Genomic DNA, 56,793 nt, shown 5'->3' with positions numbered 1-56,793 from the left:
TACTTCTTGCTTTGGTTGATATTTCCAATCCCCTGATACCGGCCAACGACGCGGCCCGCCTGCAGGACCTGGCCAGCTACCAGCTGCTGGACGCCCGCAGCGAAAAGGTGCTCGATGACGTGGTGGCCGCCACCGCCCGCCTGTTTGGCGTGTCCAACGCCATGCTCTCCATTGTGGAGAAAGACACGGTGCTGGTGAAAGCCCCTTACAACCTGCCGGTGCCCATCGAGCGGGTGCCGCGCGAGCAGAGCATCTGCTCCTCCACCATTTTGCAAGACGATACGGCCGTGTTCGAGGACCTGGCCCGGGCCACCATCCCCGGCGTCGACACCTCGCTGCTGTTGCAGCTGGGCCTCAGCTTCTACGCCGGGCACAACCTGCGCACGCCCGAGGGCTACAATCTGGGCTCGCTGTGCGTGTACGACGGCCCGCCCCGGCAGTTTTCGCCCACTGAGCGTGCCCTGCTGGCCACCCTGGCCGGCCTGGTGATGCGCCTGCTGGAACTGCGCCGCACCCTGGGCGCCCACGCCGACAGCACCGCCGTGCTCTGGGAACCCGTGTACCGCGCCATTGGCGGGCAGCTTACCCGCCTCACCGAGCTGGCCAAGCGCACCACGCCCCCCGGCGAGCCGCCGGGCATCACTGAAGCGGTAGTGGCCGACGTGAAAGCCATTGCGGCAGTGGTCGAGCAGTTTGTGGCAGCTACGCTGAAACGGGTATAACTCGTTGTGGTTCCGAGGCGGGAGGAATCTGAGGCATGTGCTTCTGCGGCTCTTTCTCGGTTCCTCCTGTGTCGGAATCTCAACGGGCGTACTTTTGCCTTGTTTCTGTGTCTGTAGCTTTATGGTTGAAAAAAACGAGGTTAAAACACTGGCTTTACTGGGTGCCACGGGCTCTATTGGCACGCAGGCGCTGGAGGTGGTGCGGCAGCAGCCGGGCCGGTTCCGGGTGGCGGTGCTCAGTGCGCAGCGGCAGTGGGAACTGCTGGCGCAGCAGGCGCGGGAGTTCCGGCCCGCCGTGGTGGTTATTGGCGATGACAGCCTGTACCAACCCCTGAAAGCGGCCCTGGCCGACCAGCCCGAAACGGAGGTGCTGGCCGGCGCCGCAGCCCTGGCCGAAGTGGTAACCCGGCCCGAAATCGACATTGTGCTCACTGCTCTGGTGGGCTATGCGGGGCTGCTGCCCACGGTGGCCGCCATCCGGGCCGGCAAAGACATTGCCCTCGCCAACAAGGAAACTTTGGTGGTAGCCGGCGAGCTGATTACCGGCCTCGTGCGGCAACACGGCGTGCGCCTGCTGCCCGTCGATTCGGAGCACTCGGCCATCTTCCAATGCTTGGTGGGCGAAGAGCAAAACCCCATCGAGAAAATCATTCTCACGGCCTCGGGCGGCCCTTTCCGCGGCCGCTCGGCCCGCGAGATGGAAGCCGTAACCAAGGCCCAGGCCCTGAAGCACCCCAACTGGGACATGGGCGCCAAAATCACCATCGACTCGGCCTCGCTCATGAACAAGGGCCTGGAGGTGATTGAGGCCAAGTGGCTGTTCGGCCTGCGCGACGAGCAGATTGACGTGGTGGTGCACCCGCAAAGCATTGTGCACTCGCTGGTGCAGTTCGAAGACGGCTCCCTGAAAGCCCAGTTGGGCCTGCCCGACATGAAACTGCCCATTCAGTACGCCCTGGGCTACCCGCAGCGGTTGGCCAACAGCTTCCCGCGCTTTTCCTTCCTCGACTATCCCACTCTCACCTTCGAGGCGCCCGACCGGGTGGCGTTTCCCAACCTGGAGCTGGCCTTTGGGGCCATGCGGCGGGGCGGCAACGCGCCCTGCGTGCTCAACGCGGCCAACGAAGTGGCCGTGGCCGCATTTTTGCGGGAGCAGGTGGGCTTCCGGCAGATGTCGGACCTGGTGGCTGAGTGCCTGGCGCGGGTGTCGTACCTTGCCGAGCCAATTTTGGCCGACCTGGTGGCCACCGACGCCGAAACGCGCCGGCTGGCCGAAACCCTGGTTTAAGAATGGTTGTCATGCTGACGAAGGAAGCATCTTATCACGGCTGCCTTCGCCAGATTTACTCATAAAGAATGCTGCGCGAGCGTGATAAGGATTTTCGCTCCGTTCAGGATAACAGATAATTACCCCTTCCTTTGGCTATCCTCACCATGATTGGCCAGCTTGTGCTGGCGCTTTCCATCCTAGTTGGCTTGCACGAATTCGGCCATTTCGCCTTCGCCAAGCTCTTTAAAATCCGGGTCGATAAGTTCTACATCTTCTTCGACTTCCTGTTTCCGATGCCCAACGTGGCCAACTTCGCGTTGTTCAAGAAGAAGGTGGGCGAGACGGAATACGGCATCGGCTGGTTCCCGCTGGGCGGCTACGTGCAGATTCACGGCATGATTGACGAGACGCAGGACGCCTCGGCCCTGGCCGGCCCGCCGCAGCCCGATGAGTTTCGGGGCAAGCCAGCCTGGCAGCGCCTGCTGGTGATGCTGGGCGGCATCATCATGAACGTGGTGCTGGGCATCGTGATTTTCACGGCCATGACGACCTACTACGGCGAAACCTACCTGCCCGCCTCGGCCGTGAAATACGGCGTGCTGCCCAACGGCCTGGCCCGGCAGGTGGGCTTCCGTACCGGCGACAAAGTGGTGAAAATCAACGGCCGGCCGTTTGATGAGTTTGACGACATCTACAAGCCCGAAGTGCTGCTCGGCGACAACTCCTACTTCACCGTGGAGCGCAACGGGCAGCTCGAAGACGTGAAGCTGCCGGCCAACTTCCTCGACATGTCGAGCAAGCAAACCGAGGACAGCATCCTGCTGCGCCCCCGCGAAACCTTCGCCGTAGACCGCGTGACGCCCGGCGGCAACGCCTCCAAAGCCGGCCTGCAAGTCGGCGATGTCATCACGACGGTGGCCGGCCGTCCGGTGCAGTTTTTTGACGAGCTGCAGGCCGCCTTGCTGGCCAACAAAGGCAAAACCGTGGCCCTGAACGTGCAGCGCGCCGGCCAGCCCACCACCCTGCAAGTAGCGGTGGATAGCGACGGCCGCATTGGTTTCGAGCGCAAGTCGACGCTCACCTTTGGCACCCGGCACTACTCACTGGCCCAGGCTGTGCCGCTGGGCGTGAAAAAGGCCTTTGGCATTGTGTGGGTGCAGGCCCGCGCTTTCGGCAAGATTCTGACCGGTAAGGCTTCGGCCAAAAACCTGGGCGGTCCGGTCGAAATTGCTCAGCAGTTTGGCGGCGTGTGGGACTGGCAGCACTTCTGGGGCCTGGCCGGCATCCTGAGTATGGTGCTGGCCTTCATGAACCTGCTGCCCGTACCGGCACTCGACGGCGGCCACGTGGTGTTCCTTCTCTACGAGATGATTCTGCGCCGCAAGCCGTCGGATGCTTTCCTCGAAGGCGCCCAGCGCGTGGGCACGGTGCTCATTCTGGCACTAATGGCTTACGTACTGGTGTTCAAGCAACTGCTGAAGCTGTTCAACTAGCCAGTTCCGCTGGCACGAAAGTGGCAGAACGTCATGCAGCGCCGGGCGCTGCATGACGTTCTTTTTTTCTAACAACTCTAATCCTCCCTCATGCGGCTGTTGGTTCTTTTAGCTGCGTTGCTACTGTCGTCGTCCTTCACGGGCGCAACTTTTCACGCCTACCACAGCACCCTCACGGAGCTGCGCTACAACCCGGCCAAGAAGCAGCTGGAACTGTCGGTAAAAGTGTTTACCGATGATTTTGAGAAAACCCTTTCGCAGGGCCAGCCGGCCGCTGTGAACCTGACCGATGCCGGCCCGCGCCCCCTGGCCCTGGCCACGGCCTACGTGCAGCGCACCCTCCAAATCCGCACGCCGGCCGGTGCGCCGCTGCAGGTACAGGTGCTGGGCCTGCAAGCCGAAAACGACGGTTATTGGCTTTACTGTAAGGTGCCGCTGCCGGGCCCAATTGCCGGCATTCAGCTCCGCCAGGGCATGATGCTGGAGGTATTTGGCGATGAGATGAACATCGTCAACATCGACGCCAACGGCAAGAAGCAAAGCGCCCTCTTCCGCGCCGGCCACGAGCAGGAAACCATCAATTGGTAAGCCACTGGGTACTACGACACGCCTGTTCGTAGTACGGGTGCTAAGCGTTTAAGGCGCTGCGGAGCCACTGGCTAAAGGGCACCATGGCTCGGAATACTTCCAGCACATGAGCCCGGAAATCGGGATGCGCCAGCACGTCGGCATCACTCATTGTGTGCGAGGCGATGAAGCTCTTGTGCTTGAGCAACTCGATTTCGGGATGGCTAACATCATAAGCAGCCGGGGACTTTTTGAGCCGCTCGCCGCCCATGCCCCCGAAGTAGCGCTGAAAATCCGGGGCCGCCAGCAGGGTCTTCAATTCATCGGCATTGTAGTCGATTTCCTGGCGGATGGCGGCCAACTGTTCCTTATCGGGCTGGTAGAGGCCGCCGCCGATGAGCGTGCTGCCGTTCGGCCCAAGCTGCACGTAGTAGCCGGGCGTTTCGATATCCTTGCCGCTTGCAGTGAAATAGGCCGAGAAGTGCGTTTTGTAGGGGTCTTTATTGTTGCTGAAGCGCACGTCGCGGTAGATGCGGAAGATACTTTTGCGGCCCTGCGGCCCGGCCAGCACGGGGTCCAGCTTTTGTAATTCGCGGAACCAGTAGTCGGCGTCTTCCTCAAACTGCTTGCGCAGCTGGTCGTAGGTGGGCTTGCGCTCCTGAAACCAGGCGCGGTCGTTGTGCTTGCTGAGGCCGGAGAGGAAGGTAAAAAGGGGCTTGAGCTGCATGGGCATGGAGGAAGTTAGACGGTCGAAATCCCCTCCTCAACTGAGGAGGGGAATTGATGTTTAGTCGTCGCCTTCCTCGTCTTCTTCGCGCTCCGCCTTCGCTTCGCGTAAAAAAGCGGCGCGGCGCGGCGCAGGCATCTGGCTTTTCTCGCCCCGAATGGCTTGCCAGATGTTTTCGTTGAAGGCCAGGTCGGGGGCGGCGTCTTCGCGGCTCATGTCAAAGCGCAAGGCGCGGCGGGCGGGGGCGTTGAAGGCGGTGTTGCGCACGTCCTGCGGTGTGGTGGCGGGGCGCAGCGCGTAGGGCTTGAAGTTGGGCCTGGCGGTGAAGCAGGCCCAGAGTGGCAGGGCGGCGGCATCGTACTGGCTCATGGGCGGCAGGCCGAGGATGAGTTCCAGCGTGCGCAGCATGCCCGAGGTGGTGTAGGCCGTGTGCACCACGGCATTGCGCCGGATGTAGGGCCCCACGAGGTAGGCCGTGGAGCGGTGCGCGTCCACGTGGTCGGGGCCGTTCTGGGCGTCGTCTTCCACTATCATCACCACCGATTCTTTCCAGACCGGGCTGTGGGAAAGGTGCTCGATGAGCCGGCCCAGAGCCAGGTCGTTGTCGGCGGCGTAGCTCAGGGGGTGTAGCTCGCCCTTGCGGGCACCGTAGGTGTGGTCGTTGGGCAGACGGATGATGCTGAGGTTGGGCAGTTTGCCGGCGGCCACCAGCTGGTCAAAATCCTTCTCCCACACCTTCTCCCGGTCCACGTCCTTCACCTTCAGGTTGAAGCCTGCATACTCCTTGCAGTAGTTGGCCGCGATGGCCGGCTTGGTGGGCTTGCCCCCAAACACGAACTCGCCGTAGGAGCGGAAGGTGCGGCCCGCGCGCAGGCAGTAGTCCCACAGAAAGCCGTCTTTGGGCTCGGCCACTTCGCCTTTGTTGCCCTCAAAATCATACTCGCCGCCGCGGCTGCTGTAGTAGGTGGGCCAGGTTTTCTCCACAAAATCGGTGGCGTAGGCGGCCGTGCTCCAGTTGTGGCCGTCGGCACTCACCTCGGCGTCCACGTAAAAATTGTCGAGCAGCACAAACTCCCGCGTGAGGGCGTGGTGATTGGGCGTCACCTTCTCAGGGAAGAGGCACAGGCTGGCGTCGCCGTTGCCGGCGGGCAAGTCGCCGAGCACTTGGTCGTAGGTGCGGTTTTCCTTGATGATGTAGAACACGTGCTTGATGGGCGACTTCTCTCCCACCCGCTGCGGCACGGGGTTGCCGGCCGGCACCTCGGGCGAAGCCTCGCGGCTTTTGCTGAAGGGCGTATTGGCGTACACTTGCGCCGAGTACGCGGCCATGGCCTTTTCATCGGGCAGGGGAAGGCGCGAGAGCGAGCTTTTCAGCAGCCCGCCGATGTAGCCGGCGCCTTTCTCACCCACGTCGCGCACGGGGTTGGGGCCGTTGGGGTTGGGCAGCGAGGTGCTGCCCTTGCCGTTCACCACCAGCAGCTGCCCGCCGGCCACGCGCACCGCTGTGGGGTACCAGCCCGTGGGCACGAAGCCCAGCGGCCGGATGGCGCCGGGGCCCTGAATATCGAACACCGCCAGGCAGTTGTTGTCGGCATTGGCCACAAAAAGCCGGCTGTCGTCGTCACTGACGGCCACGCCGTTGGGCGTGCTGCCCGTGGGCGAATCCGGAAACAAGGCCGTACCCAAAGTGGCGACCACGCGGCCTTGTAGGGTGCTTATTACCGAAACCGAGTTGCTGTTGGCATTGGCCACAAACAGACGGCTGCCGTCGTGGCTGATAACCATGTCGCTGGGGTGGCTTTCGACGGGGATGGTTGGGAGCAGCACGTTCTGGTCGACGTTGTACATCACCACCGAGTGGCTGCCCCACAGGCTGATGTACAAGCCGTCGCCTTCGGCGTTCAGCACGGCGCCGTAGGCCTGGGTGTGCAGGTCGACGGTGCGCAACAAGCGACGGGTGCGCAGGTCAAAAATGTAGAGCGAATTGTCTTCGCGCGTGACGGCGTACAGGCGCTGGCGACGGCCGTCGACGGCAATGCCGGCCACCCCTATTTTCTGCTTCGGCCAGGGCGCGCCCAGCACAAAGGCGCTGTCGGGGCGCAATTTCTGGCCTTCGACTTTGAAGGAATAGACGCAGTTGCGCTGCCCGCCCGAGGCATAGAGCGTGCGGCCCTCGGGCCCAAAAGCCAAGCCCGCCCAGGCAGCCGGCACCACTTTGGTATCGAGTGCGATGCCGGTGCCCACGTCCAGTAGCTGCACCGAATTTTCGCCCCAGCCGGCGTTTACTACGGCAGCCAGACGGCCGTCGGGGCTCACTTGCAGATTTAGGGCCAGGTCGCCGAGGGGCGTGGTGGTGCCGGCCGGGCTTAGCTTCCAGCCGTTGGACAGGCGCGTTTGGGTGGTGCCGGCAATGGGGCCGGGCAGCACGGCGGGGGCTTCGGGCGCGGCTTTCTGGTTGGAGTTGCTGGTGCAGCTGAGCAGCCAGAGCAGCGGCAGCAACAGGGCCAGGCGGCAGAATTTGAGCGGAGAATCCATGAACAAAAGCCGCGCAGTGGCATGGCCGCGCTTGCTGCTGCGAAGGTAGCCGGTGCACTGTTCTAGCGTGGCGCCTCACGCCGGAACAACCATTTTTATCACCCCATAAAATAGAAACACCCGAATGCCGTTGTAAGCGCATTCTCCACTTTCACGGTTTGGGTTTATGCTGCGTCGTTTGTCGTGCTGCGGGTTGCTGATGCTATCTGTGTTCCAATTATTTGCCCAAGGGTGTGGCGCACCCAGCCGCACCCAACAGCCTGATAGCCTGACCGGAAAAAACCCGGCCGCCTTCTGGAAGGACCAACTGCGGTTTCCGCGGGTGCGGGCGGCGCAGGCGGCCATCGGGCCGGCGCTGGCCACGCGGCTGCGCGCCCACTCCCTCGAAGCCAAGCGACTGGAGGTTTTTATCCGAATGATAAAAAGTCGCGCCGAACTGGAAGTGTGGGCCCGCAACCAGGGCGGCGGCCCGTTTCAGCTGTTTGAAACGTACCCCCTCTCGGCTACGTCGGGCACGCTGGGCCCCAAGCGCCGCGCCGGCGACTACCAGGTGCCCGAGGGCTTCTACGAAATCGACCGCTTCAACCCCAAAAGCAACTACTACCTCTCGCTGGGCCTGAACTACCCCAACGCCGCCGACCGCGCCCTGGGTGAGCCCAACCCCGGCGGCGACATCTTCATCCACGGCGGCGAGGCCTCCATCGGCTGCATGCCCATCACCGACGCCGGCATCGAGGAAGTGTACTTGCTGGCCGTGGCGGCGCGCGCGGCCGGGCAGGCCGTCATCCCGGTGCACCTGTTCCCCTTCCCCATCACCGAAGCCGAGCTGGCCAAGCGCCGCAACAGCCCGCACCAAGCCTTCTGGCGGAGTCTGATGCCGGGGTTCCTGTATTTCGAGCAGCATCACGACGTGGCGGGAGCCGAGGCGCTGGCGGTGGTGCGGTAGGCGTTGAAGCTGGATAGTCGACCAAACTAATCAGCCCGTCATGCTTCGCTGCGCTCTGCATGACGGGCTATTATATCTGTCCATCCAGGACAGCTACCCCCAGCGCACCATTAGGCACGGTTTTTTCGTTTAGCCGCGAAACCAATCCGACCAACCCTGCCCATGAAACGCCTTTTGCTTGCGTTGTCCTCCTTGTTTTTCGCTTTTGCCGCCCAGGCCCAGCGGCCCACCGATTTGTGGTACTTCGGCCAGCAGGCCGGCCTCACCTTTGCCGACGGCACGCCCAAGCCGCTGAACGACGGCAAGATGAGCACCTATGAAGGCTGCGCCGTGGCCACCACGGCCAAGGGCGAGCTGCTCTTCTACACCAACGGCGAAACCGTGTGGAACCGCAAGCACCAGCCCATGCCCAACGGCCGCAAGCTGATGGGCAGCGGCAGCAGCACCCAATCGGCCCTCATCGTGCCCGACCCCGGCTCGGGCAACGTGTTTTACATTTTCACGGTGGCGCCGCAGGGCACGCCCAACGGCCTGCGCTATTCCGTGGTGGACATGACCCGCGACGACGGCTTCGGCGACCTGCCCCGCGTGAACATGCTGCTCATTCAGCCGGTGGCCGAGAAGCTGGCCGCCGTGCGCCACGCCAACGGCCGCGACACCTGGGTGGTGGCCCACCGCTGGAACTCCAACGCCTTCGTGAGCTACCTCGTGACAGCCGACGGCGTGGCCAGCAAGCCGCTGATGAGCAACGTGGGGAGCATGAACGCCGGCCCCGGCCGCAACGCCATTGGCGCGCTCAAGTTTTCGCCCGACGGCAAGCACCTGGCCGCCGCGCTCTGGCGCGAAACCAACAAGTTTGAAATCTACGATTTCGACCGCGCCACCGGCAAAGTGAGCAACCCGCGCAGCTTCGGGCCCTACGCCGAAGCCTACGGCGTGGAGTTTTCGCCCGACGGCTCCAAGGTGTACGGCACCTGCAACGGCACCGGCGGCGGCGAAACCCAAATCTGGCAGTTCGACCTCAAAACCAAGGAAAAAACGCTGGTCGGTAAGTCGGCCAACCGCAAAATCGGCGCCCTGCAGCTCGGACCCGACGGCCGCATTTACGTGGCCCGCGAAGACAACCCCAACCTCGGCGTCATCGAGCAGCCCAACGCCCTGGGCAAGGACTGCAAGTACGTAGATGAGGGCCTGAAACTAGGCGGCCGCCGCAGCAAGCTGGGACTGCCCGCGTTTGTGGTGGTGCCGTAAAGGCTGGAAATACGAAACCGCCTGTCATCCTGAGCGCAGCGAAGGACCTTATCACGTTAAAACGAAATGTTCCAACGTGATAAGGTCCTTCGCTGCGCTCAGGATGACAGGCGGTTTTCTTTGGCCTTCGTCCTTAGTTGCTCGTCGACTCCCCGCCAATCTTAAAGCGCAGCAAGCCAAACGCCACCGACGAATAGGGCGAGTTTTCGCTCACCAAGCCCACTACGTCGCGGGTGCTGACGCCGATTTCCCACACGGGGGTCACGAAGGTGAGGCCCAGCGGCAGGCTTTTGCCGTAGCCGGCGCCGTCGGTGAAACCGCTGCTCAGCTTTATCCAGTTCAGGGGTTTGTAGTCGACGCCCAAGCCTACGAAGGGCGAGGTGAGGTTGCCGGCCACCTTGTTAAGGGGCAAAGTCACGTCGAGGCCGGCCTCGAAAAACTGGCTGATGCGCACGCCGCCGCCCAGGCGCAGCTTGGCTGGCAAGTCGGCCTTGCGCTCCTTGGCTGCTTCGTAGGTGAAGAGCGTCGATTCGGTGTTGCTGAACTGCTTGCTGATTTCGGTGATAACGTCGTAGGTGCTCAGGCCCTCGCTGTTCACCTGCTGCAGTTTCTGGTCCTGGGCCTGCAGCACGTTGCCGGTCCAAGTCATCGAACCCAGGTCGGCCACTGAGGCACCCACGCGCACGATTTTGCCGATTTCGGCCGCCAGGCCAAAATCAAAGCCATTGCCACTGCCCACGGGTTTGAACCCCGTGCCCGACTCCAGGTTAAAGTTGTTACCAGTGGCCAGGTTGCCGTAGTCGATGTTGAAAAGCGGCGAAAGCGCGTTGTAAGCATACAGCGTGCCGCCGGTGGTGCGCACGTCGGCAATGCCAATGCCCTGAATGTAGCGGTAGCCCACCCCGGCCGACAGTTGGAACCCCGTTTTATTCACCACCTGCAGGCCGTAGGCAATGTTGAATTCGCTGGTCCAGGCCGCCTGAATGGCCGTGCCCTCCAGAAAAGCCGCCACCCCAATGGTCTGGCCCGTGGGCGTGACGTTGCCCGACGCGTAGGCATAGTAGGGCTGCAGGCTGGCCGCCGACTTGCCGTTTACAATAACATCGGCCGCATTCTTGTTCAGGGCCAGGTGGCCGGCTATGCGCTGGCGGTTGCTGATGGCAATGCCGCCCAGGCCGTTGGGCAGGGTCACGGCCAGGCCCAGCGTGGTTACGTCGGCGTTCAGGTTCAGCACGTTCTCGCCGGACAGCTGCTGCACCAGCGTGGTGCGGTCGGCGGGCGTCAGGCCCTGCTTGCCGTTGTAGAGGATGTTCTTGAAGGTTGAGCGGGTGAGCGACTGCGAGCCCGCCCCTACCCCGGTTTCGGCGATGGTGAAGGCTACTTTGAAATCGGTGTTGCGCCCCAGATTGGCCGGGTTGATGCCAATAACCTGGTAGTCGGTGGCGAAAGTGTTGATGACGCCGCCCCGGCCGGTGGCCGAGAAGTTGCTCAGCTCATTTTGAGCCCACGCCGAGCCCGGAAGCGCCAGCCCCAGCGCCAGCAATGCATAGTAAAAAGGTGCTTTCATATCGAAGGCAGTGAAAAAAGATGGACAACGGAGAGGTGGGAGGGGAAGGGCGGGGCGCAAAGAACCCGCAAGCGCCCAGCAGCATCGACCGCAGTCGCCCAACGCCTGATGCGCGTCGACTATTGCCGTTTTTCAGCCCTGATAACCGAAACGCCCGTTCTTTGCGAACGCAAGCTAACCCCTACCCGTCAATCTATTGCCTCCCTCCCGCCTTTCCGCCGCCGAATACGCCGCCGGCATCCGGGCCGGCTCGCGCACCGTGCTGGGCCGCGCCATCACGCTGGTTGAAAGCACCTTGCCTTCCGACCAGGCCCTGGCCCAGCAGGTGCTGCAGGCCGTGCTGCCCCACACCGGCCGCAGCCTGCGCGTGGGCATCACGGGCGTGCCCGGCGTAGGCAAAAGCACCTTCATTGAAGCCCTGGGCCGTTTTCTGGTCGAAACCCAGGGCAAAAAGCTGGCCGTGCTGGCCGTGGACCCCAGCAGCCAGCGCGGCGGCGGCAGCATTCTGGGCGACAAAACCCGCATGCCGTGGCTGGCGGCGCACGAGGCGGCTTTCATCCGCCCCTCCCCCGCCGGCAGCAGCCTGGGCGGCGTGGCCCGCGCCACCCGCGAGGCCGTGCTGCTGTGCGAAGCAGCCGGCCACGATGTCATCTTCGTGGAAACCGTGGGCGTGGGCCAGTCCGAAACCACCGTGCACGGCATGGTCGATTTCTTCCTGCTGCTGCTGCTGGCCGGCGCCGGCGACGAGCTGCAGGGCATGAAGCGCGGCATCATGGAAATGGCCGACGCCCTGTGCATCACCAAGGCCGACCAGGGCAACGAACAGGCCGCCCGCCGCGCCAAGGTCGACTACCAGAGCGCCCTGCACCTATTTCCGGCCGCGCCCTCGGGGCAGGTGCCGCCGGTGCTCCTCACCTCATCTGTAAGCGGCACGGGCCTGGCCGAGGTGTGGCAGGCCATCGAGGCCTACGCCCAAGCCACCCAGCACAGCGGCTACTTCCAGCAGCGGCGGCAGCAGCAACAGCTGCAATGGCTGCACCAAAGCATCGCCCAGGAGCTGGAAACCCGCTTCTATACCGATGCCGCCGTGCGCCAGCGCCTGCCCGCCCTCCAACAAGCGGTGGCCGCCGGAAGGGTTACGCCCTTCGCAGCGGCCACGGAACTGTTGGATTTAAGAAGTGAGAAATAAGACACGCCCTGTCATCCTGAGCGCAGCGAAGGACCTTATCACGTCTAAATTTTCCTACGTGATAAGGTCCTTTGCTGCGCTCAGGATGACAGGGCGTACTTCCTGCTTTCTCTACAGCGCCGCCGTTGCCAGCCCGGTTTCTACGCGGCGCGTGGTGGTTTCGCGCACGGCAATGCTGGTGGCGCCGGCTTGCGGGGCGGCCACGTCCACGGTGTAGCGGTAGCGGTTGGCGCCTACGCGGCACAGCACGGCGTAGCGGCCGGCGGGCAGGCCATTGAACTGCAGCCGGGTGCCGTAGGCGGGCGTGCGGTAGGTTTCGTTGAGCAGCGTTTGGTTGGTGTTGAGGTCGATGACCTGCATGGAGGCTTTTTGCTGCGCGGGGTTGTTGATGCGCACACGCAGGCTTTGGGCGTCGGGCTGCGTCATTTGCACGGGCTCGGTGGCCTGCGTCTGGGCCTGGGCGGGTTGGGCCATGCCGGCGCCGAGCAGTATCATAGCACCGATGGCGAACGAGCTAGCTTTCTGGGCAGCAACTGCTACAGACGAGGCGATTTGGGCGGGAAGGCGGAAGGTGGTTTTCATGGTTTTGCAGAAAAAGAGGGTTATGAATGGTGGAAAGGCGTCCCCGGCAAGGCCGGCGCCAGTGCGCCGCTCGTGTCCGGTTTTGAGCGGCGACTGCCCGGAGACGTTAAGGGTAATTCTATTCCCGTGCCAAAGTCGCAAAACACTGAATTAAAATATATTACCCGAAATAACGTTTCATGCGGCCCAGTAAATACTGTTCACTTCTGGTCAATTCGGTCAAATGTGAACACTTCGCAAAAGCCGATGCCCGGAACGGTTCGATTTACCCTCACAGCGTGGCTGTATGTCATGGCCTTCGCTTTCGCCCCACTGCAAGTGCTTACATTTAAACCCAGCTATCTAACCCTTTTATGAAATACGCCCTTCTTCTCTTTTTGCTCATGCTGGGGCATGTTGCCGCGCACGGGCAAACGCCCACGCAGCTTTACCAAGCCAAGAACTATTTGGGCTTGGCAAAGCTCGAACCCAGGGCCGACAAGCTCACAGCCGAAGAGCTGTACATGGTGGGGTTCGCCTTTTTTCGGTTGGAAAATGATGAAAAAGCCATTGCTTTTTACAACCGCGCCATTGCAAAGGGCCTGGACGACGGGTCAGTTTACTTCTACAAAGGGCTTTCGCTGAAGTATCAGAAGAAATACCCGGAGGCGCTGAAAGAAATCGAAGCGGCGTTGAAACGCGAGCCCACCAATCAGGAATTCATGAATGAAAAGGGAGTCATTTACTATTCCCAGGACCGGTACGACGAGGCTTTGGCAGTGTTCGAACAGGCGAAGAAGCTCCCCAGCACCTTCCCCGAGCCCTATTACTGGGTGGCACAGATTGAGCACGAGCAAAAGCTGCTTGACAAGGCCCTGCCGGCCTATTACGAGGCCATTCGCTATTTGCCTGCCGGCAACAGCAATTACTTCAATGCCTTATCCAACGTGGGGCTGCTGGAGTACACGGTGGCCCACGACTACAAAAAATCGGCGGCTGCATACACCAAAGCCATTGCTTTAAAACCAAGCAATTACGAGCTGCACTACAAACTGATGAAGGCCTTGAACGCGGGCCAGGAATACGGCCGGGCCGACAGCGTTTTTGCCGTCGTAAAATCCGCTTTTGAGCACAACTTGCTGCCCAAATCCGACCAGGAAATCCAATCCGTTGCCATTGCCGAATTCAAGTGGAACGGGCGAACCGCCGTCGTTCGGCGGTCGTTGGTCGACCCCAAAGAGGTGCTGGCCATTTCCTACAAGGTGTTCCTGCTCGATGCCGCTGGCAGCAAGGTGGAGCGGCGGTTCGTCGTCGAAAAAACCTTCGAGCTGGAAAAAGGCGGCCCGAAGCATCTCCTCTGCGAGCAAGACAAGAGCACCGGCGGCCATATCACCTACCCCTACGGCTGGAGCACCGACACAATTCCGCTGGCTGATTTGGAAAAAGCCGTTGCGCTGGTACTCGACGGCAAGATGCAGCAATCGGCATCTTCCAACTTTAGGCAGAAGTAGCCCCGGCAAGGCTGCCCGGCCTTCATGCCAATGCTTCGGGCCCTTAACCGTGCCAGGGCTACGGCCTGTTTGCGTCGCAGGTGTCGGCGGCGGCTCCACTTTTGGGCAGTTGTTGTAGTCACACGCCTACCTCTGCTGGACGCATTACACGCCAACGCAAACCAACCCGCGCAGGTCACTCGGCAGCGGCGGGGCCTTTGGTTCTTTTTAAATAGCTTCGCCCCACTGCCTTCCGGCCTTTTCTTGCTTTTTCGCCGCCATGTCTTTTCCCACCCGTTCGTCTTTCAGCCACCTCGCCCTGCTGGGCCTGCTTTCGCTGGTCACCTTCAATTCCCACGCCCAAACGGCGCCGGCCGCTGAACCCACGCCGGCGCAAATTCGCCGCTGGCAGCACCTCGACCTGCAGGCCGACGGCGTGCCCGGCATCAGCGCCGACAAGGCCTACCGGGAGCTGCTGGGCAGCCGTGTGCCCACGCCGGTGCTGGTGGCCGTTATCGATTCGGGCATTGACACGGCCCACGTCGATTTGAAGCCCGTGCTGTGGCGCAACCCAAAGGAAGTGGCCGGCAATGGCCTCGACGATGACCAGAACGGCTACGCCGACGACCTGCGCGGCTGGAGCTTCCTCGGCGGCCCCGACGGGCGCAACATCGCCGTCGAAACCCTGGAGCAAACCCGGATTTACGCCCAATACCGCAGCCAGTTCGAGGGCAAGACGCGCCAGGCGGTGCCCAAGGCCGACCGGGCCAAGTTCGACCTCTATGAGCAGGCCAAGGCTTCGTATGAGAAAGGCAAAAAGGACGAAGAAAGGCGCCTGGCCCGCTACACCGAGGCCCTGACCGACAACACCGCCACCTTCGAGCGGCTGAAACAGGCCTTGGGTGTGTCGCGCCTCGACTCCGCTCTCGTGCACGAGGCCGCCACGCGGCAGCCCGCCGTGCCCGAAGCCGGGCCGGTGTACGCCTTCATGCGCCGGGCCGGCCTGGCCAGCGACGAGGACGCTCTTAAAGCCCTGAACGCCGCCATTAAACGCTCGCGCAACCGCGTCGAGATGAGCTTCAACCCCGACTACAACCCACGCGCCATCGTGGGCGACAACCTCCAGGACCTGCGCCAGAGCCACTACGGCAACGCCGACATTCAGGGCCCCGACGCCACCCACGGCACGCACTGCGCGGGCATCATCGGCGGGCTGCGCGGCAACGGGCTGGGGGCCGATGGCGTGGCCGGCGACATGGTACGCATCATGGGCGTACGCTCCACGCCCAGTGGCGACGAGCGCGACAAAGACGTGGCCAACGCCATTCGCTACGCCGTGGACAACGGCGCCCAGGTTATCAGCATGAGCTTCGGCAAGGAGTTTTCGCCCGACAAAGCCGTGGTGGACGAGGCCATGAAGTACGCCGCCCAGAAAAACGTGCTGCTGGTGCACGCCGCCGGCAACAGCGGCCTCGATGTCGACAAAACCCCGGAATACCCCTCGGCCCGCTCCCTCAACGGCAAGCTCATCCCCAATCTGCTCACGGTGGGCGCCAGCAGCCGCCTCAATACCTCGGCCCTGGCCGCCAGCTTCTCCAACTACGGCAAGCAGACGGTGGACGTCTTCGCCCCCGGCGTGGATATTTATTCCTCCACGCCCGCCAACACCTACGCCTCGCTCAGCGGCACGAGCATGGCCGCGCCGGTGGTGGCCGGCGTGGCGGCGGTGCTCAAGTCCTACTTCCCGCAGCTCACGGCTGTGCAGCTTAAGCAGATTATCGAGCAGTCGGCCACGCCCTACCATACGCAGGTGCTGCGGCCCGGCGCCAAGGACATGGTCGATTTCGCCACGCTGTCCAAGTCCAGTGGCATTGTGAACCTCTACGAAGCTGTGAAGCTAGCCGATAAGATGACGATGGTGAAGTAGCCTAATTTAAATCACTTTAACGTTCATCATTTTATATGACCCACCTGCTGCCTGACGACCTACTGCCCATTTTCAATCAGCATTATGAAAAGGGTTGGAAGTTGATGCAGGAGGTAGTCATTCTAGAGGGAAAAGCCTCCTCGAAACCGAGCTTCTGGCAGCGGTGGCAAGGGCGCCGGGCCGTCAGTCAATTCAAAAAATGTTTAAGACTGGTGCCCTCACACTGGCCAACACATTGGGGGCTGGGCAAAGTACATCAAGGCTTAGGCGAACACGCCCTTGTACTGGCTAGCTTTGAAGAAGCCTTTCGGTTGCAACCGCAGAACCCTGACGTGGTACGCGAAGCATCCATTGCAGCCATGAATGCAGGGCAGCCTGTCTTAGCGGTCCAATATTCGGCGGCAGCATTGGCGCTGTCCCCTAACGATGCTGGCCTGATGTGTAATCATGCCATTAACCTGTTGGTAACTGGTAATGATTCAGATGCAGCCATGCTGATTGCGACAGCGGTGAACTTAGCTCCCGAAGACCGAATTAATAAGCATGCGTTTCAGCTTATAAAAGAAGTAACGAGTGGGCTGAAGAAGCGGCCAACTTGGCAAACCATCAAATAAGCAGTCGGCCCGTTTATATCATCCCCGCCGGGGCCGCAACGCCAGGTAGTCCAGGTAGTACAGCACCTTGATGGACACGTTGTTGTTGTGCGGCGTGTTGATGGTGTTGTTCAGGTTGTCGAAGTAGAGCGGGGTGGCGGCGTTGGCCTCGAAGAAGGTGGCGCTGGCGTTTTTCCAGACGATGCTGACCTGCGAGCCGGGCGCAAACCACCACGAGTACACGGCGTCGATGTTGAAGGCGTTGAAGGTGTTATCGCGGTTGCGGGCGTAGAGGGTCTCGGGCGTTTCCACGCCGCCGGGGCTCAGGCGCGAGAAGTCGCGGTAGTGCACGTTGCTCACGTAGTGCCGCAGGCGGATGTTGAACGACATGCGGTTGGTGAAGGTATAGGTGCCGGTGGCCGTGTTGGTGAAGGTGGTGACGTGGCGGCGGCCCAGCAGCACGTCGGCGCCATTGCCGCCGAAGCGGGCCAGCACGCCGGCATCCTCTGGAATGCTGCCGTCGAGGCCGCCAGCGTAGCCAATCTGGTTCCGGTTGCGCTCCATGGTCAGGGCGTAGATGAAACTCAATTGGTTGTTCACCCGGTAGCGCGGGCTGAGGGTGAGCGACGCCGAAACGCGGCCGGTGCGGTCGCCGTCGGCCGCAAACAGCCGCGCTCCCCCGCTGATGTCATAGGCAAATTTCTTGCGGTAGTCGGAGGAGATGAAGCCGCTCAGGCTCGTGTTGGCGGGCTTGCGCACGTAGTACCGGCCCAGCGGCGCGCGACGCGGGTCGTAGTAGTCGCGGGTGGTGGGGATGGCCGATAAGTCGACCCCTATGGTGAGAAAGTTCTTGGTGAAAGTGGTGTTGCCGCCCGCGTAAAAGCCCATGTCCTGGTACAGCGTGGGCCGCTCCAGCAGCGAGTGGCTGATGCTGGCGTAGGTGCTCAGCTTGTTCAGCTTCCAGAAGGGTTTGTAGATGCGATAGTTGGCGTAGAGGCTCTGCGAGATGTTGTTGTTGCCGAAGAGCAGGCCCAGGTCGTTGGGGTTGTAGCTGTGCGACTCAATGCCGTGGTCGGCGCCCCAGGTAAAGTTGCCCGAGATTTTGTTGAAGCCCACGTAGTACTTGTAGCCGTCGCGGTCCGACACCTCGTCAGGTGAGCCGAAGAACTTGCCGCGGCGGTTGGAATACACCACGCCGCCGTTCACGGCGTAGGTGTTTTTCTTGTTGGCGAGGCGAAACAGGGCGCTGGTCACGTTGGCGTCGTAGGTGCTGCCGGCGCGCGTCACGTTGGTGTTGATGAGCGAAACGTAGGAGTTGTTTTTCAGGCTCTGGTCGAACACCACAATGTTGTAGTTCGAAAACGGCTGGGTCAGCACGTCGCGGCGTTCGCCAGTGGTGCTATCCTGCACCGTGGCGTACACGTCGTTGCTCACAGCGTTGAACACGCCAATGCCCAGCCCCTTGCTGGTGCGGCCCGACACCTTGGTGGCGTTCAGCAGGCGCGTCACGCCGGGGTTCTGCACAATAAAATCGCCCTTGTGCAAGCTGCCGTCGGCGTCCCGGCGCCTCGGGCGCAGCTGCCCGCTCACGCCTCCAAAGCCGATGGGCGTGGCCCCTACCCTTCTCGAATAGAACAGGTTACCCTTGTTGAACAGCTCGGTACCCTCGGTAAAAAACGCCCGGTTTTCGTTGTACTGCACCTCGAAGGGCGAGAGGTTGAGCACCTGGTTGTCGCTCTGCACCTGCCCGAAATCCGGCACCAACGTGGCATCCAGCGTGAAGCTTTCGTTGATGCCCCACTTCACGTCGGCCCCGCCGTTGAAGCTGGTGGTCGTGTTCTGCTTGCCCTGCTCGTTGAAGGGGTAGTGGTTGACGTAGGCACTCACGTAGGGCGTGAGCGAGAGGCGCAGCGGCGGCTTCAGGTCCTTCAGGCCCGTCAGCTCGCCCCACTGGTTCACGAAGCCCGACACCTGCGGCTTCACCTCGTTCCAGAAAAACTTCTGCCGGCTGGCCCGCCGCTGCCGCCCAAAATTCAGTCCCCACACTTGCTCCACGGCCTTGCTAAAGCGAATGGCCGAGTACGGAATGCGCAGCTCGGCCACCCAGTCGGTGCCGTGCAGGGCCGTGCGCGAGTCCCACACCGCGTTCCAGGAGCCGTCCTCGCCGTTCGCCGGCGACTGCCGCAAGTCGACCTGCACGCCGCCCGAGGTCACGATGAACTCATAGCCGTTGAGGTGGTCGTTATAAGTATCAAAAAACACCCCGAACCAGTCGGAGTTGCCGATGTTGTCGCGGTTGCTGAGCTCGCGCAGTATCGAATCCTGCGCCATGTCATGCATGATGGCGCCCACGTAAATGGCGTTGTCGTCGTAGAGCACGCGCACTTCGGTGGGGTATTTCTCCTGGCGGCCCGGCGTAGGTTCAATCTCGTAAAATTTCGTGGCAATGGGCGCGGCCTGCCACACGGCCTCGTCGAGCACGCCGTCGAGCTTGGGCGGGGTGCTGATGCGCACGGCCTGCAGCTGGCGCTTGGGCGCGGGCGTAGCGGCCGTGGCAGCCGCCGACGCTGACTTTTCCTGCCCCTGGGCCGCGCCTGCCCACAATACCAACCAACAAAAAAGTAAATAACGCAGCATATACAGTCCCGGTGATTTTGTCCGGGGAGGCCAAGAGATGTAAGGCTGAGGCCGAACGTTGCTTTTTGGAGGCGAATAATTCTAAACCACTTGCCGCTCTAGACGTCAAAAAGCCGGTTCTCCTCTGCGGAAACCGGCTTTTCTACTTCAAACGCCACTGCTTAGTCGTTGGAAATTGTCATGTTATAGGTGCCTTTTTCGTGGCCCAGCAGCTTGCGGTATTTCGCCGCCGTTTCGGCCGACTGCGCCTTGCCGTTCACCGTCAGGCCCGAGGAATTCAGCTGCAGCTGAAAGCTTTTGTCGTCGGCACCAATCAGGCCGTCTTTGCGCAGTTCGCTGCGCAACGCCTCCGAATCGAGGCGGGGCGGAGCAGGCGGGGGCGGCGGGGCCAGGGGCAGCGGCGGCGCCATGGGAGCCGGGGGGGCCATCATTGCGCCGGGCGCCTGCGGGGCACGCGGCGGGCGGGGCGGGCGGGGTGGCCGCGGGCCGTCGCTGTCGTAGCTGGTCGACTGGTTGCTGTTGCGGTTGATTATCATCGAGCCAGTGGGGCCCATCTTACGGCCGGGGTGGGTGCTTTCGTACAGCTTCAGGTATTTCTGAAACACCTTCTGCGACTGTGCCTTGCCGTTCACCGTCAGGCTGCTGGCCGTGAGCTTGAGCTGAAAGTTTTCCCTGTCTTTAATCAGCCCATCTTTCAGCAGCTGGTCTACCAGCGCGTCGTCCTGTTCGCGGCGGCGGTCGGCGCGCTCCCGCTCCCGGTCGACGCGTTCGGCTTTCTCCTCGTGGATGCGCTCCCGCATTTCCTCACGGAGTGCCTGTGCTTCCTGCTGGCGCTCGCGAATTTCCTGTTCCCGGTCGCGCTTTTCCTGCTGGCGGTCCAGCAGCTCTTGCTCCCGGTCGCGCAGCTCCATTTCCCGGTCGCGCATGTCTTGCCCCAGGTCGCGAACATCGGCCCCGCGCAGGCTCAGGCGTTGCATTGAAGAAGTCTGGCTGAGCTGCTTGAGCTGGGCTTGCACCTTGCTCAGGCCTTGGTTGATACGCTTGCGCTGCTCCGCGCTGAGCCCTTTGGCCTTGCTGGCGTCCTGCAGGGCACGCTCGGCGCTGCGCAGGGCCTCGCGCTGGCCGTCGCCGTCCTGCGTCAAGCCAAACAACGCGCCGGGCTGCCGATAGAACCCGCGGTTCGCTGAGCCATTCGGCACCATTTTGAGCCGCTGAAATCCCCGGTTTCCATCGAGTGTGAGCGCCCGAAACTGCTGGTTGCGCAGCGGCTGCAGCTCCTGCAGCTGGTAGCTGTAAGTCTGGCCCGGCCGGGTGCTCCGCTCGAACACCTGCCCATCGGCATCGCTGCGGTACACGAAGCCCCGTGCCACGGGCGCCGTCATTGGCACCTGAATAATCTGCACAGCCTGGTCGTCATCGTCCCGGTCCTTCTTGGCTTTGATTTTGAGCTTGCTCTTGCCAGTTTCGGTTTCAATGCGCTGCCCGTTCACCACCAGGTCGGTCACGCGGCCCTTTTTGTCTTTGGTGATGACCACCGTGCCGGGGCCGCCGCTGAGGGGCAACGGAGCTAGAACCTGCCCGTTGCGGCGGTCGCGGCGCCGGGGGCGCGGCCGGTCCTGGTCAGTGCTGCTCTGCGTCACCAGCACCTCACGGCTTCTCTCGCTGGCCGGGTCCGCCGTTGCTGTGGTGGTCGTTGTTGTGGTGGTAGAAGCGCCCGTTGTTGAAGTACCCGTTACGCGTTTCGTGGTATCAGCCGAGGTTTTGCCCGGACCGGTTTGCCAATCAATGGCTTCGGGCTTGGCGGGCGTAGTGGGTTGGGCCAGCGGACCGGCCAGCACCGCGCTGCCGCCCAGCAAACCCAGCCCGCCCAGCACCAGCGCCCCGGCCATGAAGCCCTCGGCTAGCGTGGGCGCGGCCGGCCGGCGCTGCACCAAGCGGCGCACGCGGTTCAGCAGGGCGCCGCGGCTGCCCATGGCGGCCAGAGCCAAACGAGGTGCGGTGGGCACCACGGCACTCTGGCTCCACTCGGCCAGGGCCGTGAGGGCGCGGGCCAGCCGCAGGGCGTCGCCGTCGCAGAGGGCCGTGGCGGCGTCGTCGCAGCAGTTTTCGCGCTCGGTGCGCACGCAGCGGGCCATAAACCACACGGCCGGGTGGTAGAAAAACAGCGCCTCGGCCACGGTTTGCAGCAGGTTCACGAGGTAGTCGCGGCGCAGTACGTGGGCCAGTTCGTGGGCCAGAATGGCTTCCAGGTGCGCCACCGACAAGCCCGCCACCGCGCCCAGCGGCAACAGAATCACGGGGCGCACGTGGCCCACCACCAGCGGCACCTGCACCAGCGCCGACTCCAGCAGCGCCACCGGCCGGCGCAGGCCGCCGCGGGCCGCCAGCATCGCCAGCCGCTCCTGCCACGCCGCGCTCACGGCCCGCGTCCGGTAGCGCTTCAGCCGCTGCACATACAGCAAGCCGCCCAGCATTCGCAGGCTCATGGCCAGCAGGCCCAGCAGCCAGGCCACCACCAGCAACGGCAGGTGTTGGTCAAAATAGCGCAGCCCGGTAGCCAACCAGCCAGGCGAGTTAGCTTTTTGCGGCTCAACAGCCGGAAGCACTTGTACGGCGCTAACCGGATTTGCTGCGTTCCGCGCCTTTGGTGGCGCGGCCTCCAAGGCATCTGTTGCCGCGGGTACAACCGTGGCTTCTGCCTGCCGCAGATTCAATTGTGAAACCTTCGCAGCAGCGGGCAACAGCTTTTCGCACTGCTGCGCGCCGGCGTGGAAATACAGCCCAAACGTGATGCCAGCTAGCGCCACCACCACGCCCAGTGCCCCGGCCGAGGCTACGTAGCGCACCTCGGCCCGCTGCCGGCGCAGCAGCAGCAGGGCTCCGGCCAGCACGGCCGCCACCAGGGCCCCCTGCCACAGCGAGTGCAGCAGGGTCCAGCCCAGCGCCCGCGTGAGGGCGGGCGAAACGAAATTCTCAAGCGCGGTCATCGTCGTCGGGGTTAGGAGTGGAATTTTGAATTTCAATGTCATTGAGCAGGCGGCGAATTTGGGCCAGCTCGTCGGCCGAGGTCTGGCGGTTGCCCAGGGCCTGCATCACCAGCTTCAGGGCCGAGCCGCCGAAGGTGGCGTCCACGAACTTGTCGAGGAGCAGGCTTTGGGTTTCCTGCTCACGCACCGCGGCCCGGTACACGTGGCTGCGGTCAGCGTCGTCGCGGCGCACCAAGCCTTTCTCCAGCATCAGCTGGCAAATCTTGAGCGTGGTGGTGTAGCCCACTTCCGCCTGGCGGCGCTGGCTCAGGTGGTCGTTGATGGCACGCACAGTGGCGGGCCCGTGCTGCCAGAGCACATGCAGGATTTCCAGTTCAGAATCCGTAGGTTTGGGGGGCGGTGCTTTGCTCATGCTCTTGAAACGTGAGGTTGCTACGAATTATTTCGTAGTACAAAGCAAAGGTGTTACGAATAAGTTCGTAGTTGCAAGTAACATCTACGAAATACTTCGTATGAACCTCTTTATTGGCTATATCACAATGATTTTCAGGCCAATAATTTTATCAGTAAAGCTGAATATTTTTTTACTCCGGCCAGCAATGCTTCTGTGCTAGGGCTGTGGCTGCCGTACAGTAGTTACTTCCAACCAGCCTCGTGCCATGAGAAACGCGCCGGGCTCCCCACCCTTTCCGCATCTTACTCCGGCTGTGTACGCCGTTTCGTGAGCGTCACGCGGGCGCGGTGGCAAATGCCACCCAGTGGCGGGTTGAACTTGCTTACGTTGATTTTCACCTTGCGCACGTGCGGCAGCTCGGCCATGATGCGGTCGAGCACGCGGTGGGCCACGTGCTCCAGCAGCCGGGCGGGGGCGCGCATTTCCTCGGCCACCAGGCGGTAGAGCACCTCGTAATTCACCGTTTCGGTGAGCTTGTCCGACTCGCCCGCTGCCAGCAGATTGGTTTTGATGTAGAGGTCGACGCCGTACTTATTGCCGATTTTCTGCTCCTCGTCATAGTAGCCGTGAAAGGCAAAAAATTCCAGTCCTTCGAGTGCGATTTGGCCCATGCGGTGAGGTAGCGGATTGGTGGGTTGGCGGATTGCTGGCGCAGCAGCCCGACAAAAGTAGTACGGCCGCGCCTGGCCTCGTTTTGTATTGCAGATGCCGCGGTTTGTATAAAGGCCACTCTTACCTCATGCGAGAATTTTGCTGAACAATGCCGAAGCGCCAGCGCCGGCTAGTTCTTCTCCCTTATTTCTTCTCAATGACCCTCACTTCCTTCCGTACGCTGGGCCGCTCCGGCCTGGTGGTCAGCCCGCTGTCGTTGGGCACCATGACATTTGGTACCCCGCGCTGGGGCTCGCCCGACGATGTGTCTGAGTCCATCTTTAATGCCTACGTGGACGCAGGGGGCAATTTTATCGACACCGCCGATGTGTACGCCGGCGGGCGCAGCGAGGAGCTGGTAGGCCAGTACATAGCCGCCCGGGGCCAGCGCGACCAGCTGGTGCTGGCCACCAAATTCGGCTTCAGCGGCCAGCCCGGCAACCCCAACGGCGGTGGCAACGGCCGCAAAAACATTCACCGCGCCCTCGAAGGCTCCCTGCGCCGCCTCCGCACTGACTACGTGGACTTGTACTGGCTGCACGTGTGGGACATGGTAACGCCCGTGGAGGAAGTGCTGCAAACACTGGGCGACCTGGTGCGGGCGGGCAAAATCCGCTATTTCGGCTTTTCCGACATGCCGGCCTGGTATACCGCCAAGGCAGCGGCCCTGGCTCAAGCACACGCCGCGCCCGGACCCATTGCCCAGCAACTGGCCTACTCGCTGGTGGAGCGCAACATCGAGCGCGAGCACCTGCCCGCCGCCCGCGAAAGCGGCCTCGGCACCGTGCCCTGGAGCCCGCTGGCCGCTGGCTTTCTGGCCGGCAAATACCAACGCACCGACGGCGGCGCCCAGGGCGACGGCCGCCTAAGCGGCCCCAATCCATTTGGCAACACCCTGTTCACCGACCGCAACTGGCGCATTCTCGAAGCACTGCGGACCGTGGCCGAAGCAGCGGGGCGGCCCCTGTCGCAGGTGGCGCTGGCCTGGGTGCTGGCCCAGCCTGGCGTGTCGGCACCCATCATCGGGGCCAGCAAAGTGGAGCAGCTGCAAGACAACCTGGCCACACTCGATGTTCGCCTCACGCCCGAGCAGTTACAAACTCTTGACAAGGCCAGCGCCCTCGAACCGGCTTTCCCCTACAACATTTTCACGCCCGAGGTGAACAAAGGGATTTTCGGTGGCCACGCGGTGCAGGGCTGGCAATGAAGCTAGGTTGGTCGCAATCGGGGTAATGGGCGGGCTGCCGGCTTTTGCCGGCTGTTCGCTCTTTAGTCGAACAAACCTACTCTCAACGTATGAGCGGACAGCCGGCAAAAAGACGGCAGCCCGCCGCGATGCTACTTTCCCAGACACTAACACCTGAAAAGCAAAAAAGCCCACCGTAACGGCGGGCTTTTTGCTTTCTGGACGCTGAGTAACGTGGCTAGATTTCGTCGAAAAACGACTTCTCGGCTACCGCGGCATCCGGCTCGGGGGCCTTGGCGGCCATGCCGGGCTGGCCGGGGTGCGTCACGGGCGAGGGCTGGTTGATTTCGGGATGGCTGGGGCCCACGGGTTGAATGTCGGGCGCGGCGGGCTGCACGTAAGGCGGGTTGGGCTCGGGCACCTGCGAAGGCGCGGGCGGGTCGATGTGCGGGGCAGGCGAAATGCCGGGGTTCTCGGCCGGAGCACCGGGCCGCTCAATATCGGGGTGCGGAGCCTCAGCGGGCGCGCCGGGGTCGGGCTGCTGGCCGGGCTTGGGGTTGTAGCCGGTGGTGTCGAGGCTGCGTTCCAGCGCCTCTTCTGAGCGCGCACGGGCCGACTGGTGAAACGAGGTGGGCGTGGCAGCAGCTACAGCTGCGGCCGACGAAACGGAGGAGGTGGAAGTAACCTGCATGGCGGACGAAAGCTCGGGGGTAGGTTCGGGGGCCGATTCCTTCGGCCGTTCCACGTGTACGCGGGCGGCGCGCGAAAGGATGGCCGCCGTGCCCCCCTTGGGCCGGTTGCGGGCTTTTTCTACTTTGTCCAAGGCATCCGAAGCCAAATGGTGCAAGTCGCGCACCAGGGTATCGAGCTGTTGCTCCAGGCGCTGGCACTCCTGGCCCAGGCCGGCTACCTCGCGCTGCATGTCGGCAATGGTTTTTTCGGCCTGCTGGTAGGCGCCGTCCACCACCTCGCGGGCCCGCTGGCGGGCGTCGCTGATGATGCTTTCGGCTTGGAACTGGGCCTCGCGGATGCGCAGGTCGGCGTCGCGCTGGGCTTGCTCGGTGATGTTGTTGCTGGTGTCTTCGGCGGTTTTGAGGGTGCGGTAGAGGCTGCTTTCCACTTCGCGCATCTTCTGCACGTCCTGCTGGGCGTGCTCCAGCTTGAGGCGCAGCTCGCGGTTTTCGTCGCCCAGGCGCTCCCACTGCTGCGAGATGGTGTTCAGGAAGGCTTGCACCTCGTCCTTATCCACCCCCCGAAAGGATTTTTCAAACGTTTTCTGCCGGATGTCGAGGGCGGTGATTTTCATCTCAATTTTCAATTATCAATAAGCAGCGAACAATTAACCAAAACCCGCCAAAACCCTCTAAAGTGAAGTTTTTCGACTGAATGAGCCAATTGTTCATTGCTCATCGTTCATTGTTAATTGCCAAACGGCCAGGCTGCGGTCGTCGCTACACGAAACTAGCCGGTTTTCGGTGCCCGGCCAAACCAGCCGGTTCACCGAGGTGCCGTGCCCGGCCGAGCGTGCCCGGTCCAGTACGCGCAGCAGCGTGAGCGTAGCCGCATCCCACACTTTAATGCTCTTATCGAGGCTGCACGAGGCCAGGTACTGCCCGCCGGGGCTAAAAGCCAGGTGGTTGATGGTGTACATGTGGGCCGGCACCTGGCTGGCCAGCACATAGTCGGCGGCCACGTCCCAGGTTCGAATCTGAGCGTCGCGCCCAGCGGTGAGCAGGCGCGTGCCGTCGGGTGCGTACGCCACCGAAAACACCGAATTGGTGCTTTCGCCCAAGGTGAATTTGGTTTCCAACGAATCCAAATCCAGAATGCGCGTCAGCGTATCGGAACTGCCCACCGCCAGCTCGCCGCGGCCTTCGTGCAGAGCCAGGCAGCGCAGGCTTTTGTTGGTGAGCCGCAGCAGTTTTTCAATACGAAAATCGGGTAGTGTCAGCACGGCCAGCGTGCCGTCGCCTAGGGCGACGTAAAGCCGCTGCCGAATCATCGAAGCCACAATTTCGAAGATGGCCACCGGCGGCAGGGCCGTGGCGTGGGCCAGCTTGCGCTGTGTTAAATCAATAGCCTGAATGCCCTGAAAATTGTGCCCCAACACCAGCAAGCCCAATTCCGGCAGGTGACGCAGGGCGTAAACGGAGTTTTCGACGCGGGCCAGCAGCTCGCCGTCGCGCGCTGGGTCGGCCGCGTCCCAGCCCACCACCATGCCATCGGCGCTGCCCGAGTAGATAGCAGCGCCCGCGCCGCCGGTGAGGGCATACACCGCGTCGCGGTGCCCGGCGAGGGTGGCAATTTTGGTAACGGGCGGGCGGAAAATTTCGGACATAACAGTGCCGCAAAGGTAGCCAGAACGTCATGCAGCACGCAGCGAAGCATCTCGCTTGTGGTAGTATTACAATTTACAGGATTTACTACTGCAGGCGAGATGCTTCGCTGCGCGCTGCATGACGTCCTTTGCGGCGCTGCTATTATCCCATACTATGCCCCTCCACTCCTGCCAGCGCCTCTCCCCTACCGCCGTGCTAGGGCTCTGGCAACTCACCGAAACGCCTGAGACGCTGTGGCCCCTGCTGCCGCAGCCGGCCGCCTACCAGGCACTCATGCCTGCCACGGCCGATGCTGCGCGTCAGGCGCAGTGGCTGGCGGGCCGGGTGCTCATCCACGCGCTGCTCCCACAACTCATGGCCGAGCCGCCGACCGACCTGGTGGTGCACAACGACGCCACCGGCCGGCCGTGGCTGGCGGGGAATGGCCACGGGCTCACGATGTCGCTGTCGCACTCCGGCACCTGGGTGGCTGCGGTGCTGAGCCTCGGTGGCCGGGTGGGGGTCGATATTGAAATCATCCGCGACAAGGCCCAGCGGCTGGCGGGCAAGTTTCTGGCGGCCGACGAGTGGGCAGCGGCCCAGGCAGCTGCCGCCGACGGCCCGGCTCATTACACCCTGCTCTGGAGCGCCAAGGAAACGCTCTATAAACTGGCAGCTCAGCGTGGCATCATCTTCAAAACGCAGCTGTTGCTGGGAGATTTTGCTCCGCAGCAATCCGGCGAAATCCCGGCTACGTTGGTTTTGGCGGGGGTTGAAACGCGGCACTGCATTTGTTATTCTCAGCCGGCGCCCGGCTACGTGCTCACCTATTGCCACGAACCCGCCGCGTAACCACCAATGCTTTCGTTTCTTTTCCCGTACCTTCCCGCCATGTCATTCCGCCGCATTTCCATTGTTGCCGCCGTTGCGCTGCTGGCCCTCACGCTGGCCGTGGGCGTGGCCCGCGCCCAGGGCGGTGGCACCGTTTCCGATTTCACCCTCAAAACCGCCGCCAACGCCGACGTAAACCTGAAAAGCTACGCCGGCGACAAGGCCGTGGTGGTGGTATTCCTGAACCCGGCCTGCGCCTTTTCGCGCCTCTACCAGGAGCGGCTGGCTTCGCTCAGCAGCAGCTACCGCAGCCGGGGCGTGCAGTTCCTGTTTATCAACGTGCCCATCAACCTCGACGCGCCCGGCACCGCCGCCCCCGGCGAAGTCGAGCTGCCCACCCTCACCGACGCCAGCCAGCAAGTAGCGAATATGCTCGGCGTGAGCAAAACCGCCGAGGCCGTGGTGCTGCAGCCAGCTTCCGGCAGCTTCACTATCCGCTACCGCGGCGCCATCGACGACAACCCCCAAGTGGCTGGCAGCGTGCAGCAGTACTACCTCAAGCAGGTGCTCGATAACGTGCTGGCCGGCCGCCCCGCCGGTGTGGAAGACAAGCGCGCCGCCGGGTGCTTGATTAAGCGGTAAGAGCCGTCCGCGCCGCCTGTCATTGCGAGCGCAGCGCGGCAATCCGTCCTGTCAAAACCAGACACTCCTTTTTACCAGAAAGCCCCGGCACTGCACAGCGCCGGGGCTTTTGTTGTTCTGGCGTGGGGCCGGGGATGGGCCGTCACGTCAGGGCTTTGTCACATTATTAGGTTTGCCGCGCTTGAGAGGACGGATTGCCACGGGCTGCGCCCTCGCAATGACAGTCTTGCGCCCTATGCCTACTATTCCAGGATGCTCAATAGCACGGCTACCTCCGCCGCTTTCAGGGGTTCCTGCAGCTTCTCGAAGCTCATTTGCAGGTTGCGCATGGCGCGGCGCACGATGTCGAGGTTGGAGCAGGGCTCGTAGAACATCGGGTTGGAGGTGATGTTGAGCTGCGAGACGTAGTGCTCGATGTCGGTGCGCGAGAGCACGAGGCCGCGGTTGTAGCAGTTGATATAGAATGGCTCGGCGCCTTTCAGCTCGGGGCGGAAAGTGAGCACGAACAAATTGGGCAGGTTCACGCCGAAAACGGGCAGCTTGAGGCGCTGGGCCACCAGCAGGTAAATCACGCAGAGCGTGAGCGGGTTGCCGCGCTTGGTCTCAATCACGCGCTGCAGCATGGAGTTGGCCGGCGAGTGAAAATGCTGGGTGTTGGCCGCAAACTTGTGCTGGCGGAAGATGACGTAGTTCAACGTCTGCACCTGGTCGGCGGGGTGCATGTCGGGGCGCAGCGCGGTCCAGGCCTCGAAGCGGAGCTGCTCGATGGCGCGGTTTAGGGCCTGGAAGTCAGCGTCGGGATATTGGAAGGTATTCAGCAGCCACATACCTTCGAGCAGGTCGGTGGCGCCGGCTTCGCGCCACACTTTCAGGCGCTGCTGCAAGCCCTCAAATTGCAGGTGGTGAATGAGGTCTTCGAGCCGCTGCTGCTGCTGGCCGTCGAGGGTTTCCTCCCAGCTTTCTTCCAGAAACGGAATGATGCTCTCGCCCAGGTTCTGGATTTTGTCCTGGATTTGCGGCGCGATTTCCGGGTCGTCGAGCAGCGAGATGAGGGCTTTGATTTCTTTGTTGGTCATGGATGCGAAACGGCCACCGCTAGGGTTGCGGGGCCGAATTTAACACACGGCAGGGCCTTTTGGGTTCGGTAGTGGTCTGCGTACTCTCCAGTGTACACCCACACCGCCTGTCATCCTGAGCGCAGCGAAGGACTTTCTCACCGAAGATATAACTAGCAGTGATTACTGCTCCAAGCGTGAGAAGGTCCTTCGCTGCGCTCAGGATGACAGGTGAATACTACCGGAACAGGTTCGTTTTCGCCAGCTCCAGCAGCTCGCTGCCTTTGCCGTTCATCAACGCCTTTAGGGCATACAGGCCGAAGCCTTTGGCCTGCTTGGGCTCGATGCTGGGCGGCATGCTCAGCTCCTGCCGCTTCACCACGGCATCGACCAGCGCGGGGCCGTCGTGGGCCAGGGCCTGGCGCAATACGCTTTCCAAGTTGGCCGGGTCGCTCACGCGGAAACCTTTCAGGCCAGCGGCTTCGGCCACGGCGCCGAAGTCGGGGTTGTCGAGCTCAGTGCCGTATTCAAGGATGCCGGCAGCTTTCATTTCCAGCTCCACGAAGCTGAGGGCAGAATTGTTGAAAACGATGATTTTGACGGGGATTTTGTGCTGGCGGATGGTCAGCAGCTCACTCAGCAGCATGGCCAAGCCGCCGTCGCCGCACATAGCGATAACCTGCCGGCCGGGGTCGCTGAGGGCCGCACCGTAGGCCTGCGACACGGCATTGGCCATGCTGCCGTGCACGAAGGAGCCCAGAAGGCGGCGCTGCCCGTTCATGTGCAGGTAGCGGCCGGCCCAAATGGTGGGCGTGCCCACGTCGCAGGTAAAAATGGCGTTTTCGGCAGCCAGCTCGTCCAGCAGGCGGGCCACGTGCTGGGGGTGCAGGCTGGTGTCGCCAGCATCGCCGGTGGCCAGCTCGGCCAGGTGGGCGTCGTCGTCGCGGTGGCGCTCCTGGGCGGCTTCGAGGTGGCTGGAATCGGGGTGCGACACGAGGTATTGCAGCAACTGGCGCAGGGTATCGGCCACGTCGCCCACCAGGCCGATTTCGACGCGGGTGCGGCGGCCAATGTTTTCGGGCCGTACATCGACCTGCACCACGCGGGCGTCCTCGGGGTAGAACTGGCGGTAAGGGAAGTCGGTGCCCAGCATCAGGAGGGTGTCGGCGTCCATGAGGGCGTGGTAGCCGGCGGGCATGCCCAGCAGACCGCTCAGGCCCACGTCAAAGGGATTGTTCGGCTCCAAGTGCTCCTTGCCGCGCAGGGCGTGCACCACGGGTGCCTGCAGCAGCTCGGCCACTTGCAATAGTTCGGAGTGGGCCCCGGCGCAGCCAATGCCGGCCAGTATGGTGACTTTACGGCCATTGTTAAGCACCTGGGCGGCCTGGCGGATGTCGGCATCCGAGGGGCGCAGGGTGCTGCGACGGCCCAGGGTGGGCAGCAGCACTTTGGGCGCTTCGGCTTCGAGGTAGGCCACATCGCCGGGCAGCACCACCACGGCCACGCCGCGCTGGCCCAAGGCGGCGGCCACGGCGCTCTCAATGGTGCGCACGGCCTGCTCGGGCGTCGAAATCAACTCACAATAATGGCTACACTCGCGAAAAAGGCGCTCGGGGTGGGTTTCCTGAAAGTAGCCGGTGCCAATTTCGACGCTCGGAATCTGCGCGGCCAGGGCCAGCACGGGCACGCGGCTGCGGTGGCAGTCGAACAAGCCGTTGATGAGGTGGGTATTACCGGGTCCGCAGGAGCCGGCGCACACGGCCAGGTCGCCGGTGAGGTGGGCCTCGGCGCCAGCGGCGAAGGCCCCGCCCTCCTCGTGCCGCACGGCAATGAATTCGATGTTGTCGCGGGAGCGAATGTCGTCGGTGATGCCGTTGAGCGAATCACCCACCACACCGAATACGCGCTTGACGCCAGCGGCCACGAGGGTATCGACAATGATTTCAGCTACAGATTTTTTGGACATGGTTTTCACGAGTTAAAGCCGAGGGGTGTACGGGAAAACAAAAGGCCCGGCAATGGTTGCCGGGCCTTTTGTTTGCAGAAAAAAGAGTTTTGCTGAGCACTCGGCTAGTCCTGCTGCGAGGGCAGTCGCTCCTGCCCCGGCGGCACGGTGCGGTGCGAAAACTTGTAGGTCAGGGCCAGCACAATGTTATTCTTAGCCGCCGTGTTTTGCAGCACAAACTGGCCGCTGGCATTGGTGTAGTTGTAATTGGCCTGGTTCACGTAGCCCAACTGCGCAATGAAGTGCGGAGTAACCTGGTAGCCGATGCCGCCATAAATCCGGTTGCGCTCAAACACCGGGCCGCTGGGGTTCAGAAAAATCTCGTCGTAGGCCGAGAGGAAAAGCGTGCCGGTGGTGATGGTTTTCTTGTTGAGCGGGAAAAACCCGTTGAGCCGGTAGCGGATGCGCTGGCGAAAAGCCGTGCTGTCGTCGCGAAACGAAAACCAGCGCTGCTCGATGCGGTAGCGGTGCTCCAGCTTCAGGCGCTTGGAATATTGCGTGAGCGTGAGCTGCTCCCACAGGCGATGTTCGACGTTAAGCGGGCCGTCTTCCAGCGCCCGGTAGTCGGAGGTAGAATAGCGGCCGCCGCCTACCAGCAGCGTGAAGTTGGGGTCGATGTCGAAGCTGACGCCGCCTTTCGCCTCGTAGTAGAAAAACTGCCGGGCCAGGGCATTGGTGCGGCCCTGCAGCTCCACGTAGCCGCCCCAGCGGTGCTCGGTGCTGCCGGGCAATTGAGCCGTGAGAATGGCCCAGCTGCCCCAGGGCTGCACTGGGTTGAGGGGCGTTTGGGCGCGGGCGGCGGGGGCCGCACCCAGCGTGGCAGCCAGCAGCGCGCCGGCCAAAAGGTACTTGTTCATGCAGAAAGCCAAGGCCTCAGCTTCGGGAGCGGACCAAGGCCCCAAAGGTACCCCCGGTGCCCGCCAGGTAACATTGGGGTAACACAATGGTAACACAACGGCTGAGGCTGGTGCCTGAACGACGCAGCGCGAAAGGAAGCCATGCAGATAAGTCCTCGCCGATGAGGCAGCAGGCATCAATAACGGCCAGCTACAACCACAGCAGCTCCTGCAGCTGGCCGGGGCATGGCTGTGAGCCTACTTCATAGCGCCCAGCCCATAGGCTGCCGCGCCCTCGAAATGGACCGAGGTGTTGCGGGCAAACTGGTAATGCGGCTGCGCAATGCCGCACTCCTGCTCCAGCTCGCCGCCGGTGCCAATGGCCAAATCGGCGGATTGTATGCGGTTAGTTTTTTCCAGGCTCAAGTGCGAGCGGTCCGTCATCAGGGCCCGGAAGTGGCCCAGCGCACTACCCCACAGCCGCACCGAGCTGTTGTGGCCGGCACGCACCGTCAGGCTGTCCTGCTGCAAGGCCTCAAGGGTCACAAAGCAGCCGCCCTCAGTGCGGTTGCCGGCCACGCTGGCGGGCGCATCCGTGCTCAGCTGCCGCAGCTCCGGGCACGAAATAATGACCGTTTGCCGGTTGCCAAGGTGTTCTTCTTTTTCCGGGTAAGCCAGGGCCACGGTCAGCCGCGAGCCCTGCCGGGTGATGCGCACGTATTTGGTGGCCTCGTCGTTGAGGTGCACGGCGTAGGGGCCGCGCTTGATGGCTATGCTGAAACGGCTGGCGGCCGGAACGGCTATCTCGTCGAAGCCGCTCAGGGGCAGGGCCGTGTAGCCATAAAAAGGGTTCTTGTAATGGCCGGTGCGGTATTCGGCGCTCAACGCCAGGTCGTAGCTCAGGAGCGAGCCCAGCAGCAGCGCCACGGCCGCAGTCAGAAGTTTGGTGCTGGTTTTCATCAGGAAACGGCGGGAAGGGATTGGGTAGTTTTGAATTCTTCGTAGCGGCGCTGCACTTCGGGCAGGCCGATGCCCAGCAGCAGCATGGTGCCAAACACTTCGGGCAGCTCCTGGCTCAGAAACCGCTCGCGGCGGGCAGCCTGCACCTGCTGCACCGCGGCCTGCGCCACAAAAAAGCCGATGCCGCGCTTGTTGTAGAGCACCTCCTGGCCCTGCAGCAACTCGTAGGTCCGCATCACGGTGTTAGGGTTCACCTGCAGGTCGCCGGCCAGCTCTCGTACCGACGGAATCTTGCTGTCGGGCGGCCATTTGCCGCGCAGGATTAGCTCGCTCACGTACCCGGCTATTTGCAGGTAAATGGCCTCGTTGTCTTTAAATTCCATAGCAATGCGTCGCGGTTAAACCTCTTTTTCTTTCAGACGGGCGTAGGCCGCGGCCCACACCAGCAGCATCAGCGCCAGCGCCGTTCCCATCACTTTCCACCCATTGATGACAAATGGCAGACTGACTGAATACCACTGCTTGCCTTCCAAAAAAGTGACGTTGGAAAAAGGCATGGCCGTGTCGACATCGCGCCCCAGCAGGCCCTGTACCAGCTTGTAGTTCAGCACTTGCAGCAACACGCTTCCTACCAACAGCCCGAAAGCAGTGAGCAAAAACTGCTGCTTCGTAAAAAATATGCTTCCCCACAGGAAGGCCGAGCTCAACACCGCGTAAGCCAGCAGCGCCAAGTACAGTTTGTCGTCGGTCGAAAACAGCGGCAGCAGGTGCGCCACCTGGCCCGTTCCGGTATTCAGCTTCAATATCAGGGCATCGACGGCGTAAAAACCGCTCACGTACACCAGCAAAAACACCGGCAGCGCGTAGCACCAGCCCACCAGGAATTTCTCCCAGCCAGAGGCCGGCAGCATGAGGGCCGCCGTGGCCTGCCGCTTGTCGCCGAAGGAGGCAAATACGGAGCTGGTGAGCAAGCTTCCGCCCAGGCCCAGCCCCGCCAGGAAAGCCCCTATTTGCGTGCCCAGGCCCAAGGGTTCCTTGGCCGTTTCGTTCACGCCCAGGCTCAGCCACAGCGCCACCAACCCGAATGCGACGCCGCCCGCCAGCAGGTAAGTACGCAGGTGCTCGGCGGTGAACTTGCGAAACAGGCGCACAAAGCGCGGCAAACTAAAGAACTGGCTCATGGCTGAACTGGGTTTGGGTGAGGTACTCGGTGAGGGCCGGCGCTTCGCTCACCAGGGCATTGAAGAGCAGCTCCAGGTCGACGCGCCCCGGCACGCCGCCGCGGTTGGGCTGAATGACGTGAGACCCCAGCAGGGAGCTTTCGCTGTAGAGGGCCGTTTCGTCGGGCTCCGACACGCTGGCAAACCGCAGCCGCTCGGCCAGCTCGCCCAGGTCGGCGTTGAGCACCACCCGTTGGCCGTGCAGCACCAGCACGCTGTCAATCAGGCTGTCGAGGTCGCGCACCTGGTGCGTCGACACCACCACGCAGCGCTCCTCGGTGAGGGCCGAAGCCACGATTTTGCGGAACTGTACCTTGCTCGGAATGTCCAGGCCGTTGGTGGGTTCGTCGAGCACCAGCAGGCTGGTGTTGGCGGCCAGCGCGAAGGCAATCATGAACTTTTTCTGCTGCCCGAAGCTCAACTTGTTTAGCACCGCCTCGTTTGGCACCTCGAACTCGCTGAGGTAGTGGTTCAGCGCCTGGTGGTCGAACTTGGGGTAGAACCCCGCTGTGTGGGCCACGAAATTGGCAGCCGTCACGGCGGGCACGTACACCTCTTCGGGCAGGAAAAACAAGTCGGCCAGCACGGCTGGCAGGCGCTTGCCGGCTGGCTGCCCCAGCACCTCGCAGGTGCCGGCCTGCGGAAACGCCAGCCCTACAATGTTCTTGAGCAGCGTGGATTTGCCCGCCCCGTTCTTGCCCAGCAAGCCGTAGATGTGGCCGCGCTCCAGCGTCAGGTTGAGGTTTTGAAAGAGGGGGCGCTTGCGGGAGTACCCAAAATGGAGGTTGCGAATCCGAACCATGAGCTTGTTGTTCTAGTGTATTATTGTTCTAGTACACTGCAAACGTACGAGCCAGGTTTGACATTGTGCATATAGTTGAAAAAATATTTTCAGGGCATAAAAAAAGCCGCTGGTGGAGCGGCTTCTTTTAATGGCATAATGGACTGCTATGCCCTTTGCAAGGCAGTTTGGCCTATCGCACAAAGTGGTTCTTCTGCTGGTATTTATTAATGCGCTCCACTGCTTTTTTAGTCAAGACCACCAACTCATCGGTTTGGCAATTCCAGATAGAAACGTAAGACGGCGACACCACCGTGTGCTGCTTCCACTTCGCAAACTTCTCGTACAGCATCAGCGTGCAGATGTCCGTGGCCGTGATGAAATCCCCGGTTTCGGGCAAATGGCTATGCATTGCCCCTTCCACGGTGCTGCTGTCGGGCAGGCTGCGGCCGTATTCGATGGGAATGATGTTTTTATGCAGCCGCCGCTTCTTGAGGAGTTTGTTGTTGGCGTCGAAGGTCATCAGGTAGTCGTTGCCGAAGATGACGACACCGTTTTGCTGAGGCCCCGTGAGCACATACACCTTCCGCTCGCCATTGGCAATCAGCGGAATGATGTTCAAATTGGTGTTGCGGTAGGTCTTGAAAAGCGTGTCGGCGCGCATCGTGGCCAAGGCAGTGGCCCGAATGGCGTAAAGCTGGGCTTCTTCGGCCGTGAAGCGCCGGCTTTCGAGGCCGACTCTGGCCGTCTTCACGTTGTAAGTGCTATCAAAGGCAATGGTGCCGATGACCGTAGGAGCTTCAGATTTCGAGAAAAAGATGCAGTTGGCTCCTTCTTTGGTCGGATAAGAAAAGTACCCGCCGATGCTCTCTTGGTCCTTGTGCTGCGCCAGGAAAATATCGGTGCCGTACCAGGAAGCCATTTCCGAGCGGTAAAGCCTTTTTCCTTCGGCCGCTATCGATTCCGCTATTCTATCGGTTTTGTCTTGCCCAAAGGCAGAGAGGGATAAACAAAGAAGCGCGGCAGCGGCGTACAGTTTTTTCATCAGGCAAAGGCGGGTCTGAGGCATTGGCCACCAATAGTAACACCGCTGGGCGACATAAGCGGGACTGCTTCATCCAGATGCCTGGTATCTCGCCTCTCCCCTTTTCGCTTCGCCCTAATTGAAAAACACCTGGTACTGCACCACCATGGCGCTGCGGCGGGCGTCGGCCCGGTTGGTGCCGTCGGCGTGCAGGCTGTACACGGGGCGGTTCTGGTAGCTGACGGTGAGCTTGGAGCCTTGGCCGTTAAGCAGCCAGTTTACGCCGGCATCGATGTAATGGAGGTCGTCGGCGAGGCGCTTGTAGGACGCGTACTGGTAGCTCACGTAGGGCATGAAGGTGGTGCTGCCCAGCAGGTTTTCGCGGAATTTGTAGCCCAATTGCCCGTAGAGGACATTGCCGGTGCCAAACAACGGCACGGCATTGCCGAAAGTATTGCCCGCGCCGGGCACCTGGGTGCTGGCCGCCTTGGCGCCAATGCCGTTGGCCGGGTTCATGGGACCGGTGTAGCGGAGGTAGCCAGGGCCGTAGTCGAGGTGCATGGCCAGGGCATAAAAGCTGATGCTGGCCGCACCCTTGGCGGTATCAAGCGGGGCGTCGTAGAACAGGTCGACGGCTACCTGCTTCATGGCCTGGGTGAGGGTATCGGGGCTACCGGCCTGGCGGTACCACATGGCCTCGGGCTGCACAATGAAGCCGGCGCCCACGTTCAGCACGTTTTTCTGGCCCAGATAGGTGCCGGCATTATAGGCCGTGAGGTTACTTTCCTGGTCCCGGAACTGGTACATGAAGTAGCCTTGGTACTGCGCCTTGGCCGGGCGGCCCGAAAACGTGGCGAAGGTGTTGATGGGCGCATTGGCCACCAGCAGCGGGTCGGACAAGGCCACACGGTAGTCGAGCTGGCCCAGCTTGCCCTTGGCGTAGAGGCTCAGCTTGCGGCCGAACTGGTCGTTCACGTCGTTGGTGGTTTCGGCCACCAGCGGCAGGTCGATGCCCATGATGCTGCCCACCGACGAGGCCGTGAGGCGCGAAAGGCCATTCCAGGCCCCCAGGCCGGCGCCCAGCGAGAGGTGCTTTTTCACCACGGCGTATTCGCCCACGGCATCGTGCAGGAAGAAACCGGTTTTCGGCGGCGAGTCGTAGGCGAAATTGTTGATGCCAATCTGCGAGTAGACGAACACGCGGTCCGTGAGCTGGCCGAAGAACTGGATGCGGAACCGCCGGATGCCGATGTCGAAGGTGTTGGGCTTGGCGTAGCCGTTTACCAGCGTGCCGGGGTTGCTTTGGTTGTAGCGCGCCCAAACCTGGTTGAAGAGCGTGAACTTGACGTAGTGACTGCCGTCAGGATTCAGCGTCAGCTTGCCGTCTTTCAAGGTTTGGGCGGGAGCCAGAAACGGTAGCGCCGTGATTAGCAGGGCGAATGCGGGGCGTAAGTGTTGCTTCATTAAGCGAGTAAGAGAAAGACCGAGCTTGTGAGTGAACATATAGAAAAAGCCGCTGATTAAGCGGCTTCATTCAATGGCTGAACAACTTCCAAATCATCCAGATGGTGCGTTTGTTCTTCTTCTAAATCATAGTCGTTTTGCAATCCCAACCAAAACTTAGGAGAATTGCCGAAGAAACTCCCCAGCCGCAGGGCGGTATCAGCTGTAATACGACGGCGCCCTTTTAGAATAGCCGCTACGCGGGTTTGGGGAATGCGCAGAGCCTGCGCCAAGCGGTAGGCCGAAAGATTAAATTCATTGAGAAACTCCTCTTGCAGCACTTTGCCGGGGTGGATATTGGGAAAAAGCATAAGTATTTCTGAGTATATAGCCTAACACTATTTTCTTCTTATTTCTTTCAGTCTTTTACTCACGGCCTCCGCTAGCTTACCGTATTCGATAGCTTCTTGAACAGAAACTTTTATACCACTTGTATATGAATGAGCCACTGAATTACGCAGTTGACGCATAGACACAATGGTTTGGTACGTCTCTAGGTCTAGGTAACCCTCTTTCTTCAAAAGCTCAACATTTTTAGACGGTGAATTGTACGACGGCGAATCGGGGGAAATTGCGGTCCTGTAAGTCAAATCAGTAATTTCTGATTCTACTTGCGACCATGCGAGAGGAATGGCAGCAGATGGCGAAATACTGGCCACCTGCTGTACTTCCTCCAGCAAAGTTTTATTCAGCGCCACTTTAATTTCCGCGCGCTCATCATATACGATATTCGCAGCTTCTGCTGTGTCTTTGAGATTTTGTAGCTCTCGCTCAAAGCTTGCTTCCGCATCCCCATATTTGAATTTATTAAGCCTGTTTATTGCATCTTGAATAGGCTTTTTCAAAAGTAAAGCAATTACAATTGCTGTTACAGGCCACGCAATGGATGCAACAAGCGACTGAATAAATCCAAAAACGTCCTTGGCATTGACACCTGAATTTATTGTGAGCTTGGAGGTTTTTACAATATTGGCTAACATGGTATTGTAAGAAGAGGAAACCGAAACTACCTCACACCTGAATTACGCCCACGTTGTACGCCTTCTCAATGGGCGCGTGATTAGCAGCGGCGATGCCTTCTGAAATCACCTTCCGGGTTTCCAGCGGGTCAATCACGGCGTCGACCCAGAGGCGGGCGGCGGCGTAGTAGGGCGAGAGTTGCTCCTCGTAACGGGCCTTGATGCGGTCGAGCAGCTCCTTTTCGGCTTCGGGGGTGATGACTTCGCCCTTGGCTTTGAGCGAGGCCACCTGGATTTGCAGCAGGGTGTTGGCCGCAGCGGCGCCGCTCATTACGGCCAGTTGGGCGGTGGGCCAGGCCACGATGAGGCGCGGGTCATAGGCCTTGCCGCACATGGCGTAGTTGCCGGCGCCGTAGCTGTTGCCCACAATGACCGTGAACTTGGGCACTACCGAGTTGCTCATGGCATTCACCATCTTGGCGCCGTCCTTGATGATGCCTCCCTGCTCCGATTGGCTGCCCACCATGAAGCCCGACACGTCGTGCAGAAACACCAGCGGGATGCGCTTCTGGTTGCAATTCATGATGAAGCGCGCCGCCTTGTCGGCCGAGTCGGAGTAGATGACGCCGCCCATCTGCATGCCGGTTTTCTTGCTCTTCACAATCTTGCGCTGGTTGGCCACGATGCCCACCGCCCAGCCATCAATGCGCGCCAGCCCGCAGATGAGCGTCTGGCCGTAGAGGTCCTTGTAGGGCTCAAACTCAGAGTTGTCGACCAGCCGGTTGATGATGTCCATCATGTCGTAGGGCTTCACGCGGTCGGCGGGCAGCAGGCCGTAGATTTCCTGCTCGTTCATCGCCGGCTTGGCCGGGGCGACGCGGCTGAAGCCGGCCGAGGCCTGCCCGCCCATCTTGTCAAAGATGTTGCGAATGTGCGTGAGGCACTCTTCGTCGGTATCGAACTTGTAGTCGGTCACGCCCGAGATTTCGGAGTGCATACTCGCGCCGCCCAGCGCCTCGTTGTCGATGGTTTCGCCAATGGCCGATTTCACCAAATAGGAGCCGGCAAGGAACACCGAACCCGTACCGTTCACAATCATGGCCTCATCGCTCATGATGGGCAGGTAGGCCCCACCGGCCACGCAGGGGCCCATAATGGCCGAAATCTGCACGATGCCCATGCTGCTCATCACCGCGTTGTTGCGAAAGATGCGGCCGAAGTGCTCTTTGTCGGGGAAAATTTCGTCCTGCATGGGCAGGTACACGCCAGCCGAGTCGACGAGGTAGATAATCGGCAGCTTATTCTCGATGCTGATTTCCTGGGCCCGCAGGTTCTTTTTGGCGGTGATAGGAAACCAGGCGCCGGCCTTCACGGTGGCGTCGTTGGCCACCACCACGCATTGCCGCCCCTGCACGTAGCCGATGACGACCACCACGCCGCCGCTCGGGCAGCCTCCCTCCTCCTTGTACATTCCCTCGCCCGCAAACGCCCCAATTTCTACCTGCGCCGCGCCTTTATCCAGCAGATAATCAATCCGCTCGCGGGCGGTGAGCTTGCCCTTGGCCTTGTGAGCTTCGATGCGCTTTTCGCCGCCGCCGAGGGCTACTTTCCGGAGCTTTTGGGTGAGGTTGAAGCTGAGCTGCTTGAGTTGGTCTTCGTTGCGGTTGAACTCGACGTTCATAAAGAATGCGGGGTGGGATTTGGTGGGAATGGGCGCAAAAAAATCCGCCCGGGGGCGGATTTCAAAGGTACGGCGGTCCGTCAGAACGTTGCTTGGGACTCACCTGTCATCCTGAGCACAGCGAAGGACCTCATGTCTGAACGACTCATTCTAACGTGATAAGGTCCTTCGCTGCGCTCAGGATGACAGACGATTGGATTACTTGATTGTGGTTTTATTCTCGGTTTCCACCACGCTGCCGTTGGGCTTGGTAGTCTTGGTTTCGGTCTCGGTTTTCTTCTTGCTGCCCCCGCCGCCAAACACCGAGAAGTGCACGTAGCGCTTGGGGTTGGCCTTGAGGTCGGTCAGCAGCTCATTGGAGCTGGCCGTGGTGGCGGCCAGGTTGTTGTAGAGCGTCGAGTCGTGCAGCAGCTTGCCCATCGAGCCTTTCTGGTCGCTCAGGGCGGTGTTGAGGCTTTGCACGGTGGTTTGGGCGTCGGCCAGGGTGGAGTTGAGGCGACGCAGGGCCGGGCCCACGGGGGCAGTTTTCAGCGAATCGGACAGCTGGCCGAAGTTCACGGCAATTTTGTCGAGCTTGCCGGTGGTCCGGTTCAGGGCAGTGCTCATCTGGGCCAGGTTGCGGGTGATGAGGGCGATGTTGGCCTGGTTGGCCACGATGAGCTTTTGCAGGGCCTCGGTGCTGGCGCGGGCGCCTTGCAGCGTGCCCTGAATGTTGGTTTGGGCGTCTTTGTTCAGGAAGCCGTTGATGTGCGCCAGCGTGGCGCCCACCGTGTCGAGCACGGGCAGGGCTTTGGCCTGGAAGGCATCAATGCTGCTGATGGCCGACTTGGTGCGCAGCTCCTCGCCGCCGCTGAACTGCTTGGTGTTTTTGCCCATAATGAGCGTGATGCTCTTCGAGCCCAGCAGCGAGCCGCTGAGGCCGGCCGTGGTGGAGTCGCCCACGGTCACGCCCTTTTCCAGCTCCAGGGTAGCGCGCACGGTGTTGCCTCTCTCGGGCTGCAGCTCCAGGTTTTTCACCTGGCCCACCTTGATGCCGTTGAGCAGCACCTGGGCGCCCACGTTGAGCCCATCGGCGTTGGGATAAACGGCGTAGTAGGTGCGGTCGTTCGATAGCAGGTTACTGCCTTTCAAAAAGTTATAGCCCACCACCAGGGCGACAATAGCGACGATGGCCAGCAGCGCCACTTTAATTTCTTTAGACACGTGTAGAGGTATTGAATGATGAATGGGAATGGGCGGCGGTGCTGAACAATCTACGAGAACCAGCCTGGGAAAGGTCGGTCGATGCGCGAAATGCTAACCTCAACCGTGCCCGGCAGCTTACCCACCTTCGAGTTCGCGCTTGTATTCGCGAAACGCGCGGTAGATGCCCGCGGCCATATACGTTTGATTGGCTTTGTCGTTGAGGTACCGCTCCTCGGTGGGATTGGTGAGGAAGCCCGATTCGATGAGCACCGAGGGCATGGTCGACTTCCAAAGCACCAGAAAGCCGGCTTGTTTCACGCCGCGGCTGGGGCGGCCCACGGAGGTGCGCAGCTGCCGGTCCACGCGCTGGGCGAAGCGCAGGCTGTTGGTGATGTATGCCGACTGAAACAGCGAAAACATGATATGCGACTGCGGCGAGCTGGGATCGAAGCCGTTGTAACGCGACTGGTAGTTTTTTTCTTGCAGAATTACCGCGTTTTCGCGCTGGGCCACGCCCAGGTTGGCGGTCGTTTTGTGCAGGCCCATGGTCCAGACTTCAGTGCCGTGGCTTTGGCTGGGGCCGGCATTGCAATGAATGGAAATAAACAGGTCGGCGTGGTTGCGGTTGGCAATGGCGGCGCGCTCGTCGAGTTCGATGAAGACGTTGGTTTTGCGGGTGTAAATCACCTTCACGTCGGGCATGTTCTGCTCTATCTGCTTGCCCAAGGCCAGCACCAGGCTCAGGGCCACGTCGGCCTCGCGGGCGGAGGCGCCGGCGCAGCCCCGGTCCTTGCCGCCGTGGCCGGCGTCGAGCACCACGGTGCGCAGGCGGTAGCGGTCGGGCGAATCGGGCACGGCAACCGAATCAGACGCGTACCGGGTGGAGTCGACCGTGGTCTGGGCTTCCGCCTTCCACTCTCCGCTGGCGGCGCCTAACAACAGGATGGCAGCGCTGGCCAGAATGACAATAATCCGCACGTTGTTCGTTGAAGAGGCGGTAGCGACCTGCTACCTTTGTAGAAGCCCCAAAAGTAAACGAATTAACCGCTACTATACTTTGCCTGCTAGGTTTGGCCTTCGTTCCGAAGCCGGGTTTCGGCCCGCGCCGCGCCGCCTGACGGCGGCACGGCTTCGCCCTGGCGTGCTGGGGTGCGTCTTTCTACTGCTGTTCGGCCTCGTGGGTTCGGCCGGGGGCCAGGCGGGCCAGCCCACGCCCAAAAAGGTGCAGCGCAAGGCCAAAATTCAGGCCCGGAAGGCGCGGGCCAAGGCCATTCGGCAGGCGCCCACCACGCCGGGCGTCGACTCCAGCACCGTGGCCACGCCCCGGCGCGGCACCACCGTGGCCCCGGCCAAGCCCGGGCAGCGGCCCGGCTCGGCCCCTACCCCGCCGGTACGCAACATCTCGGCCGACCCGCGCGACCCCGTGGGCCCGCCCCCGCCCGGCGTGCGCAACGCCGGCCAGTCGCGCGTGCCCGGCGCCTCGCACAAGCCCGTGCCCGACACTCTGGCCCCCCGCGGCGGCGCCCGCCTGCCTGGCGTGGTGCCCACCGACACCAGCGGGCTGGTGAACGGCGTGCGCGCCGCCGGCGACTCGCTGCAAGTAGCGGCCAAGCCCAAGGGCCAGATTCAAACCACCATCAACTACACGGCCAAGGACTCCATCCAGTTCGACGTGACCAAGAAGGTGGCGCGCCTCTACGAAAATGCCAGCGTGGTGTATGGCCAAACCGACCTGAAGGCGGCCCTCATCACGGTAAATTACGGCAACAACACCATGCAGGCCGAAGGCCGGCAGGACACGGTAGGGAACAAACTGAAGGGCACGCCCATCCTCAACGACAACGGCCAGAAATACCAGGCCCGCAGCATTGCCTACAACTTCAAGAGCAAGAAAGCCAAGGTGACCGAGGCCGTGACCCAACAGGGCGAGGGCTACGTGGGCGCCCAGGTCATCAAGCGCTTGCCGAGCGGCGACATCAACGGCCTGATGGGGCGCTACACCACCTGCAACCTGGAGCACCCGCACTTCTACATTCAGGCCAAGAAAATGAAGATGATTCCGGGCGACAAGGTCGTGACCGGTCCCTTCAACCTCGTGATTGGCGACGTGCCCACGCCGCTGGGCTTCCTGTTTGGCTTTTTCCCGACGCCCAAGCGGAGCCGGGGCTCGGGGGTCATCATCCCGACCTTCGGGCAGGCCGCCGACCGCGGCTACTTCCTCACCAACGGCGGCTACTACTTCGCCCCGAACGACTACATCGGCGTGCGCCTGACCGGGGATATTTACGCCGGCAATGCAGATACCTTCGGTGGCTGGGGCGCTACGGCCGATGTGGGCTACCTAAAGCGCTATACCTACCAAGGCAATTTCAACTTCCGCTTTTCGACGCGGCCCAGCAACCAGATTCTGGCGCAGGATGCCGTGGGCGTGGGCCAGACCTATATCCGGCCGCCGGCCGCCAACTCGTTCTGGATTACCTGGAGCCACACGCCCGTGCCCAAGCCCGGCGGCGGCCGCTTCTCGGCCAGCGTGAACGCGGGCACCAGCAGCTACAACCAAATCAACAGCCTCGACGCCCGGCGCTACCTGTCCACGCAGTTTAGCTCCAGCATCAGCTACTCGAAGCAGATTCGCAACTCGCCTATCAACTACGACATCCGCCTGAGCCAGAGCCAGGGCACCGACGGCCGCATGACCTTCACCCTGCCCGACATCAGCGTGGGCGTGGCGCGGCAGTATCCTTACCAGTGGTTCGGCATCAAGCCGGGCCAGGGCGGCCGCTTGGGCGCGGCCACCTACGAGCAGTTCACCATCAGTTACAACCTCACGGCCCGCAACGAGGTGAGCAATGTCATCGGCGCCCGCACGCTGGCCAACGGCCTGCCCTTGCTGGGCGGCACCAACACCGACACCCGCATTCCGTTCAGCTTCGCCACCCTGGGCCGCCTGCTGAAGAATTCGAACAACGGCGCGCAGCACCAGTTCGGCATCGGGCTGGGCTCCTACAACCTGGGGCCGCACTTCAAGTTCAGCCCCTCGGTGAGCTATAGCGAGGTATGGTACTCCAAGAGCCTGCGCTACCGCTACAGCCCCGTGGCCCAGGCCGTGCGCATCGACACTACCTACAACTTCTACCGCCTGAACACTTACTCGGCCGCGGCCAGCCTCAACACCACCATCTACGGCACGGTGGTGCGCCGCGGCACGCACAAGATTCAGGCCCTGCGCCACAAGATGACGCCGAGCCTCAACTACACCTACGCCCCCAACCTGCGCACCAACGACCGGTTCCCGCTGGGTTCGACGGTGCTGCAAGGCTACAGGGACCAGTTTGGCCGGGTGCTCGACCCCAATATTGCGGCCGACCAGTTGCTGCTCAACAACTACACTTTCGACAACTACCAGAGCTTTCTCTACGGCACGCCGGGGGGCACGGCGCAAAGCCAGATTTCCTTCAGCCTGCAAAACGCGGTGGAGATGAAAATCCGCGACTCCAACGACACCACCGGCCTCAACCCGTTCAAGAAATCCAATCTGATTGAAGGGCTCGATTTCACCATCGGCTATAATTTCAACGCGCCCGGCGATACGCTGAAGCTTTCGCCGCTGGGCGTGAACTTCCGCACCCAGATTGCCAAGAAACTGAACCTGAACAGCAACGCCAGCTTCAGCCCCTACCAGCGCGACGCCACCGGCCGCATCATCAATAAGTACCTCTTCGAAGCCGACCCACGCCGGCTGCTGCGCCTGGCTTCGGCCAGCTTCGGGGCCACCTACAGCTTCAACCCCGCCACGGGCAAGAAGAAAAGCACCATTCCGCGGGCCGTGGCCCCGGCCAACGACCCCACCCTGGGCACCGTGGGCCCGCCCAACTACTACGCCGATTACGTCGATTTCGACATTCCGTGGGAATTGGCGCTGACGTACGCGGCCGGCTACACCACCAACACGGTGCCGCTTACGCAAGCTTACCTCGACGCCAACTACCAGGGCAAGCGCCCGCCCATTCTGGCCCTGAACACGGTGGGCGTCACGGGTTCCGTCAAGCTCACCGAAAACCTGCGCCTGAGCTACAACCTAGGCTACGACATCACCAACCAATCCATCACTTATCCCAACATCACCTTCTTCCGCGATTTGCACTGCTGGCAAATCAACGGCACCTGGATTCCGTTCGGAATCACGAAAGGCTACAATTTCACCATTGCGGCCAAGAGTAGTTTATTGCAAGATTTAAAGATTAACCGTAACCGCTACGCGCAGTACCAGTAGCGCCCGGTTCGTTCGCATAAGGATTGGCGGCGTTAGCGGGGTTAGGCGACGTGTTGGGCGCCAATGCCAGCGTGGGCGCCCCACACATGGTTGCTTTGGAAACCTTTCCATTTCTGCTGCCGCCATGAACCCCTTCTTCCTCCGCGTGCTCCTGGCTGCCGATGCGGCCCACGACACCACCGCGATAGAGCACTACCTGCACGACGCCGGCCACGAAGTGGTGCGCGTAGAGGCCCGCGGCGAGGCCGCCCTCAAGGCTGCCCGCCTGGTACACCCCGACCTGGTGGTGCTCAGCGGCCCCTTGCACGGCGGGCTCGATGCTGTGGCCCTGGCCGAAACGCTGCAGGAACAGGTGCTGGCGCCCACGCCCATCATCGTCGTCACCGACCCGGCCGAGCTGCCCGCGCTGCTGGCGCTGCAAATTCCGGCCGCCGCCTGGCCCTGCCATTCCGAGGCCTCCTCGCTGCCCGAAGCCGATGCTTAAGGCCTGACGGCCACGCCGATTTACTGGTTCCTTATTCCTGCCCCTGCGCTTCGGCCAGGGGCTTTTTACTTGGCCAGTGGCGCCGGATAACGAAATTGTTGCCAGCTTTGCCGTACCAAACGGCCCCTCACCCAACCGTTGCCGTTTGGCCCGCCCCATGTCCCAGCACAAGGAAGTCAAACTCGTTACCACCCACCAGATGCACGCCATGAAGCAGCGGGGGGAAAAAATTTCTATGCTCACGGCCTACGACTATTCGATGGCCCAGATTCTCGACGGCGCCGGCGTCGACGTGCTGCTCGTGGGCGACTCGGCCTCCAACGTGATGGCCGGCCACGAAACCACCCTGCCCATCACCCTCGACCAGATGATATACCACGCCCAGAGCGTGGTGCGCGCCGTGAAGCGTGCTTTCGTGGTGGTCGATTTGCCGTTTGGCTCCTACCAGGGCAACAGCAGCGAGGCCCTGCGCTCGGCCATCCGCATCATGAAGGAGAGCGGCGGCCACGGCGTGAAGCTAGAAGGCGGCGCCGAGGTGAAGGACAGCATTGTCCGCATCCTCACGGCCGGCATTCCGGTGATGGGCCACTTGGGTCTCACCCCGCAGTCCATCTACAAATTCGGCACCTATACGGTGCGCGCCAAGGAAGAAGCCGAGGCACAGAAGCTGCTCGAAGACGCCCGCCTGCTGCAGGAAATTGGCTGCTTCGCGCTGGTGCTGGAGAAGATTCCGGCCGCGCTGGCCAAGCAAGTGGCCGAGGAGCTGACCATTCCGGTCATCGGCATTGGCGCCGGGCCCGATGTGGACGGGCAGGTGCTGGTGGTGCACGACATGCTGGGCCTCACCAAGGAGTTCAAGCCCCGCTTCCTGCGCCGCTACGCCGAGCTGCACGACATCATGACCGAAGCCGTGCAACACTACGTGGCCGACGTGAAGAGCCGCGAGTTTCCGAGCAAGGAAGAAGGCTATTAGCCTTAACGGGCAGTAGCTACCCGAGTGGCTTAGGCGGCTTATCAAGCTCATTTAAAGCTCCTGACACTATTAAAATTGGCTGGTTTGGCTTTCCCGTTAGGCGAAGGCAAACCGGCCTTTTTTATTTCTCACTTCTCTATACCAATTTTTCCATCTATAACGTTAGCTTTGCAATCCAAAGAACTTTATTAAACCAGATATGGGCCCTTTCTCCCCCGCCGGAAGTCGTCAGACTGCAGCTTCGATGAGCTGGAGCATCACCTTCAAGCTCATCATCATTGCGGTGCTGCTGGTGCTGCTGCTCATTCCATCGAGCATGGTGGAAGGCCTGATAACCGAGCGTGCCGAAAACCGCGACGCGGCCACCGCCGAAATCAGCAGCCAGTGGGGCGGGGCGCAGCTGGTGTTGGGGCCCGTGCTGGTGCTGCCCTACACGGTGCGCCAGGTGAGCGAGAAGGGCGTGGTGAGTGAGGAAATTCGCTACCTGAGTTTGCTGCCCGACACCTTGGCTACCAACGGCACGCTGGCACCCGAGCGGCGCCACCGTGGCATCTACGAAGCAGTGGTGTACCGGGCAGGGCTGCACGTGCAGGGCGCTTTCCAGGCGCCGCCCCTGGCCGACCTGGGCGTGCCGGCCGCCGCGGTGCGGTGGTCGGAGGCCTTTGTGGCCGTGGGCATTTCCGACATGAAAGGCATCCGCAACGGCCTGGCGCTGAGTTGGGACGGCCGCCAGCATCCGTTCGAGCCCGGCGTGCCCACCGCATCGGTGCTGCCGGCGGGCAGTGCCCCCACGGTCACCACGCAGTTCAACACGGTGCTGAACGAGCGGCGCCGCTACTCCAAATACCACGAAGACGACGAGGACGGCCCGCGCGGCCAAAGCACCAACGGCGTGAGCGTGGCCATCCCCATGCCCGACGAAGCCGCTCTGCAGCGCCGCCACACCTTCTCTTTCGACCTCGACCTGAACGGCAGCACCGGCCTGCTACTGGCCCCCCTGGGCCGCCAAACCACGCTGCACCTCAGCGCCCCCTGGGCCGACCCGAGCTTCATCGGCGCGTTTTTGCCCGTGCGCCGCACCCTGAGCGGCAAAGATTTCACGGCCGACTGGCAGGTGCTGCACCTCAACCGCAACTTCCCCCAGCACTGGCGCACCGACACCGACCGCCCCGCCGTGGACGAATCGACCTTTGGCGTGCGCCTGCTGGTGCCCGTGAACGAGTACCAGAAAACCATGCGCGCCGCCAAGTACGCGCTGCTGCCACTCACGCTCACCTTCCTCATTTTCTTCTTCGTGGAGGTGCTCACGCGGCGGCGGTTCCACCCGTTTCAGTACATTTTGGTGGGCCTGGCACTGGTTATTTTTTACGTGCTGCTGCTGGCGCTGGCCGAACAAATGCCCTTCAACGCGGCCTATGGCTTATCGGCGCTGGTCATTGTGGGCCTGGTGACGGGCTACGCGGCGGCCAGCTTCCGGCACCGGCGCCTCACGCTGGTCACGGCCGGCGTGCTCACGATGGTGTACGGCTTCATTTTCGTGGTGTTGCAGCTGCAGGATTACGCCCTGCTGGTAGGTAGCCTGGGCCTGGTGCTAGTCTTGGGTATTGTGATGTTCCTCTCGCGCAACGTGAACTGGTACAACCCCGCGCCGGATGCGCCGGAGTTGCCCGCCGGAGAACCAGCAGCGGCCTGAGGCGCATCGGGTTCGCTCCCGCGCGGCTTCGTATCTTCGCCTCCAGAAAGGCAGGAGCGAAGCGCCCGGCGCGTGTAGTCTGATGAAGTGCGGAAGCCCCCGAGGGCCCCTGGCGCGCTCCTGCTGATAGTCCACCCCGCCCGCCCCCGCCGCGTGAATCGTCCCAACCTGTGGTCCGAAGGCAGAGAAATTCTGTTCGAAGACAATCATTTGCTCGTCATCAACAAGCCCGCCGGCATCCTCGTGCAGGGCGACGCCACCGGCGACGAGCCCCTGTCCAAGAAAGCCGCCGAGTACCTGCGCTTCAAGTACAAGAAGCCCGGCGAGGCTTTCGTAGGCGTGTGCCACCGCATCGACCGGCCGGTATCAGGCATTGTCATTCTGGCCAAAACCAGCAAGGCCCTGAGCCGCCTGAACGAGCTGTTTCGCGACGACAAGATTCACAAAACCTACTGGGCCCTCACCGGCAAAGCCCCTGTGCCCGAGAGCGGCACCCTGGTGCACTGGCTGGTGAAGGACACTGTGCGCAACGTAACTAAGGCCTATCCTACCGCTCACGGGCAGGGCCTGCGCTCCGAGCTGAAATACGAGCTGCTGGGCCCGGCGGCCAACCGCTTCCTGCTCCAGGTGAACCCCGTGACCGGCCGTCCGCACCAGATTCGGACCCAGCTGGCCACCGGCCTGGGCACGCCCATTGTGGGCGATGTGAAGTACGGCTTCATCGCCCCGCTGCCCGACGTGAGCATTGCCCTACACGCCCGTCAGCTGCAGCTGCAGCACCCCGTCACGAAGGAAACGATGACGTTTACCGCTCCCCTGCCCGACGCGCCGCATTGGGACGCAGCGCGCGAGTTCTACCAATAGAACTACTGTTTAACCAGTTCATTTTCAATACACAGCTGGCTTTTCACGTCACTCTACGGGCTGCAAACCATTGCAATTGAGCGACGTGCAAGATTTTGGCCTTCCGGGAGTGATTACCCGTGCCCCTTTGTGCTGGCCGTAATTTTGCGTCCATACTACTGAACCTAAGCGCGGGCCTTTTGCATTGTGCGGTCAGTTCAGCTTTCGCACCCCTTTATGGCTATTCTGATTTTCTTCGTTGCCCACTACTATCTATCGCTGTTCACGCAGACGTTTTACCTGCACCGCTACGCGGCGCACAAGATGTTTACGATGAACCGCTTTTGGGAAAAATTCTTCTTTCTGTTCACCTACATCTGCCAGGGCAGCAGCTTCCTCTCGCCCCGGGCCTACGCGCTGCTGCACCGCATGCACCACGCCTACTCCGACACCGAGCTCGACCCGCACTCGCCCCACTTCTCGAACAATGCGTTTGACATGATGTGGAAAACGAAGAACATCTACAACGATGTGCTGAACCACAACCACGAGTTATCGAAACGCTTCGAGGGCGACATCCCGGAGTGGAAATTCATTGAAAACCTCGGCGACAAGTGGTTTTCGCGCTTGGGCTGGGGCACGGCCTACGTGCTGTTCTACATCAACTTCGCCACGGCCTGGTGGCAGTACCTGCTGCTGCCCATCCACTTCCTGATGGGCCCCATCCACGGCGCCATTGTGAACTGGGGCGGCCACAAATACGGCTACCAAAACTTCGACAACAACGACAAGTCGATGAACACGCTGGCGCTGGATTTCCTGGCCTTCGGCGAGTTGTTCCAGAACAACCACCACAAGCTGCCCATGCGCGTCAACTTCGGCGTGAAGTGGTGGGAGTTTGACCCTACCTACGTGGCCATCTGGGGCCTCGACAAAGTTGGTGTCATCAAGGTGAAGCGCAAAAACATGAACCTGAATACTATGTCAAAGCTGGCCAAGCCCAAGCGCGAGGCCGTGGCAGCATAACCCGCCTGTCATCCTGAGGGCAGCGAAGGACCTTATCGAGTTAGGAAATACTGACGTGATATGGTCCTTCGCTGCCCTCAGGATGACAGATTAGCAAAAGCCCTGGCTCCACGCCAGGGCTTTTTTTATGCCTGGCCCTAGCTAATGCGCTGACGAACCGCTACCTTTGCACTCCCAATTTCGGGAAACCCTCACCCGATGCACGAGTTGCATCACACAACCCCACCGGTTTATGGCAGTTAAAATCCGCCTCGCCCGTCGTGGCCGCAAAAAGGCTTCGACTTACGACATCGTAGTAGCTGACTCCCGCTCGCCCCGCGACGGCCGTTTCATCGAGAAACTCGGCACCTACAACCCCCACACCAACCCCGCCACCATCAACTACGACGCCGACCGCGCGTTCTACTGGATGATGACCGGTGCTCAGCCCACCGACACCGTTCGGGCCATGCTCAGCTACCGCGGCGTACTCTACCGTCGTCACCTGCAGCTGGGTGTTGACAAAGGCGCCATCACCCAGGAGGTGGCTGACCAGCGTTTCGACGCCTGGAAACAGGAGAAGGATGCTAAAATCGAAAGCAAGCGCACTGGCTTGGTTGATGCCAAAGCCGACGCTCGCAAAGCCGCTCTCGCCGCCGAAACCAAGGTGAAAGAAGCCCGCGCCGAAAACTTGCGTCAGAAGCAGGCTGCCCTGCTGGCTGCTAACGCTCCCGCTCCGGCCGCTGAAGAAGGCGCCGAAGCTCCGGCTGCCGAGGCTACCGAAGCTGCTGCCGAGTAGTTTTTAGGTTTCTGAAAACCGAAAGCGTTTGGGAGTTGTGAGCCGGACCGGCTGGCAACTCCCAAACGCTTTTTCGTTCGCCCCTCCCCCACCATGACCCTCGACGAAACTTATCAGCTCGGCTACATCCTCAAAACCCACGGCCTACGTGGCCACGTGGCCGCCCACTTCGACGTGGACGATGTAGCCGACTACCTCAAGCTCAAAAAAGTGTACCTCGCACTCCCCGCCGCGCCCACCAAACTGGTGGAGCACAAGGTGGAAAAGGTGCAATCGCAGTCCGGCAACCGCGTGCTGCTGAAGCTGCACGGCATCGACCGTATAGAAGAAGCTGAGCCCCTGCGCGGCTCGCAGCTCTACCTGCCCCTGGCCGAGCTACCGGAGCTGGAAGACGACCAGTTTTACTTCCACGACGTCATCGGCTTCACGGTGGTGGACGAAAACCTGGGCGAGCTGGGCACCGTGGAGAACTTCTACGAGTTGCCGCAGCAAGACATGCTGGCCATGCGCTATCAGGGCCAGGAAGTGTTGATTCCGGTGGTGGACGAGCTGGTGAGCCATGCCGACCACGAGAAAAAGCAGGTCCACGTGAAACTGCCCGAAGGTTTGCTGGATGTTTACCTCAAGCCTTCGTCGCGCGACAAGGACGAGCCCGACGAATTTGATGAAGCGTAATGTAGCGTGGACTCTGGGAGTCCGCGCATAGGCGTTCAGTTCCAGCTAAGACAAGCGCGGACTCGCAGAGTCCATGCTATAACCCAACCATGCGCATCGACATCCTAACCTGCCTGCCCGAGTTGCTGATTAGCCCGTTTTCGCACTCTATAGTGAAGCGGGCGCAGGACAAGGGCCTGGCTGAAATTCACCTGCACCAGTTGCGCGACAAGGCCATTAACAAGCACGGTCAGATTGACGACTTCGTGTTTGGCGGCGGCGCGGGCATGGTGTTGCGCGTCGAGCCCATTGCCGACTGGATAGACGAGCTACAGGCCCAGCGGCCCTACGACGCCATTATATACCTCACGCCCGACGGCGAGACCCTGCGCCAGCCGCTGGCCAACCGCCTTTCCCTCATGCAGAACATCATTATGCTCTGCGGTCACTACAAGGGCATTGATGAGCGCATCCGCCAGACCTACATCACCCACGAAATCAGCGTGGGCGACTATGTGCTGAGCGGCGGCGAGCTGGGCGCGGCCGTGCTGGTCGATGCTGTAGTACGGCTGCTGCCCGGCGTGCTGGGCAATGAGGAGTCGGCGCTGTCCGATTCTTTTCAGGACGATTTGCTGGCGCCGCCCATCTACACGCGCCCAGCCGAATGGCGCGGGCAAGCCGTGCCCGACATCCTTTTATCGGGCAATACGCCCAAAATAGAGGAATGGCGGCACGAGCAGGCACTGGCCCGCACCCAGCAGCGCCGGCCCGATTTGTTGGCTTAAAACCCGATTTGGCTGCTTCGATTTTCGAATCAGCAGCAAATCAGTGAACAAGCTAACCTATGTTCTGCAAATGACTTGCTATCCTCAACAGAAAGCCCTATCTTTGCGCTCCGTTTCGATAAAAACTAATTCCCGACGGCGGCGCCGTCTTTCGCAATTTCTCAGCCATGAGCGTACTACTTGACTTTATCCAGGCCGAATCGCAGGAGCGCCGCGCCAGCTTTCCCGACTTTGCCGCCGGCGACACCATTAACGTGCACGTGAAAATCCGCGAGGGCAACAAGGAGCGCATCCAGCAGTTCCAGGGCGTGGTGCTGCAGCGCCGCAACCCCAGCTCGAACGGCGAAACCTTCACCGTGCGCAAGATTTCGAACCAAATCGGCACCGAGCGTATCTTCCCCCTGCTGTCGCCCAACATCGACAAAATCGAGGTAGTGCGTCGCGGTAAAGTGCGTCGCGCCCGTCTGTTCTACCTGCGCGGCCTGTCGGGCAAGCAAGCTCGTATCAAGGAGCGTCGCTTGAACGTAGCTGCCAAGGCTACCGCTTAATCATCGTCGCAGTACTCGCTGCTTCTAAAATAAAAAGCCGGCCCCACGCGTGGGGCCGGCTTTTTTAGGTTTGGGCTAGCCCAGCGGTTAGATTTGGCCTTTAGGCGTGTGCGAGGAAAAGTCTTGCGGCAGCTTGCCATCTACTTCCACCGAGCCACCCTGCAGCTGCTGCGAAACGGCCGAGAGGACTTCGCCCAGCTTGGTCATGCGCGTGGCCGTGTTCACGTTCTCGGCAAAGTTGGCGGCTTGGGTGGTGCCGGTGCCCAGCCGGGCCAGCAGTGGCGCAATCACATTCACATCCAGCGTGCCGCTGCCGAAGTGGGCTTTCAGCGCCTGCAGGTCAACTATCAGTTGGTGCAGAGCCGGGTTATTGGCGTCCTTGAGGTCTTCAATCCAGCGCTGTAGCTGGTTGTCGAGGCCGGCGCGTTCAGCGGTAGAATTGAGGTCGCCGGTGAGCAGGTGGATAGCGCTGTCGAGGTGCACCTGGTGCTGCGAATCTTTCTTTTCCATGGGATGAGGGGGTTGAGTAGCGAAGGACGGCTGTGGGGGCCGCCGTTCTAGCCAACGTAGTTTTTCGCTGTGGGGTTGACACCCGGCACTAAAGCAAAAAGCCCCGCCGGGTTCGGCGGGGCTTTTTGTTGAGGCGGTTGCTTGAGAAGCAGCGGGCCGCCTACTCAATCTTGTTCATGCGCTCTTTCACGGCTTCCAGGGCCACGCGCATGCTCACAATGTCGCCACGAGCGGCTTCCTGCTCTTTCAGGTTCAGGTCGATGAGGTTATTGAACTGCTGCAATTCCGCGGCGTTGGCGGCCAGCATCTGCTGAATTTCAATCTTGCGGGCCTTGTTCTTCTCAATGTCCTTCTTGATGGCATCAGCCTTGGCAATGACGGCCATGTGGTTGTTCTGCGAAGCTACCAGGGCGCGCTCGGCTTCAGCAATTTGCGACACCAAGTCTTCGCGATACATCATGCGGGCGAAGTCCTTCAGGTACTTCTCGGCCGACTTCCACTGCACCGGCGTTTTGTCTTTAGCCAAGTAGGCGTTGCCCAGGTCAATGCTCCACCACACGGTGGTGCCGGTAGGAGTAGCATCTACCTTGGAGATGACGCGAATGGGGGTGGGTGCAATTTCTTCGATGATGACACCGTCCATCGTCACGATGCCTTTGTTGTTCTTCACCTTGCTGCCAAACTTCTCATTCAGCTGCTTCAGCCAGGCCGCCTCCACGCGCTTGTTGTCGAGCTGCATGCTCACGCGCTGGCCGGTGCGGGGAACGTTGTTAATCGACATATCGGCTTCATCCACAGGGGATTTCTGGGCATAACTACCCAATGTAGCCAAGCATACAAGAAGTAGGATGAGTAGGCTTCGTTTCATGGTAATAATAACTTAATGAGAGCTTTAAAAATGACCTGTGGAAAAGCACAGAACGACTACAACGTTGTCCGGCTTTTCAAATTTAAGACCTTTCTTTCATGCAAATTCTTTTCCCAGCGTTTTTTTTAGGAATAATACTGTTTTTATTGGCTAAGTTCAATTCATCATTTATTAAGTCTAGTAAACCGTAATAGGTAAATTCAGGGAATGCCACACGAGGGCAGCACAGCCGCAACAAAGGCAGCCAAGACTGAGTTGTAGGGCCTATGCAAGTCACTGTTTGCCGCACCGAGCACTTCAACGCCGCCCACCGCCTGCACAACCCTGCATGTAGCGCCGAGCAGAACCAGCAGGTTTTTGGCCTTTGCAACAACCCCAACTACCACGGCCACAACTACAACCTGACCGTGCGCCTCACCGGTCCGGTCGACACCGACACGGGCTATGTGTTTGATATGAAGCAACTGAGCGACCTGATAAAGCGTGAGGTTCTCAACCGCTTCGACCACCGTAACCTGAACCTCGACACCGACGAATTCCGCACTCTGAACCCCACGGCCGAAAACATTGCCGTGGTAATTTGGCAGCGCCTGCGCCCGCACCTGGACGCTGGCCTCGCCCTTTCGGTCACGCTCTACGAGACAGACCGTAACTTTGTAGAATACCATGGATAACGCTTCCGGGCTGGGCCCGGCCTCCGACTCGCACCTGCCCCCGGGCCTGCGCACCCCGCTTCGCGACGATGCTTTCGTACGCAGCGACGACGAAAAAATTGCAGCCATCAGCGGCCATTTTGAGGCCATTATGCACGAGCTGGGCCTCGACCTAACCGACGACAGCCTGGCCGGCACGCCGCGCCGCGTGGCCAAGATGTTTGTGAAGGAGTGGTTTAAGGGTCTCGACCCGGCGAACCGGCCCGAGGTGCGCATGTTCGAGAACCGCTACGACTACCACCAGCTGCTGGTGGAGCGCGACATTACGCTGTTTTCGTGCTGCGAGCACCACTTTGTGCCCATCGTGGGAAAGGCGCACGTGGCCTATCTGCCGGGCTCGCACGTGGTGGGCCTGAGCAAGCTCAACCGCGTGGTGCAGCACTACGCGCGCCGCCCGCAGGTGCAGGAGCGCCTCACCCGCCAGATTGCCGAAGAATTGAAGCAGTGCCTGGGCACCGAGGACGTGGCCGTGCTCATCGAAGCCGACCACCTGTGCGTGATGAGCCGCGGCGTGAACGACACCAGCAGCTCGACGCTGACCAGCGAGTACGGCGGCCGCTTTGCGACTGATGGGGCGCTGCGCAGCGAGTTTATGCGGCAGATTGGGAAGTAGGTGCCGGGCGTTGGAGGTTTTGCCGTTTGAGCCATAAGATGAGTTCGACGTTGGCGCAGGGCGGCGGTTTTACTTTTGCCTGACTGAAAGCATTCCTATGACCGAAATTTCTCCTCGCAAAGTCCTCATCACCGGCGGCACCGGGCTCATTGGCACGCGGCTGGCCGAAATGCTGATTGACAGCGGCTACGAAGTGGCGTTGCTGAGCCGCGAGCCGGCCAAGAGCAGTCATTTCCGCAGCTTCCGCTGGGACCCGCGGGCGGGCACCATCGACGATGC

General features: G+C 61.4%; 52 protein-coding genes (1 of these 52 running past the window's edge). 26 read left to right on the top strand and 26 right to left on the bottom strand.

What is annotated here, in order from left to right; genetic code table 11:
• Positions 1-11: 11 nt before the first annotated feature.
• The 4 genes from I2I01_RS10590 to I2I01_RS10575 all read left to right on the top strand — a co-directional run bounded on the left by I2I01_RS10590 (position 12) and on the right by I2I01_RS10575 (position 4,073).
• Entirely contained in the window at positions 12-722 is a 711-nt protein-coding gene (locus I2I01_RS10590; RefSeq protein ID WP_196286406.1) for a GAF domain-containing protein, read from the top strand.
• Between the two features lie 121 nt (positions 723-843).
• Entirely contained in the window at positions 844-2,010 is a 1,167-nt protein-coding gene (locus I2I01_RS10585) for a 1-deoxy-D-xylulose-5-phosphate reductoisomerase (protein WP_196286405.1), read from the top strand.
• A gap of 131 nt (positions 2,011-2,141) precedes the next feature.
• Entirely contained in the window at positions 2,142-3,485 is a 1,344-nt protein-coding gene (gene rseP / locus I2I01_RS10580; protein WP_211537904.1) for an RIP metalloprotease RseP, read from the top strand.
• 90 nt (positions 3,486-3,575) lie between these two features.
• Positions 3,576-4,073 carry a DUF6702 family protein gene (locus tag I2I01_RS10575; RefSeq protein ID WP_196286404.1) on the top strand — a complete coding sequence of 166 codons (498 nt, stop codon included), beginning with the start codon at positions 3,576-3,578 and terminating at the stop codon, positions 4,071-4,073.
• A gap of 40 nt (positions 4,074-4,113) precedes the next feature.
• Here I2I01_RS10575 and I2I01_RS10570 read toward each other — a convergent pair whose 3' ends face one another.
• Together I2I01_RS10570 and I2I01_RS10565 are read right to left on the bottom strand one after the other, a co-directional pair.
• Positions 4,114-4,779: a DUF2461 domain-containing protein gene (locus tag I2I01_RS10570; RefSeq protein WP_196286403.1), complete on the bottom strand. Its 666-nt coding sequence runs from the start codon at positions 4,777-4,779 to the stop codon at positions 4,114-4,116.
• Positions 4,780-4,839: 60 nt separating this feature from the next.
• Positions 4,840-7,314, bottom strand: coding sequence for a bifunctional YncE family protein/alkaline phosphatase family protein (locus tag I2I01_RS10565; RefSeq protein WP_211537903.1), 2,475 nt, complete (start codon positions 7,312-7,314; stop codon positions 4,840-4,842).
• Positions 7,315-7,522: 208 nt separating this feature from the next.
• On the opposite strand from I2I01_RS10565, the gene I2I01_RS10560 reads away from it, so the two are divergent.
• Both I2I01_RS10560 and I2I01_RS10555 read left to right on the top strand, forming a co-directional pair.
• A complete protein-coding gene (locus tag I2I01_RS10560) occupies positions 7,523-8,260 on the top strand; it encodes a L,D-transpeptidase family protein (protein ID WP_211537902.1) in 738 nt (245 codons plus the stop codon).
• 162 nt (positions 8,261-8,422) lie between these two features.
• Positions 8,423-9,511: a WD40 repeat domain-containing protein gene (locus tag I2I01_RS10555; RefSeq protein WP_196286401.1), complete on the top strand. Its 1,089-nt coding sequence runs from the start codon at positions 8,423-8,425 to the stop codon at positions 9,509-9,511.
• 133 nt (positions 9,512-9,644) lie between these two features.
• On the opposite strand, the gene I2I01_RS10550 is transcribed toward I2I01_RS10555, so the two are convergent.
• Positions 9,645-11,078 (bottom strand): DUF5723 family protein, encoded by a 1,434-nt coding sequence (locus I2I01_RS10550; protein WP_196286400.1) that lies wholly within the window; start codon positions 11,076-11,078, stop codon positions 9,645-9,647.
• 196 nt (positions 11,079-11,274) lie between these two features.
• Here I2I01_RS10550 and meaB point away from each other — a divergent pair, with 196 nt between their 5' ends.
• Complete coding sequence (gene meaB, locus I2I01_RS10545) at positions 11,275-12,267, top strand: methylmalonyl Co-A mutase-associated GTPase MeaB (protein WP_196286399.1); 993 nt, start codon at positions 11,275-11,277, stop codon at positions 12,265-12,267.
• A gap of 111 nt (positions 12,268-12,378) precedes the next feature.
• Here the strand turns inward: meaB and I2I01_RS10540 are convergent, their stop codons facing one another.
• Entirely contained in the window at positions 12,379-12,849 is a 471-nt protein-coding gene (locus I2I01_RS10540; RefSeq protein WP_196286398.1) for a hypothetical protein, read from the bottom strand.
• A 353-nt stretch (positions 12,850-13,202) separates the two neighbouring features.
• Between I2I01_RS10540 and I2I01_RS10535 the strand changes: the two genes are divergently transcribed.
• The 3 genes from I2I01_RS10535 (at position 13,203) to I2I01_RS10525 (ending at position 16,859) form a co-directional block, all read left to right on the top strand.
• Entirely contained in the window at positions 13,203-14,339 is a 1,137-nt protein-coding gene (locus tag I2I01_RS10535) for a tetratricopeptide repeat protein (RefSeq protein ID WP_196286397.1), read from the top strand.
• A gap of 259 nt (positions 14,340-14,598) precedes the next feature.
• Positions 14,599-16,245, top strand: coding sequence for a S8 family serine peptidase (locus tag I2I01_RS10530; protein WP_196286396.1), 1,647 nt, complete (start codon positions 14,599-14,601; stop codon positions 16,243-16,245).
• A gap of 35 nt (positions 16,246-16,280) precedes the next feature.
• Positions 16,281-16,859 carry a tetratricopeptide repeat protein gene (locus I2I01_RS10525; RefSeq protein ID WP_196286395.1) on the top strand — a complete coding sequence of 193 codons (579 nt, stop codon included), beginning with the start codon at positions 16,281-16,283 and terminating at the stop codon, positions 16,857-16,859.
• 18 nt (positions 16,860-16,877) lie between these two features.
• Here I2I01_RS10525 and I2I01_RS10520 read toward each other — a convergent pair whose 3' ends face one another.
• From I2I01_RS10520 to folB, 4 genes are all read right to left on the bottom strand, one after another.
• The gene (locus I2I01_RS10520) at positions 16,878-19,448 is read right to left on the bottom strand and encodes a DUF5916 domain-containing protein (RefSeq protein WP_196286394.1); all 2,571 of its coding nucleotides are present in this window, start codon (positions 19,446-19,448) and stop codon (positions 16,878-16,880) included.
• 188 nt (positions 19,449-19,636) lie between these two features.
• A complete protein-coding gene (locus tag I2I01_RS10515; RefSeq protein WP_196286393.1) occupies positions 19,637-22,462 on the bottom strand; it encodes a M56 family metallopeptidase in 2,826 nt (941 codons plus the stop codon).
• Entirely contained in the window at positions 22,449-22,874 is a 426-nt protein-coding gene (locus I2I01_RS10510; RefSeq protein ID WP_196286392.1) for a BlaI/MecI/CopY family transcriptional regulator, read from the bottom strand. The genes I2I01_RS10515 and I2I01_RS10510 overlap by 14 nt, the downstream gene beginning before the upstream one ends.
• Before the next feature lie 284 nt (positions 22,875-23,158).
• Positions 23,159-23,527, bottom strand: a complete 369-nt coding sequence (folB, locus tag I2I01_RS10505; protein ID WP_196286391.1) for a dihydroneopterin aldolase — start codon at positions 23,525-23,527, stop codon at positions 23,159-23,161.
• A gap of 197 nt (positions 23,528-23,724) precedes the next feature.
• Between folB and I2I01_RS10500 the strand changes: the two genes are divergently transcribed.
• Entirely contained in the window at positions 23,725-24,774 is a 1,050-nt protein-coding gene (locus I2I01_RS10500; protein ID WP_196286390.1) for an aldo/keto reductase, read from the top strand.
• 217 nt (positions 24,775-24,991) lie between these two features.
• Here I2I01_RS10500 and I2I01_RS10495 read toward each other — a convergent pair whose 3' ends face one another.
• Both I2I01_RS10495 and I2I01_RS10490 read right to left on the bottom strand, forming a co-directional pair.
• On the bottom strand, positions 24,992-26,059 hold the full coding sequence (locus I2I01_RS10495) for a DivIVA domain-containing protein (RefSeq protein ID WP_196286389.1): 1,068 nt from the start codon (positions 26,057-26,059) through the stop codon (positions 24,992-24,994).
• Between the two features lie 93 nt (positions 26,060-26,152).
• Entirely contained in the window at positions 26,153-27,091 is a 939-nt protein-coding gene (locus tag I2I01_RS10490; protein ID WP_196286388.1) for a WD40 repeat domain-containing protein, read from the bottom strand.
• 154 nt (positions 27,092-27,245) lie between these two features.
• Here I2I01_RS10490 and I2I01_RS10485 point away from each other — a divergent pair, with 154 nt between their 5' ends.
• Positions 27,246-27,923, top strand: coding sequence for a 4'-phosphopantetheinyl transferase family protein (locus I2I01_RS10485; RefSeq protein WP_196286387.1), 678 nt, complete (start codon positions 27,246-27,248; stop codon positions 27,921-27,923).
• Between the two features lie 39 nt (positions 27,924-27,962).
• Positions 27,963-28,544 (top strand): redoxin domain-containing protein, encoded by a 582-nt coding sequence (locus I2I01_RS10480; protein WP_196286386.1) that lies wholly within the window; start codon positions 27,963-27,965, stop codon positions 28,542-28,544.
• A gap of 242 nt (positions 28,545-28,786) precedes the next feature.
• On the opposite strand, the gene I2I01_RS10475 is transcribed toward I2I01_RS10480, so the two are convergent.
• From I2I01_RS10475 to I2I01_RS10410, 14 genes are all read right to left on the bottom strand, one after another.
• Positions 28,787-29,620, bottom strand: coding sequence for a transglutaminase-like domain-containing protein (locus I2I01_RS10475; RefSeq protein WP_196286385.1), 834 nt, complete (start codon positions 29,618-29,620; stop codon positions 28,787-28,789).
• 217 nt (positions 29,621-29,837) lie between these two features.
• Positions 29,838-31,565: a ubiquinone-dependent pyruvate dehydrogenase gene (poxB, locus tag I2I01_RS10470; protein ID WP_196286384.1), complete on the bottom strand. Its 1,728-nt coding sequence runs from the start codon at positions 31,563-31,565 to the stop codon at positions 29,838-29,840.
• Between the two features lie 104 nt (positions 31,566-31,669).
• The gene (locus tag I2I01_RS10465) at positions 31,670-32,461 is read right to left on the bottom strand and encodes a DUF2490 domain-containing protein (protein ID WP_196286383.1); all 792 of its coding nucleotides are present in this window, start codon (positions 32,459-32,461) and stop codon (positions 31,670-31,672) included.
• A 237-nt stretch (positions 32,462-32,698) separates the two neighbouring features.
• On the bottom strand, positions 32,699-33,400 hold the full coding sequence (locus I2I01_RS10460; protein WP_196286382.1) for a hypothetical protein: 702 nt from the start codon (positions 33,398-33,400) through the stop codon (positions 32,699-32,701).
• On the bottom strand, positions 33,400-33,783 hold the full coding sequence (locus tag I2I01_RS10455; protein WP_196286381.1) for a GntR family transcriptional regulator: 384 nt from the start codon (positions 33,781-33,783) through the stop codon (positions 33,400-33,402). The genes I2I01_RS10460 and I2I01_RS10455 overlap by 1 nt, the downstream gene beginning before the upstream one ends.
• Before the next feature lie 15 nt (positions 33,784-33,798).
• Positions 33,799-34,581: a hypothetical protein gene (locus tag I2I01_RS10450; protein WP_196286380.1), complete on the bottom strand. Its 783-nt coding sequence runs from the start codon at positions 34,579-34,581 to the stop codon at positions 33,799-33,801.
• Positions 34,565-35,422 (bottom strand): ABC transporter ATP-binding protein, encoded by an 858-nt coding sequence (locus tag I2I01_RS10445; protein WP_196286379.1) that lies wholly within the window; start codon positions 35,420-35,422, stop codon positions 34,565-34,567. Before I2I01_RS10445 ends, I2I01_RS10450 begins: the two co-directional genes overlap by 17 nt.
• A 172-nt stretch (positions 35,423-35,594) precedes the next feature.
• Positions 35,595-36,323: a hypothetical protein gene (locus I2I01_RS10440; protein ID WP_211537900.1), complete on the bottom strand. Its 729-nt coding sequence runs from the start codon at positions 36,321-36,323 to the stop codon at positions 35,595-35,597.
• A gap of 237 nt (positions 36,324-36,560) precedes the next feature.
• The gene (locus I2I01_RS10435; protein WP_196286377.1) at positions 36,561-37,889 is read right to left on the bottom strand and encodes a hypothetical protein; all 1,329 of its coding nucleotides are present in this window, start codon (positions 37,887-37,889) and stop codon (positions 36,561-36,563) included.
• Positions 37,890-37,945: 56 nt separating this feature from the next.
• On the bottom strand, positions 37,946-38,239 hold the full coding sequence (locus tag I2I01_RS10430) for a HigA family addiction module antitoxin (protein WP_196286376.1): 294 nt from the start codon (positions 38,237-38,239) through the stop codon (positions 37,946-37,948).
• 27 nt (positions 38,240-38,266) lie between these two features.
• Complete coding sequence (locus tag I2I01_RS10425) at positions 38,267-38,908, bottom strand: hypothetical protein (protein ID WP_196286375.1); 642 nt, start codon at positions 38,906-38,908, stop codon at positions 38,267-38,269.
• 31 nt (positions 38,909-38,939) lie between these two features.
• Entirely contained in the window at positions 38,940-40,568 is a 1,629-nt protein-coding gene (locus tag I2I01_RS10420; RefSeq protein WP_196286374.1) for an acyl-CoA carboxylase subunit beta, read from the bottom strand.
• 198 nt (positions 40,569-40,766) lie between these two features.
• On the bottom strand, positions 40,767-41,771 hold the full coding sequence (locus I2I01_RS10415; protein ID WP_196286373.1) for an MlaD family protein: 1,005 nt from the start codon (positions 41,769-41,771) through the stop codon (positions 40,767-40,769).
• A 117-nt stretch (positions 41,772-41,888) separates the two neighbouring features.
• Entirely contained in the window at positions 41,889-42,608 is a 720-nt protein-coding gene (locus I2I01_RS10410; RefSeq protein ID WP_196286722.1) for an N-acetylmuramoyl-L-alanine amidase family protein, read from the bottom strand.
• A gap of 202 nt (positions 42,609-42,810) precedes the next feature.
• Here I2I01_RS10410 and I2I01_RS10405 point away from each other — a divergent pair, with 202 nt between their 5' ends.
• From I2I01_RS10405 to rplS, 10 genes are all read left to right on the top strand, one after another.
• Complete coding sequence (locus I2I01_RS10405) at positions 42,811-46,026, top strand: putative LPS assembly protein LptD (RefSeq protein WP_196286372.1); 3,216 nt, start codon at positions 42,811-42,813, stop codon at positions 46,024-46,026.
• Between the two features lie 124 nt (positions 46,027-46,150).
• Positions 46,151-46,510 (top strand): response regulator, encoded by a 360-nt coding sequence (locus tag I2I01_RS10400; protein ID WP_196286371.1) that lies wholly within the window; start codon positions 46,151-46,153, stop codon positions 46,508-46,510.
• Between the two features lie 157 nt (positions 46,511-46,667).
• Positions 46,668-47,483 carry a 3-methyl-2-oxobutanoate hydroxymethyltransferase gene (gene panB / locus I2I01_RS10395; RefSeq protein ID WP_196286370.1) on the top strand — a complete coding sequence of 272 codons (816 nt, stop codon included), beginning with the start codon at positions 46,668-46,670 and terminating at the stop codon, positions 47,481-47,483.
• Positions 47,484-47,682: 199 nt separating this feature from the next.
• On the top strand, positions 47,683-49,176 hold the full coding sequence (gene creD / locus I2I01_RS10390) for a cell envelope integrity protein CreD (RefSeq protein ID WP_196286369.1): 1,494 nt from the start codon (positions 47,683-47,685) through the stop codon (positions 49,174-49,176).
• A gap of 153 nt (positions 49,177-49,329) precedes the next feature.
• Positions 49,330-50,040 carry an RluA family pseudouridine synthase gene (locus I2I01_RS10385; RefSeq protein WP_196286368.1) on the top strand — a complete coding sequence of 237 codons (711 nt, stop codon included), beginning with the start codon at positions 49,330-49,332 and terminating at the stop codon, positions 50,038-50,040.
• A gap of 216 nt (positions 50,041-50,256) precedes the next feature.
• On the top strand, positions 50,257-51,045 hold the full coding sequence (locus I2I01_RS10380; RefSeq protein ID WP_196286367.1) for an acyl-CoA desaturase: 789 nt from the start codon (positions 50,257-50,259) through the stop codon (positions 51,043-51,045).
• A gap of 232 nt (positions 51,046-51,277) precedes the next feature.
• A complete protein-coding gene (locus I2I01_RS10375; RefSeq protein ID WP_196286366.1) occupies positions 51,278-51,823 on the top strand; it encodes a 30S ribosomal protein S16 in 546 nt (181 codons plus the stop codon).
• A gap of 93 nt (positions 51,824-51,916) precedes the next feature.
• Positions 51,917-52,498 carry a ribosome maturation factor RimM gene (gene rimM, locus I2I01_RS10370; protein WP_196286365.1) on the top strand — a complete coding sequence of 194 codons (582 nt, stop codon included), beginning with the start codon at positions 51,917-51,919 and terminating at the stop codon, positions 52,496-52,498.
• 89 nt (positions 52,499-52,587) lie between these two features.
• Positions 52,588-53,262: a tRNA (guanosine(37)-N1)-methyltransferase TrmD gene (gene trmD / locus I2I01_RS10365; RefSeq protein WP_196286364.1), complete on the top strand. Its 675-nt coding sequence runs from the start codon at positions 52,588-52,590 to the stop codon at positions 53,260-53,262.
• A 167-nt stretch (positions 53,263-53,429) separates the two neighbouring features.
• A complete protein-coding gene (gene rplS, locus I2I01_RS10360; RefSeq protein ID WP_196286363.1) occupies positions 53,430-53,810 on the top strand; it encodes a 50S ribosomal protein L19 in 381 nt (126 codons plus the stop codon).
• Between the two features lie 87 nt (positions 53,811-53,897).
• Here rplS and I2I01_RS10355 read toward each other — a convergent pair whose 3' ends face one another.
• Positions 53,898-54,320, bottom strand: a complete 423-nt coding sequence (locus I2I01_RS10355) for a hypothetical protein (RefSeq protein WP_196286362.1) — start codon at positions 54,318-54,320, stop codon at positions 53,898-53,900.
• Positions 54,321-54,480: 160 nt separating this feature from the next.
• A complete protein-coding gene (locus I2I01_RS10350) occupies positions 54,481-55,188 on the bottom strand; it encodes a hypothetical protein (protein WP_196286361.1) in 708 nt (235 codons plus the stop codon).
• 266 nt (positions 55,189-55,454) lie between these two features.
• Between I2I01_RS10350 and I2I01_RS10345 the strand changes: the two genes are divergently transcribed.
• The 3 genes from I2I01_RS10345 to I2I01_RS10335 all read left to right on the top strand — a co-directional run.
• Positions 55,455-55,862 (top strand): 6-pyruvoyl trahydropterin synthase family protein, encoded by a 408-nt coding sequence (locus tag I2I01_RS10345; protein ID WP_196286360.1) that lies wholly within the window; start codon positions 55,455-55,457, stop codon positions 55,860-55,862.
• Positions 55,855-56,514, top strand: coding sequence for a GTP cyclohydrolase I FolE (folE, locus tag I2I01_RS10340; RefSeq protein ID WP_196286359.1), 660 nt, complete (start codon positions 55,855-55,857; stop codon positions 56,512-56,514). Before I2I01_RS10345 ends, folE begins: the two co-directional genes overlap by 8 nt.
• Positions 56,515-56,611: 97 nt before the next feature.
• A protein-coding gene (locus tag I2I01_RS10335) for a TIGR01777 family oxidoreductase (protein ID WP_196286358.1) crosses the window boundary here: on the top strand, positions 56,612-56,793 show its beginning. The gene runs 751 nt beyond the window's last position; 182 of the gene's 933 nt are visible here — the first part of the coding sequence; its start codon is at positions 56,612-56,614; its stop codon lies beyond the right edge, outside the window.

This window comes from Hymenobacter properus, from assembly GCF_015694735.1.
Classification (GTDB): Bacteria; Bacteroidota; Bacteroidia; order Cytophagales; family Hymenobacteraceae; genus Hymenobacter; species Hymenobacter properus.
This window is presented reverse-complemented; position numbering and strand designations above follow the sequence as displayed.

What these genes read in the sequence shown, in the direction of transcription:
- rimM (WP_196286365.1), top strand. Translation starts at nt 51,917, where the DNA reads ATGACCCTCGACGAAACTTATCAGCTCGGCTACATCCTCAAAACCCAC.
- I2I01_RS10345 (WP_196286360.1), top strand. Translation starts at nt 55,455, where the DNA reads ATGCAAGTCACTGTTTGCCGCACCGAGCACTTCAACGCCGCCCACCGC.
- I2I01_RS10570 (WP_196286403.1), bottom strand. Translation starts at nt 4,779, where the DNA reads ATGCAGCTCAAGCCCCTTTTTACCTTCCTCTCCGGCCTCAGCAAGCAC.
- I2I01_RS10530 (WP_196286396.1), top strand. Translation starts at nt 14,599, where the DNA reads ATGTCTTTTCCCACCCGTTCGTCTTTCAGCCACCTCGCCCTGCTGGGC.
- I2I01_RS10420 (WP_196286374.1), bottom strand. Translation starts at nt 40,568, where the DNA reads ATGAACGTCGAGTTCAACCGCAACGAAGACCAACTCAAGCAGCTCAGC.
- I2I01_RS10515 (WP_196286393.1), bottom strand. Translation starts at nt 22,462, where the DNA reads ATGACCGCGCTTGAGAATTTCGTTTCGCCCGCCCTCACGCGGGCGCTG.
- I2I01_RS10495 (WP_196286389.1), bottom strand. Translation starts at nt 26,059, where the DNA reads ATGAAAATCACCGCCCTCGACATCCGGCAGAAAACGTTTGAAAAATCC.
- I2I01_RS10585 (WP_196286405.1), top strand. Translation starts at nt 844, where the DNA reads ATGGTTGAAAAAAACGAGGTTAAAACACTGGCTTTACTGGGTGCCACG.
- I2I01_RS10490 (WP_196286388.1), bottom strand. Translation starts at nt 27,091, where the DNA reads ATGTCCGAAATTTTCCGCCCGCCCGTTACCAAAATTGCCACCCTCGCC.
- I2I01_RS10460 (WP_196286382.1), bottom strand. Translation starts at nt 33,400, where the DNA reads ATGAAAACCAGCACCAAACTTCTGACTGCGGCCGTGGCGCTGCTGCTG.
- folE (WP_196286359.1), top strand. Translation starts at nt 55,855, where the DNA reads ATGGATAACGCTTCCGGGCTGGGCCCGGCCTCCGACTCGCACCTGCCC.
- I2I01_RS10475 (WP_196286385.1), bottom strand. Translation starts at nt 29,620, where the DNA reads ATGACCAACAAAGAAATCAAAGCCCTCATCTCGCTGCTCGACGACCCG.
- I2I01_RS10400 (WP_196286371.1), top strand. Translation starts at nt 46,151, where the DNA reads ATGAACCCCTTCTTCCTCCGCGTGCTCCTGGCTGCCGATGCGGCCCAC.
- I2I01_RS10435 (WP_196286377.1), bottom strand. Translation starts at nt 37,889, where the DNA reads ATGAAGCAACACTTACGCCCCGCATTCGCCCTGCTAATCACGGCGCTA.
- I2I01_RS10565 (WP_211537903.1), bottom strand. Translation starts at nt 7,314, where the DNA reads ATGGATTCTCCGCTCAAATTCTGCCGCCTGGCCCTGTTGCTGCCGCTG.
- poxB (WP_196286384.1), bottom strand. Translation starts at nt 31,565, where the DNA reads ATGTCCAAAAAATCTGTAGCTGAAATCATTGTCGATACCCTCGTGGCC.
- panB (WP_196286370.1), top strand. Translation starts at nt 46,668, where the DNA reads ATGTCCCAGCACAAGGAAGTCAAACTCGTTACCACCCACCAGATGCAC.
- I2I01_RS10555 (WP_196286401.1), top strand. Translation starts at nt 8,423, where the DNA reads ATGAAACGCCTTTTGCTTGCGTTGTCCTCCTTGTTTTTCGCTTTTGCC.
- trmD (WP_196286364.1), top strand. Translation starts at nt 52,588, where the DNA reads ATGCGCATCGACATCCTAACCTGCCTGCCCGAGTTGCTGATTAGCCCG.
- I2I01_RS10500 (WP_196286390.1), top strand. Translation starts at nt 23,725, where the DNA reads ATGACCCTCACTTCCTTCCGTACGCTGGGCCGCTCCGGCCTGGTGGTC.
- I2I01_RS10510 (WP_196286392.1), bottom strand. Translation starts at nt 22,874, where the DNA reads ATGAGCAAAGCACCGCCCCCCAAACCTACGGATTCTGAACTGGAAATC.
- rplS (WP_196286363.1), top strand. Translation starts at nt 53,430, where the DNA reads ATGAGCGTACTACTTGACTTTATCCAGGCCGAATCGCAGGAGCGCCGC.
- I2I01_RS10425 (WP_196286375.1), bottom strand. Translation starts at nt 38,908, where the DNA reads ATGTTAGCCAATATTGTAAAAACCTCCAAGCTCACAATAAATTCAGGT.
- I2I01_RS10445 (WP_196286379.1), bottom strand. Translation starts at nt 35,422, where the DNA reads ATGGTTCGGATTCGCAACCTCCATTTTGGGTACTCCCGCAAGCGCCCC.
- I2I01_RS10465 (WP_196286383.1), bottom strand. Translation starts at nt 32,461, where the DNA reads ATGAACAAGTACCTTTTGGCCGGCGCGCTGCTGGCTGCCACGCTGGGT.
- I2I01_RS10355 (WP_196286362.1), bottom strand. Translation starts at nt 54,320, where the DNA reads ATGGAAAAGAAAGATTCGCAGCACCAGGTGCACCTCGACAGCGCTATC.
- creD (WP_196286369.1), top strand. Translation starts at nt 47,683, where the DNA reads ATGGGCCCTTTCTCCCCCGCCGGAAGTCGTCAGACTGCAGCTTCGATG.
- I2I01_RS10380 (WP_196286367.1), top strand. Translation starts at nt 50,257, where the DNA reads ATGGCTATTCTGATTTTCTTCGTTGCCCACTACTATCTATCGCTGTTC.
- I2I01_RS10485 (WP_196286387.1), top strand. Translation starts at nt 27,246, where the DNA reads ATGCCCCTCCACTCCTGCCAGCGCCTCTCCCCTACCGCCGTGCTAGGG.
- I2I01_RS10575 (WP_196286404.1), top strand. Translation starts at nt 3,576, where the DNA reads ATGCGGCTGTTGGTTCTTTTAGCTGCGTTGCTACTGTCGTCGTCCTTC.
- I2I01_RS10550 (WP_196286400.1), bottom strand. Translation starts at nt 11,078, where the DNA reads ATGAAAGCACCTTTTTACTATGCATTGCTGGCGCTGGGGCTGGCGCTT.
- I2I01_RS10535 (WP_196286397.1), top strand. Translation starts at nt 13,203, where the DNA reads ATGAAATACGCCCTTCTTCTCTTTTTGCTCATGCTGGGGCATGTTGCC.
- I2I01_RS10350 (WP_196286361.1), bottom strand. Translation starts at nt 55,188, where the DNA reads ATGAAACGAAGCCTACTCATCCTACTTCTTGTATGCTTGGCTACATTG.
- folB (WP_196286391.1), bottom strand. Translation starts at nt 23,527, where the DNA reads ATGGGCCAAATCGCACTCGAAGGACTGGAATTTTTTGCCTTTCACGGC.
- I2I01_RS10480 (WP_196286386.1), top strand. Translation starts at nt 27,963, where the DNA reads ATGTCATTCCGCCGCATTTCCATTGTTGCCGCCGTTGCGCTGCTGGCC.
- I2I01_RS10375 (WP_196286366.1), top strand. Translation starts at nt 51,278, where the DNA reads ATGGCAGTTAAAATCCGCCTCGCCCGTCGTGGCCGCAAAAAGGCTTCG.
- I2I01_RS10430 (WP_196286376.1), bottom strand. Translation starts at nt 38,239, where the DNA reads ATGCTTTTTCCCAATATCCACCCCGGCAAAGTGCTGCAAGAGGAGTTT.
- I2I01_RS10440 (WP_211537900.1), bottom strand. Translation starts at nt 36,323, where the DNA reads ATGGCTTCCTGGTACGGCACCGATATTTTCCTGGCGCAGCACAAGGAC.
- I2I01_RS10525 (WP_196286395.1), top strand. Translation starts at nt 16,281, where the DNA reads ATGACCCACCTGCTGCCTGACGACCTACTGCCCATTTTCAATCAGCAT.
- I2I01_RS10450 (WP_196286380.1), bottom strand. Translation starts at nt 34,581, where the DNA reads ATGAGCCAGTTCTTTAGTTTGCCGCGCTTTGTGCGCCTGTTTCGCAAG.
- I2I01_RS10455 (WP_196286381.1), bottom strand. Translation starts at nt 33,783, where the DNA reads ATGGAATTTAAAGACAACGAGGCCATTTACCTGCAAATAGCCGGGTAC.
- I2I01_RS10540 (WP_196286398.1), bottom strand. Translation starts at nt 12,849, where the DNA reads ATGAAAACCACCTTCCGCCTTCCCGCCCAAATCGCCTCGTCTGTAGCA.